Raw genomic sequence first — 57,671 nt, forward strand, 5'->3', positions numbered from 1 at the left:
AGCTTGCAGCTCGTGCCTTCTACAGGTGAATTTGCCTTTACGGCAATGCCGGTTCAGGAATGCGTACGGACACGAGCTGCAAGCTCGCGCCAGCGAATGAGATCTGGCATTGGAAAAAGGAAAGTCAGCAAAAGGGATAGATCAAGAATTGGTGCCTGCTCCTGTGTCAACATTTTACTTCACCTCCTGCAAAGGGGGAGTTTCTAAAGGAGTAAATAAATATCTTTTTAGTACCACATTTTAAGGGTGTTTACCGTAAAACGGCCCTAAACACAGATCAACAAAGGTCTTTCAGTCGTGAATGCCATTGGGTGTGAGAAATTTCCAAATCTCCCCATTTCCACATTTTCAAATAGAGAAACTATGCATAACCCTGTCGCGACGTATCGCTTGCAGTTTCACAAGGAATTTACTTTTGAGGCTTTTGAGCGTGTTATTCAATATTTACAGAAACTAGGGGTAAGCACCATCTATGCTTCGCCCATTTTTGAAGCAACTCCGGGAAGTACCCACGGCTACGACGGAGTAAATCCGCACCGCATCAACCCTGAGATTGGGACCGAGGAGCAACTGAAGACCTTAGCCAACGGGCTGAAAGAGCAAGGCATTAGCTGGCTGCAGGACATTGTGCCCAACCACATGGCTTTCCATACCAATAACTCCTGGTTGATGGATGTGCTGGAGAAAGGTCCGTTGAGCCAGTACCAGAAATTCTTTGACATCGGCTGGACCAGCTCTCTGTACAATGGCCGGGTAATGGTGCCGTTTCTAGGGTCTAAACTGGAAGAGGTAATCCAAAACGGTGAACTGAAAATTGCCTTTGACGAAGAGCAACAGCGTCTGGTATTAAAGTACTATGACAGCGGCTATCCGCTTAATCCTAGATCCTATGACACCATCCTGAAAGGCGAGGGCTCCAACCAGGCCATCGATCAACTCGTGGAAAAACTGGAACAAGTGCATCAGGACGAAGACCCTAAAGCTTTCTCGCTCAAGTGGGATGAGTTCAGGCAACAGCTGACGTCTTTGATGAAAGACGAAACGGTAAAAACTTCTATTGAAGAAAGCCTGAAGATCTTCAACGACAGCCCCGAAAAGCTACAGCAGTTAACTGAGGAGCAAGTGTACCAACTTTGCCATTGGCAGGAAACCGATTATCAGATTAACTTCCGCCGGTTCTTTACCGTGAACGGACTTATCTGTATGAACATCCAGGACCCGGAAGTATTCCAGATCTACCACCAATACATTAAGCAACTGCAAGACGAAGGCGTATTCCAGGGCTTGCGCATTGACCACGTAGATGGGCTGTATGATCCAACCGGGTACCTGCAACAACTACGTGAACTAGCCGGAGAGGAAACTTACATTGCAGTTGAAAAGATTTTAGAGTCCGGCGAACTGATGCCGAAGCAGTGGCCTATTCAAGGGAATACCGGGTATGACTTCCTGGCGTACGTGAACAACCTGTTTACCTACAAGCCCGGTGAAGAAGCCTTCAACAAGCTGTACCATGAACTGGTAGGCGAGGGAGCCGAGGTGCAGGAGCAGATTCATGAGAAAAAGGCCTACATCTTGAATGAGCACATGGCCGGCGAGCTGGAGAATCTGTACCAGTTATTCCTGGAGCAGCGTCTGGTAGATGAAGAAGTGCTGAGCAGCGTACCTGGTGAGCAGGTTAAAACCGCTATTGGTGAGTTCCTGGTGCAGTGTCCGGTGTACCGTTATTATGGTAACCAGATGCCGCTGGATGGCGAGGAAGCCGAAGCAGTACAGAACATTTTCAACCGCATTAGAGAAAGTAAATCAGACCTTACTGGTGCCGTAGAGATTCTGGAAAGAGCCATTTTAGGAGTTGCGCCTGAAGGGGAAGATGATACGTACTTGGAGCGCTCGCAACGTTTCTATCAGCGCCTGATGCAGTTCAGTGGTCCGTTGATGGCGAAAGGGGTGGAAGATACCATCATGTACACCTACAACCGTTTCATCGGGCACAATGAGGTAGGAGATGCGCCAGAAGCTTTCGGTACAAGTCCAGAAAGCTTCCACCAGATTATGCTGGACCGTCAGGAGAACTGGCCTTTGTCTATCAACGGTACTTCTACCCATGACACCAAGCGCGGCGAAGACGTACGGGCCCGCTTAAACGTACTCACCGAAATTGCCGACGACTGGGCTACGGCCGTACAGGAATGGCGTGAACTGAATGCTGACCTGAAGCAGAACAACGCCCCAGATGTCAACGATGAGTACCTGATCTACCAGACCTTGCTGGGCGCTTACCCAATGCCAGGCCAGGATGAGGACGATTTTAAGAACCGCGTGCAGGAGTACCTGCAAAAAGCCCTGCGTGAAGCGAAGGTCAATTCTAACTGGACCACACCAAACGAAGAATACGAGTCTGCCACCAAAGCCTTTGCAGTGAAGCTGCTGGACAAGAGCCGTCCGTTTTGGGCCAGTTTTGAGAAATTCAGGCAAAAAACGACAGACTTCGGGATTGTGAACTCTCTGAGCCAGGTGCTCCTGAAGTTCACGGCGCCGGGCATGCCAGACGTGTACCAGGGTACTGAGCTGTGGGACTTCAGTTTGGTAGACCCAGACAACCGCCGGGCCGTAGATTATGAAAAGCGCCAGACGTGGCTGGAAGACCTGGACAGCTATGACCTGAACAAACAGGAAGCGCTTTGGGAAGACCTGTGGGAGAACCGCTATGATGCCCGCATTAAATTATGGCTTACCAGATCACTATTCCATGAGCGCAAAAACAACGCCGACCTGTTCTCCAAAGGCGCTTACATTCCGTTGGAAGTAGAAGGCGAACACAAAGACCACGTGTTGGCTTTCATGCGCAGGCACCTGCACACCTCTTACGTGGTAGCGGTGCCGTTGCACTTAGCCGCCTTAGCCAAAACGCAGGGCGTAGAGAAACCGGAAGACATTGACTGGAAAGACACCAAGGTGATCATCCCGAAAGATGCGCCGAAAGACTGGCAGGATTCGCTGGTGCGTACCTCTGGTAAATATGCCCATGAACTGAGCATAGCGGACCTGTTTGGTATCTTCCCGCTGGCTTTGCTCAAGCTTAGAGCACAGAATGAACGCGGAGGAGGTATTTTGTTGCACATCACCTCTTTACCATCTCCGTTCGGGATTGGGGATATGGGACCGGAGGCGCGTAACTTCGCCAACTTCCTGCACGCCAGCAACCAGAAATACTGGCAGCTGTTGCCGCTCAACCCCATTGAGGCCGGGCAGGGCTACTCGCCGTACAGCTCTATCTCCAGCCGGGCCGGTAACCCGCTTTTGATCTCGCCGGAACTGCTGGCCAAAGAAGGTTTGCTGAACGCCGATGAACTGTCACAGTACCACTTGCCGCAAACCGGATCGGTGGACTATGAGCAGGCCAAACGCGTGAAAGATGAGATTCTGGAACGCGCCTGGCAGACTTTTAAAGCAGGAGACTTCCCAACCTTGCAACAGCAGTACACCGAGTATTGCCTAACCGAGGCCAGCTGGCTGAATGACTTCGCGGTATATGTGCTCCTGAAAGACCAGAATGGGAGCAGCCCCTGGTTTCTATGGGAAGACAAGTACAAGCAGCGTGACCCAGAGGCACTGGAGCAACTGGTGCAGGACAATGCCGATGAGATTGCCAAAACCAAGTGGGTTCAGTTTATCTTCAACAAACAATGGAAGCGCCTGCGCAATTACTGCAACAACCGCGGCATCCAGATGTTCGGTGACATGCCGTTCTACATCAGCTATGACAGCGTGGATGTATGGGGCAACCGCGACATCTTTGCAGTGGATGAAGAAGGCAAGATGACCGGCGTAGCGGGTGTGCCACCAGATTCCTTCTCAGAAGACGGACAGCTTTGGGGTATGCCGGTGTTCAAGTGGGATGTACTCAAAGAGCAGGATTACAGCTGGTGGATTGGCCGGCTGCGCAAGAACATGGAACTGTTTGACATCGTCCGCCTGGATCACTTCCGCGCCTTCGCCGATTACTGGGAAGTACCTGCGGGAGAGGAAACCGCCAAAAACGGTGAGTGGAAATTAGGTCCGGGGAACGACTTCTTCACCTTCGTAGAGAAAGAACTGGGCAGTTTGCCGTTCGTTGCGGAAGACTTAGGCGAGATCAACGACCTGGTGCTGAAGCTGCGTGATGACTTCAACCTGCCAGGCATGAAGATCCTGCAATTTGCCTGGGGCGATGAAATGCCGCAGAACGACTACATGCCGCACAACTACGCCCGTAACTTCATTGCCTACACCGGTACCCATGACAACAACACCACGTTGGGCTGGTATCGCCAGGAAGGCAAGGAGTTCCACGACCAGATTGAGCACTATGTAGGCCGTGAACTGGGCGAGCACGACATTTGGTGGGTAATGGCCCGCCTGGCGTATGCCTCGGTAGCCAAAACCGCCATTCTGCCGATGCAAGATGTGCTGGGTATTGACGAACAAGGCCGCATGAACACGCCAGGTAAAGGGGAAGGCAACTGGGGCTGGCGCTTAGTGCCGGGGCAGGTGTCTAAAGAAACTGAAAACCAGTTGAAAGAATGGACCTGGTTGTATAACCGAGACTAAGCGAAAGTTAGCCCACAAAAGAAAAAGCCATAGAGGTTATCTATGGCTTTTTCTTTTGTGGGTGGTGTGAACCAATACTCTGGGCGTTTCTTAGCTATTTTTCAGAAAACAGGTTAAAACGGGTAAGTAAACGGCTAATCAACCCAAAAAATAAAATATTGTACCTCGTTGGCTACTCTGAAGCGGGAAAATTATCGCTATAACCCTATTACAAAGTTGTAGTATATATATTCAATAAATGGTAAAAAAGTAAAGAATGCTTGTATTTAGTAGAGAAAACGCAGAGTTTAGTAAAACCCGTAGCTACATTTAAATATATTTGGGACTAGAGACTAGAACACCATACTTGAAACATACCTGGATGATACGGCGAATTTGTTGCTGGTTGCTGTTAGCTTGCTTCAGCATTCATGTGGGGTTTAGTATCAAAACTGCTGAGGACGTAGGCAAGCAGATTGGGTTCTTTTTTTCTCCTTCCGGCTCCTCTCAGCAAAGCCTCGCACCTGCGGAACGGAGCCAGGAATCTCCTGTAATGATGATCCTGGAGGGGTACTTTGACCTGCTGGAAGAAACTCCCCGGGCAGTGTACTCCAACCTGCACGCTATTGTCAAGGCCTGTGTTACTCCCGGCATAAAAAGGCCTTTCCAGGATGGGGCGTTGCTGCCGCATCTGCTGCACACCCCCTGGGTGTACCTCCCAGATTTCTTCGTGCTGGCGGAATGCCACGGCTTTATTTTCCGGCTCACTCCCTTTTGAGTTTTCCCGCCCTTTCTTAAAAGAAGGAGTTCCCTTCCTTTCTCCTGTTCTGGCTTTTGACAGCAATTTCTGGCTGTGGCAAAGGCCGGCAGATTCCTCTTGTCTTTTCTCAAGCAATTGATAAAAATAGATCAACCATGACTATCCCTTTCCGTTATTTTCCCCTCTTGTCATTTATTACCTTAAGCGCGGGCCTGGCAGGCTGTGAAGCCTCCAGCACCCCGGTGGAGAAAAAAGCTGCCGCCACTACCTTGCCCGTCACCCAACTCATCACCAAAGACACCACCCTGCACCTGGACTACGTCTCAGACATCCAGGCGGTGCGCCACGTAGAAATCAGGGCCAAAGTAGGCGGCTTCCTGGAGCAGATCCTGGTAGACGAAGGCCAGGAAGTGAAAAAAGGCCAGCCCCTGTTCAGGATCAACGCGCAGGAGTATCAGTCTGAACTGGCCAAAGCCAAGGCTAGCCTTAACAGTGCCCTCGCCGAGACCATGACTGCAGAGGTAGAGGTGAAGCGCGTGCAGAGTTTGGTGGACAAGAAAGTAATCTCGGCAACCGAGCTGCAGGTGGCCAAGGCCAAACTGAAAGCCGCCCAGGCCAAGGTAGCCGAGGCCCGTTCGGCCCAGGAAAGCGCCGCCGCCCGCGTGGCGTACACCTACATTAAGGCGCCGTTTAACGGCATTATTGACCGAATTCCGCTCAAAGTAGGCAGCCTGATTGAGGAAGGCACCCTGCTCACCTCGGTCTCTGACCTGAACGCCGTGTACGCCTACTTTGAAGTGTCTGAGAAAGAGTACCTGCAGTACGCCAAGGCGCAACTTTCCGGGCAGGAGAGTAGCCTGCAGCAGGTGCAGCTCATTCTGGCCGACGGAAGCAAATACCCGTACCCCGGCAAGATTGAAACCATGGAAGGCGTGTTTGAGCCCAACACCGGCTCCATTGCGTTCCGGGCCAAGTTCCCTAACCCAAGAAAGCTCCTCAAACACCACTCTTCTGGCAAGGTAAGGCTGTTCAATGAGGTAGACAGCGCCCTGCTGTTGCCGCAGAAAGCCGCCTTTGAGATCCAGGACAAAAACTTTGTGTACGTAGTAGACAAAGACAACAAGGTGAAGACCAGAAGCTTTGCGCCCAAGGCCCGCATCTCGCACTTCTACATTGTGGAGTCTGGCCTGGAACCCGGCGAGAAGGTAGTGTACGAAGGCGTGCAAACCCTGCGGGAAGGTACCACCATTGAGCCCGAACTCATCCAGATGGATAGCCTGCTCACCGCCTCGGCCAGATAACCTATTCATACATTTTAGCTGTTTTTTAGGGAAAACAGGCCCAAAACTGCGCAGGCGTTTACCCCTGGGCAGGGCCTTGCCACGCCCCGGTGGCGGTACCTGGTACTGCTGGCCCCAAGGGTGCGTTCATGCGCCAGGCTTCCGCTAGGTTGTTCACGCACCTGGTGGACCATTGGGCTTTCCTTAACAGTGATAAGAGATACACCCATGTTAAAGATATTTATTGAACGACCAGTGCTCTCGCTGGTGATCTCCCTGGTGATTGTCTTGCTGGGAGTGTTGTCCATCATGAAGCTGCCCGTGACGCAGTTTCCTGAGATTGTGCCACCATCGGTCACGGTCACGGCCAAGTACACCGGGGCCAATGCCGAGGTGTCTACCAAGGCGGTGGCCACCCCGCTGGAGCGGGCCATCAACGGGGTGCCGGGCATGACCTACATGTCCTCGGTGTCCAGTAACAACGGGGTTACCCTCATCCAGGTGTTCTTTGAGGTGGGCACCGACCCAGACCTGGCTGCCGTAAACGTGCAGAACCGCGTGACCACCGTGCTGGACGAATTGCCCGAGGAGGTGATCAAGGCCGGGGTAACCACCGAGAAAGAGGTGAACAGCATGCTGCTCTACCTCAACCTCATGAGCGATGACCCCGCCTCAGACGAGAAGTTCGTCTACAACTTCGCTGACATCAACGTGCTGCAGGAACTCAAGCGCATTGAGGGCGTGGGCTTCTGCGAAATCATGGGCTCCCGCGAGTACTCCATGCGGGTGTGGCTCAAGCCAGACCGCCTTATTGCCTATCAGGTGTCGCCAGAGGAGGTGATTGAGGCCATCAGGGCCCAGAACGTGGAGGCCGCCCCCGGCAAAGTAGGGGAGAGTTCGGGCCGCTCGGCGCAGATGCTGCAGTACGTGCTGCGCTACACCGGTAAGCTGTTTGAACCCGCCCAGTACGAGAACATCGTGATCCGGGCCGATGAGAAAGGCAACGGCTCGGTGCTGCGCCTGAAAGACGTGGCCGACGTGGAGTTCGGGGCCATGGACTACGGCATGGTATCCAAGACCGATGGGCGCTACTCGGCCTCCATCATGATCAAGCAGCGCCCGGGCTCCAACGCCAAGGAGGTGATTGAGAACGTGAAGCTCAAGATGGCCGAACTGCAGGAAACCTCATTCCCGCCGCGCATGAGCTACAACATTGCCTATGACGTGTCGCGCTTCCTTGATGCCTCTATGCAAGAGGTTTTGGTGACCTTGATAGAAGCCTTTATTCTGGTTTCTATTGTGGTGTTCATCTTCCTGCAGGATTTCCGCTCCACGCTGATTCCCATTCTGGCGGTGCCGGTGTCTCTGGTGGGCACGTTCTTCTTCATGGAGATGTTCGGTTTCTCCATTAACCTGCTCACCCTGTTTGCCCTGGTGCTGGCCATCGGGATTGTGGTAGACAACGCCATTGTGGTGGTAGAGGCGGTGCACACCAAAATGCACGAGAAACACCTCTCGGCCCGCAAAGCCACGCTGGAGGCGATGGGCGAAATCAGCGGCGCCATTGTGGCCATTACCCTGGTGATGTCGGCGGTGTTTGTGCCGGTGGCCATGATGACGGGTCCGGTGGGCATTTTCTACCGGCAGTTCTCCATTACGCTGGCCATTTCCATTGTGATCTCGGGAGTAAATGCCTTGACCCTAACCCCGGCGCTTTGTGCGCTGCTCCTCAAGAACACGCACGGGCAGGACGAGAAAAACACGCTGCTGCAACGGTTCTTCCGCAGCTTCAACCTGGGCTATGGTAAGGTGGAGGCGGGCTACAAAAATACCGTGCTGCGCATTGCCGGTCGGTACGCCGTGACCCTCGGCTTGCTGCTCTTCTTCCTGTTCAGCACCTGGGGCATCACCAAGGTCCTGCCCACCGGTTTTATCCCCACCGAAGACCAGGGCATGATTTACGTGAACGTGACCACCCCGCAGGGCGCCACCGTAGAACGGACGGCGTACGTGCTGGACCGGATACAGCAGGCCGCCCAGAAAATGGAGGCCGTGGAGAATGTGTCTACCCTGGCTGGTTTCAGCTTGCTGACCGATGCAGCCGGGGCCTCGTACGGCATGGGCATGATCAACCTTAAAGCCTGGGACAACCGCACGGCGTCGGTGGAGGAGATCATCGCCGCCCTGGAAAAAGAAACCCAGGACCTGAAAGACGCCAGCATTGAGTTCTTCCCGCCACCCACGGTGCCGGGCTTCGGGAACTCCAGCGGTTTTGAGCTGCGGGTGCTGGCCCGCGACAAAACGGCAACCCTGGCCGAGACCGATGAGGTAACCAAGAAATTCATTGCGGCCCTGCAGCAGGCGCCCGAGGTGAGCAGCGCCTTCACCAACTTTGACCCCAACTTTCCGCAGTACCTCATTCACCTGGACCAGGACATGGCGGCCAAGCAGGGCGTAACGGTAGACAACGCCATGAGCACGCTGCAGACCCTGATGGGAAGCTACTACGCCTCTAACTTCATCCGGTTCGGGCAGATGTACAAGGTAATGGTGCAGGCCTCGCCTAACTACCGCGCCAAACCCGACGATGTGTTGAACATGTACGTGAAAAACCAGTGGGGCGAGATGGTGCCGTTCTCTGCGTTTGTAAAGCTGGAGCGGGTGTATGGGCCAGAGCAGCTCACCCGCTACAACATGTACACCTCGGCCATGATCAACGGAAGCGCCGCGCCGGGCTACAGCAGCGGGGACGCCATCAAAGCCATTGAACGGGTGGCGCAGGAGACTCTGCCCCGCGGGTTTGCCTTTGAGTGGTCAGGGATGACGCGTGAGGAGATCCTCTCGGGTGACCAGACGGTGTACATCTTTATTATCTGTCTCCTGTTTGTGTACCTGCTGCTGGCGGCTCAATACGAGAGCTTCCTGCTGCCGTTGCCGGTAATCCTGTCGCTGCCTACCGGTATTTTCGGGGCTTTCCTGGCCCTGCAGCTTATGGGCCTGCAGAACAACATCTACGCGCAGGTGGCCCTGGTCATGCTCATTGGGTTGTTGGGCAAAAACGCCATTCTCATTGTGGAGTTCGCCATTCAGCGGCAGAAAGAGGGCCGCACGGTGCTGCAGGCCGCGGTTGACGGGGCTGTGTCGCGTTTAAGGCCTATCCTGATGACCTCGCTGGCGTTTGTGGCCGGGCTTATTCCGTTGTGCATTGCCACGGGAGCCGGGGCTATGGGGAACCGCTCCATCGGGACTGCCGCCGCCGGCGGAATGCTCATCGGTACCTTGTTCGGGGTGATTCTTATCCCGGGCTTGTACGTGCTGTTTGCCTCTGTTGGGAAGAAGAAACCCAAGAAAGTGCTGCAGACGGCCTAACCTATTGTTTCCATCCATGACTTTAACGCACGTATGTCTTTTATAAAACAGATTGCTTTTAAACTCAGTCCACTTATGCTGCTGGTGCTGGTGGCGGCGTGCAAGGCCTCTGAGCCCACGCCCTTACCAGCCTCCAGGCCCTTACCGTCCGCATTCCAGACCACTACAACGGATACAGCCTCGCTGGGCGATGTGTCCTGGAGGGAGTTCTTCCGGGACCCTTACCTGGTTGGCCTGATTGACTCGGCCCTGCAGCAGAACCCCGATGTGCTGGCGGCGGTGCAGCAGGTAGAAATGGCGCGCGCCAACGTTCTACTGAGCCGCGGAGCCCTGCTGCCGCAAATCTCGGCGGTGGGGGCTGCCGGGGTAGAGAAATTCGGGGATTACACCATGAGCGGCGTGGGCAACTTTGACACTAATTTGTCGCCCAATATCAACGAGAACCAGAAAGTGTCGCAGCCGCTGGTGCCCGACTATTTCCTAGGGCTGCGCAGCGCCTGGGAGGTAGACCTCTGGGGAAAGCTGCGCAACGCTAAAAAAGCGGCCCATACGCGCCTGATGGCTTCTGAAAAGGGTAGACAGCTGGTGACCACAGCGCTTATCTCTGAGGTGGCGCACCGCTACTATTACCTGCTGGCGCTGGACCGCGAGAAAACCATCTTGGACAACAACGTTAGGCTGCAGCAAACGGCCCTGGAAATGGTGAAGGTACAGAAAGAGGCGGGGAGGGCCACCCAACTGGCGGTGCAGCAGTTTGAGGCGCAACTCCTGAACACCAGGGGCCTGAAGGCCGAAAAGGAGCAGGAGATCATTGCGGTGGAGAACCAACTGAACCAGCTGCTGGGCCGTTTTCCGCAGCCAATTCCGCGCAGCCAGTCCCTGGATGACCAGCAACTGCTCCAGCAGGTAAAGGCGGGAGTGCCGACTAGTCTGCTTCGCCGCCGGCCCGACCTGCAGCAGGCAGAGCTGGAACTGCAGGCGGCCCAGGCCGATGTAGAGGCCGCCCGCGCCGCCTTCTTGCCTTCGTTGGTGCTGTCGCCGTACGTGGGCTTCAATTCGTTCAATGCTTCGCTGCTGTTCAAACCAGCCTCGGTGGCCTTTGGCATCCTGGGCGGTCTATCCACGCCTTTGCTGAACCGCTCGGGCATCAAGGCTGACTTCCGGCGGGCCGATGCCGCCAAGATCCAGGCCTACCATGCCTACCAAAAAAGCATCTTGACGGGGGTGAGCGAAGTGGTGACCACCCTGCGGGAAATTGAGAACTACCGGCAGGCCGCCGCCCTCAAAGAGCAGGAGGTACAGGTGCTCCAGAGCGCCGTGAGTACCTCCAATGACTTGTTTGCGTCGGGCTACGCCAACTACCTGGAGGTGATTACCGCCCAGCGTGGCGTGCTGGAAGCAGAACTTAAACTGACCGCCACCAAGCGGACTGTGCTCCAGGCTACTGTGAACTTGTACCGCGCCCTGGGCGGAGGTTGGAAATAAGGCACTTTAAGTAAGTAAAAAGGCCCGGCTACTTATCAGTAGCCGGGCCTTTTTTGTTGTGGATAGCAAGCGGGAGCATCTGCCAGTTGAGAGTATGAAATAGGCTCTGCAGCGAATGCTCCTTCTATTTTTAACCTGATTTAGAGAAAACAGGTTAAAATCAGAGAATTACTTCTTCTTTCTGATGTGCTAAAAGACCAGTTTTTGCGGCAGATTACTTTCCGATGCAAAACTTGGTAAAAATATTATCCAGCAGGTCATCCGTGGTGATCTCTCCGGTGATCTCGCCCAAGTGGAACAGGGCTCGCCTGATATCGGCGGCCAGCCAGTCGCCGGTGAGGCCGTTGTTGAGGCCGGTGGTGACTTCCTGCAGGGCATCGGCGGTTTTCTGCAGGCCCTGGTAGTGGCGCAGGTTGGTCACAATGGTGCGGTCGCCCGTCATGGCTTCGTTGGCGTGCACCTGGTGCAGCAGCGCCTGTTTCAGGTCGTCCAGGCCTTCCTTGGTGCCCGCCGAGATAAAGTGTACGTGCTCCAGGCCTGAGAACCGGGCCAACTGCTCTGGGGTGGCCAAATCTGTTTTGTTGCCTAGCAGCAGGTACGGTACCTGGGGCAGACCCAGTTCCTGGAGTTCTTCCTGCAGCTGCGCCGGGGTGGTGTCGGTCACGTCAAACAGGTACAGGACCAGGGCGGCTTTCTGGAGTTGCTCCTTGGTCCGGGCCACGCCAATGGCCTCCACGGTGTCCTGGGTTTCGCGCAGCCCGGCGGTGTCAATGAACCGGAACCGGATGCCGCCAATAGTCGCCTCGTCCTCAATCACGTCGCGGGTGGTGCCCGGGATGTCAGAGACAATTGCTTTTTCCTCGTTCAGGAGGGCGTTGAGCAGGGTAGATTTGCCGGCGTTGGGTTTGCCCGCAATCACGGTGGGCACCCCGTTCTTGAGCACGTTGCCCATCTCAAAGGACTGCAGCAAATCGGCTATGAGCCGCTGCAGGGAGAAGATGAGGCGCCGCAGGGCGTCGCGGTCGGCAAACTCCACGTCTTCCTCGCTGAAGTCCAGTTCCAGCTCAATCATGGAGGCGAAATGGATCAGCTGCGCCCGCAGGGCTTTGATCTCCTGCGAGAAGCCGCCGCGCATCTGTTTCATGGCCACCTGGTGCGTCAGGGCCGAATCAGAGGCAATGAGATCGGCCACGGCCTCGGCCTGCGCCAGGTCAAACTGCCCGTTCAGGAAGGCGCGCTTGGTGAACTCACCGGGCTCGGCCAGGCGGGCCCCTTTGCGCAGGAACAGCTTGATCAGTTGCTGGGTAATGTAGGGCGAACCGTGGCACGACACCTCCACCACATCTTCCTTGGTGTAAGACGAAGGGGCTTTGAACAGCGACACTACCACCTCGTCCAGGATTTGCTCCCCGTCCCGGATGGTGCCGAAGTGCAGCGTGTGCGAGGGCTGGTTCTGCAGGTTTTTTCCTTTGAACACGCCCTGGACAATGGAAATGGCCTCAGGGCCCGAAAGCCGGATAATGGCAATGGCCCCGTGCCCGGAGGCCGTGGCGAGCGCCACAATGGTATCAGTAGAGAGCAGGGAAGGTATCAATGTCGTAAATTGCTGGGTGATGCGCCGTTTTGGGGCTATTTTTCCGCAAGATACGCTAAAGCGCGCAGAAAATCTTTGGGCGGTATATACCCGGGAACCCGCTCCATCACCTGCTGCCGCTCGTTGAGGAAGACGGTAGAAGGGTAACTCATCTGCCCGTTGAGCAGCGCCAGGGCCAGTTCATGGCTGCGGTACTTTTCCTGGTAGCGGTAGGTCTTGCCCTGAATGGTGATAGGCTGGCGCTGCTCGGCGTTCAGCTTCACCACGTAAAAGTCCTGCCGGAGTTTCCTGACCACCTCGGGGTTCTGGTACACCTGCTTGTCCATCTTGCGGCACCACCCGCACCAATCGGTGTACACGTCAATGAGGATCTTCCGGGGGTGCTGGCGGCTCTTCTCCAGCGCCTGCTCCAACGTAAGCCACTGCAGGCTTTCCTTGGAGGCATGCTCCTTTACCGGAGCCACAGGGGCTGTTTTGGGGGCTTCTACCGAAAAGAAGGCCCAAAACGCCGTGATGAACAAAAAGAGCGTGTGCATGGTAGGGGTGAAATGCTAATGGATTGAGGCAGTCCGGTACAGGTGCCTAACTGCTGTATACTACGCAAAGCAGCCAATTTCTATTGCCTTCCCCCGCCCAAAATGGGCAGAAAGCTTGGGGTCAATAAAAGGTACGCTTCACCTGGAACTATTCTGATAGCCACCATAAGACGACAAGTTCCTGTTCACTGCATCGGGCATGGGGCCCCCCTTATAGCACGGGTTCGACGGTAGCTTCTGCCATTCTGGGCGCCGCAAGGCCTTTCCGGTTTCTGGCGATAATACCGTGGCTGGGGGAGAAGACAAAGGCCAGCGTGAACTGCACGCCTATGACCGCCGAAATGGCCCCCGCTACTGAGCCGTTCAGCCAGAGCGCCAGGTAAAAGCCAGCCGCCGAGGCGATGATGCCCAAGCCCGAGGAAAGGAGCAGCATTTTCTTCAGGTCATCGGTGAGCAGGTACGCCGTGGCGGGCGGCCCCACCATCAAGGCCACCACCAGAATAGCCCCCACCGATTCAAAGGCCGCCACCGTGGTCAGGGAGACCGCGCTCATCAGGAGGTAATACCACAAAGTAGTGGAAATACCAATGGCCGCGGCAAATGCGGAGTCAAAGGAGGTGAGGTATAACTGTTTGTAAAAGAAACTAATAAAGAGAACCAGGATAAGTAAAACTCCACCTATGATCCAGACAGTGCGCGGGCCCAGATTCCTACCAGATTCGGTGAACCAAAGGTCTAGCGGCACGTAAGCAATCTCCCCGTAGAGCACGCAGTCCTGGTCCAGGTCTACCTTGCCGGCGTACACCGAGATCAGGATAATACCCAGCGCAAAGAGCCAGGTGAAGGTCACGCCAATGGAAGCATCGGCTTGTACCCCGGCTTTTTTGTGGAAGAACTCAATCAGGAAGGTGCAGGCAACCCCCAGGGCGGCGGCCCCAATCAGCATGGTCCAGACCTCGCGGCTGCCGCTGAACAGAAACGCTAATACAATGCCGGGCAACACGGCATGCGAGATGGCGTCGCCCACCATGGCCATGCGGCGCAGGATCAAGAAGCAGCCCAGCAAACTACAGCAGATGGCCACCAGGGAGCCGGTGAAGATAATCCAGAAAGCATCTATGTTCATGGCTGTTGCGGAATTTGGGTGTGGTGCGGATCGGCGGTGGGGTAGTGCAGCAGTTCTTCCAGGCGCTTCTCCAGTTCTGGGGTGAGCACGTGTTCAATGGTTTCGGCATCTTCGTGCACGTGGTCAGAGGCCACGTGCAGGTACTCGGTGAGGTACAGCTCCCACAGGCGGTGCAGACGCACCACCCGCTGCGCCTCTTTCTTGCCTGCTTCGGTCAGGGCCCAGCCCTCGCGGCTCTTTTTGATCAGGCCTTTCCGGCGCAGGGTGTGCAGGCTGTTTTTCATCTGCAGCAAGGGCTTCTGCCGCCGCTCCAGGATCTGCTGCTTGGAGTAGCTGTGGCCGTACTCGCCGGTGGCTTCGCCCAAATGAAAGAGGGTTTTCAGGATGTTCTCGCGGGTCATCTGCCGCCTGATGCGGCGCTGAAGCAGGTACCGCGCCAGAATGCCTTTCTTTGGCGCCAGCACAAACGAGAAAATGGCCAGCAGGGAAAGCAGCATCACAATCCAGGGGCCGGTGGGCATGGCGGGCGCGGTAAATGACACAAACGCCCCGGCCGCACCGCAGAGGGAACTCATGGCGGCGGCTAGGAGCACCATCACGCCCAGGCGGTCGGTCCAGAAGCGGGCGGCCGCTGCCGGGGTAATGAGCATGGCCGACATGAGCACCACGCCCACCGACTGGATGCCCACCACCACCGCCAGAACGGTAAGCGTGGTGAGCAGGAGTTCCAGCCCTTTCACGGGCAACCCGATGGTGCGGGCGTACGCCGGATCAAAGCTAAGCAGCTTAAATTCTTTGTAGAGCAGCAGCACGCTCAGGAGCAGCAACAGGGCCACCGCCCCAAAGGTGATCAGGTCCTGGCCCACCAGCGCGGCCGCACTCCCGAACAGGAATTTGTCCAGACCGCTCTGGTTTTCGTTGCCGGAATGCTGAATAGAGGTCAAAAACAGGATGCCAATCCCGAAGAACACTGAGAGCACCAGCCCAATGGCGGTGTCTTCCTTGATGCGGCTGTTGGCCCTGATCACGTCAATGAGAACCAGCGATAGCCAACCCGTCACAAAGGAGCCCAGCAGCAACAGCAAGGGGTTTTTCTCGCCGGTAAAGAGAAAGGCCAGGCAAACGCCCGGGAGCACCGCGTGGGCCACAGCATCGCCCACCAAGGCCCGTTTCCGGAGCACGGTAAAGCAGCCCACCACCGCCGAACTGGCCGCCAGCAGGATGGAGCCGATGGTCACAAACCGCACGTTGGCGTCTGACATGCTCAGGAACTCCCAGAGGGTATTCATTTGCGGGTGGGTTTGGTTTCTCTGATAGGGAAGTTCTTTTTGTGCAGCAGCTCACTCACGCGGCTAAGCTCGGTGAGGCGGCCGCCGTACGTTTTCTCCAACAAGGCAGGGGTGAGGGTCTCGTCCGTTGGGCCCGAGGCAATCAGGCGCATGTTCAGCAGGATAACCCAGTCAAAATAATCCTGGGCCGACTGCAGGTCATGGTGCACCACCACCACGGTCTTGCCCGCTTCGCGCATCTGGCGCAGGAGCTGAATGATGGCCGTCTCGGTGGCGATGTCTACCCCGGCAAAGGGCTCATCCATCAGGTACAGGTCGGCGTCCTGGGCCAGGGCCCGGGCCAGAAAAACGCGCTGCTGCTGCCCGCCTGATAGTTGGGAGATCTGCCGCTGGGCGAAATCCTGCATGCCTACTTTCTCCAGAGCCTCCATGGCCAGTTTTTTCTCGCGGGCCCCGGGCCTTCTGAACAGGCCCAATTGCCCGTAGGTGCCCATCATGGCCACGTCTAGCGCTGAGGCCGGGAAGTCCCAGTCCACCGATTCGCGCTGCGGCACGTAGCTGACTCTTTTCCTGACCTCTTCCAGGGACTTGCCGAACAGTTCCACAAAGCCGCTGTTGAGCGGCAGCAGACCCATAATGGCTTTGATGAGCGTCGATTTCCCGGCGCCGTTGGGCCCGATGATGCCCACCAGGGCCTGGCTGGGCAGCGTCAGATCCACATCCCACAGCACCGGCTTGCGCTGGTAACTCACCGTCAGGTCATGCACCTCTAAAACCGGATCTTTTACGTGTTGTATCATGCGCCTTTCTTGCCTTTCGCTCCTCTACGTTGAGGGCGCGTTTTCTTGTTGTTTTCAGGAATATAGCCCCAAAACAGGTGGGTAGTTTACCCTACCTCTTTCCTTTACCGCAGCGCCTGCACCACCGTGTTCACGTTGGCCTTCACCATGCCTGTGTAGGTGCGGGCGGGGCCTTTGGCGTCGCCCAGGGCATCTGAGTAGAGTGTGCCGCCCAGTTTTACGGCGTGGCCTTTCTGCCGGCAGCCTTCCACCACCGCCTCAATGGCCTTCTGCGACACTGAACTCTCCACAAACACGGCCTTCACCCGGCGGGCCACAATAAAGTTGACCAGCGAAGACACGTCCTGCAAGCCAAACTCAGACACGGTGGAGATGCCCTGCAAACCCAGCACCTGAATGTTATAGGCCCGCCCGAAGTATCCGAACGCGTCATGCGCGGTGATGAGGATGCGCTGCGCGGGCGGAATGGTGGCAATCTGTTGGGTGGCCCACTGGTGCAGGCTGTCCAGTTGGGCGCGGTACCGCTGGGTGTTGGCCTGGTACCGTGGGGCGTGGGCGGGGTCTTGCCGCTGCAGCCTCTGTGAAAGAAGCTCCACCAGCTGGCTCCAGAGCTGCACGTCAAACCAGATGTGCGGGTCATGGCTGTCCTGGAATTCGGGGGTTTTGCGCAGTTGGCTCTCGGGCAAGCCCTCGGCGGCGGCCCACACCACTTTTTGCCGGGCCACTTTCTCCAGCACTTCGCCCATCTTGCCCTCTAAATGCAGCCCGTTGTAGATGATGATGTCAGCTTCGCGCAGGGTCTGCAGATCGCCCAGGGCGGCTTTGTAGAGGTGCGGGTCCACGCCGGGGCCCATCAGGGCCACCACCTCGGCCCGGTCGCCCACCACGTTCGCCACGGCGTCGCGCAGGATGCCGGTGGTGGTCACAATGAACAGCTTGCCCTGCCGGTGGGCCCGGGCACCGGGCGAGTCTTCCGGCGCGCAGGCTTGTACCAGCAGGAATAAGAGCAGTAAAAAGATCCATCCAAAGCGTTTTGGGGCCAGTTTCATAAAAGCAGCGCGAAAACGCACCTCAGGGGTTAATGACAAAGATCTTATCTAACACGTCTGAAGACAAGATCACCGACTTGGTCTTATCTATGCTAATCTCCAGGGAGTTGTCATAGGGTATTTTATCTACTACTTGCAGTTGGGAGCCAATCTGAATGCCCATTTTGTTGAGGTACTGCAGAAAGGCCGGCTGCGAGTCTTTCACCCGGCACACCACGCCCTTTTGCTCCACGGCCAGTGAAGACAGCACACGCTGCTCTTCCTGGCGCAGCTCCCCGGCCTCGGTGGGGATGGGATCGCCGTGCGGGTCCACGCGGGGGTGGCCCAGAAACTCGTCCAGGCGCTGGATCAGCAGCTCAGACTTCACGTGCTCCATCTGCTCGGCCACCTCGTGCACCTCGTCCCAGGTGAAGTGGAGTTTCTGCACCAGGAACACCTCCCAGAGGCGGTGCTTCCGGATGATCTTGAGGGCTACCCGCCGACCTTCCTCGGTCAGCTGTACGCCGTGGTACTTCACGTAGTGCACCAGGTCTTTGGCGCTGAGTTTCCGCAGCATGTCACTGACCGAGGCAGGCTTGGTTTCCAACGATTCAGACAGGCCCGTGGTACTTACCGCCTTGGCGCCGCCGCCAGACAGCTTGTAAATGGCTTTGATGTAGTTTTCTTCGGCGGTACTGTGCATGTTGTCTTACCAGCGTATCAAGGCAGAAGCCCAGGTGAAACCACTTCCGAAGGCCGCCAGGCAGACCAGGCCGCCTTCCTTGATGCGGCCTTCCTCAAACGCTTCAGACAAGGCAATAGGAACCGAGGCGGCGGTGGTGTTCCCGTATTTCTGGATGTTGCTGAAGATCTTATGCTCCGGTAGCTTCATTTTCTGCTGGATGAACTGCGTGATGCGCAGGTTGGCCTGGTGCGGCACCACCAGGTCCAGGTCCTCGGCGGTGACGTTGTTCTGGGTCAGGGCCTCGTTGATCACCTCGGGGAAGCGGGTCACGGCGTGCTTGAACACGGTGCTGCCGTTCATGACCGGGAAAATGGTTCCCTCGTCAATCATCTGGTGGGTGATGCGGTCTGGCTCGTTGCTGGAAGGGGCAATGGCCATCAGTTCCTCGGCAAACTCGCCCTGGGCGTGCAGGTGCGTGGAAAGGATGCCCCGGTCCAGGCTCTCAGAGGGCACCAACACCGCGGCCCCGGCGCCGTCGCCAAAAATCACCGACACCGCCCGGCCTCGGTCAGAGAAATCCAGGCCCGAGGAATGGATCTCAGAGCCCACCACCAGCACGTTGTTGTACATGCCGGTCTTAATGAACTGGTCGGCCAGGGAAAGGGAATAGATAAAACCAGAGCACTGGTTGCGCACGTCAAACGCGGGAATCTCAGAAATGCCCAGCTCGCGCTGCAGCAACACCCCAGAACCCGGGAAGAAGTAATCGGGGCTCAGCGTGGCGAACACAATCATGTCCAGATCTTTGGGCTCCAGGCCGGCTTGCGCCAGGGCTTTGCGAGCCGCGTTGGCCGCCATGTTGGCAGTGGTGTCTTTGCCCGGCTCAAAGTAGTGGCGCTCATTGATACCGGTACGCTCCACAATCCAGGCGTCTGAGGTATCCATCAGCTTCTCCAGGTCTGTGTTCTTTACCACCTTTTCAGGTACATAGTGGCCCAGGCCAGCAATGCGCGAGTTTCTCAGTTGTTTCGTCATAGTAGGTCAAATATACGTAGATTGAAATAAAAGTTTAGGTTTGCCTAAATATAATTTAGGCTGATTTAAAGATTGAGCAGGGCTCTGGCCACCGACCGCACCTGGTCGGCCTCCTCGCGCCAGAACACCTGGGGCGGAATGCCTTGTTGGTAGTACGGTTGCCCGAGCAGAACTTCCACCTTTTCTGCCGTTAATCCTTCTGCAAAAGACAGGGTCACGCCGGCGTTGGTCTCCTCCAGGATGGCCTGCCAGAGCGGATTCTCCTCCGTGATTATCACCAGGCCGTTGCCCAGGTACTCATACAGCTTGGTAGGAATGCAGGAGAACGTACTGGGGTGGGGCCGGTAGGGCAGCAAGCCTATGTGGTGCAATTGCTCCTGCGCCACTATTTCTTGGTGGGGCACCAGCCGGTCGCCGCCCATCAGCTGCACGAACGGCAAGGGGGCAATGAGGCGGCGTAGCTCTTCCAGAAAAGCGGTCTCGGCGGAGTAGCCGATGATGGTCAGCTCAGCCTGGGGCACCCATTGCCGGAGTTGCCGGGTGAACGCCACCGCCTCCCGCACGCCGTACAGCCGCGAAATGGTGCCCGAGTACAGCAGGCGCAGGGGCAGGTGCTCCGCTAGTTTTACGGGTGTTTTCCTGAAAGTAGCGTCTAATGTGGGAACGGGTAAGTACTTGTTCTCTAGAATGGTATAGCGATGGCTCAGAAAGGGGAGTTCCTGCGCGTAGGAGCGCTCCGCCAGGAAGAAATGGCTGATCCTGGGTGCCAAGGCCTTTTCCATGCCTCTCACCAGTTGGCCCAGGAGCTTTCCCCAGAATCCGCCGTACACCTCTTGGGTGGTGAGGTTGAGGAAATAGTTTTCCTGCACGTCATACACCAGCTTGCAGGTGTTGGCGCGGCAGTACCACCAGCTGAGCGGCAGCAGCTCGTGGGTGCCTACTATGAGCAGATGGGGCTTTACCCGCTGCAGGAGCTTCCAGTAGGTGCGCTGGGCTTTGAGGCGGCCCCAGGACAAGCGCTTGAAATGGAACACCGGGTGGAAGTGGAGGTTGCTGCTGCCGGCCGCGCTGCCGGGAAGCGGAGCCCGGAAGCCGGCTACGTGCACCTCCGCTTGCGGCATTTGGGCCAGGGCTAACCCAATCTTTTCAAAGAGGCGAGTATCAGAAACCGGCTTCAGCAGGGAGGCCAGCAGAATTCGTTTTCGAATCATCGCCACAATTTAATAATTTTGACTTCTTATTCTTTTACAAAGACAACATGAACGATTTACGAGAAACCATAGAGAGTGCCTGGCAAGACCGGTCTCTGCTGGGCCAGAAGAGCACGCAGGAGGCGATCAGGTGTGTGATTCAGATGCTGGACAGAGGCGAACTGCGCGTGGCCGAACCCACTGCTGAGGTAAAGTGGCAGGTGAACGAGTGGGTGAAAAAAGCCGTGCTCATGTATTTCCCCATCCAGCAGATGGAGACCATTGAGGCCGGCCCGTTTGAGTTCCACGACAAGATTCCGCTGAAAAGCGGTTTTGCCGACCTGGGCGTTCGCGTGGTTCCTCATGCCCTGGCCCGCCACGGCGCGTACCTGGCCAAAGGAGTGATCCTGATGCCGTCTTACACCAACATTGGCGCGTACGTAGACGAGGGAACCATGGTAGACACCTGGGCTACCGTGGGTTCTTGCGCGCAGGTGGGCAAACACGTGCACCTGAGCGGTGGCGTGGGTCTGGGCGGTGTGCTGGAGCCCGTGCAGGCGGCCCCGGTGATCATTGAGGACGGTGCCTTTATTGGCTCGCGCAGCATTCTGGTAGAGGGCTGCCATATTGGCAAGGAAGCCGTGATTGGCGCCAACGTCTGCATCACCGGCTCTTCCAAGATCATTGACGTAACCGGCGCTGAGCCGAAGGAATACAAAGGCTACGTTCCGCCGCGCTCAGTGGTGATTCCGGGTTCTTACACCAAAGAATTCCCGGCCGGCTCTTTCCAGGTGCCCTGCGCCCTGATCATTGGCCAGCGCAAAGAAAGCACCGACCTGAAGACGTCCTTGAACGATGCCCTGCGGGAAAACGCGGTAGCCGTTTAAGGCCGGTTTTTACAGAATCTGCCCTGAAACAGGAAAGGCCGGCAACTTGCCGGCCTTTCCTGTTTCAGGGCTATTTATCTAGAATCAGCTTCAAACCTAAAGTGCTTGGCGCTTTTTAAAGGTATCGGCTACTACCAGGTCTTTGGTGCCGTGGTTGTAGCTGTAGAAGCCCTGACCCGATTTCACGCCTTTGTGGCCCGCCTGTACCATGTTCACCAGCAAGGGGCACGGCGCGTACTTTGGATTGCCGAAACCATCGTGCAGCACCCGCAGGATGGAGAGGCACACGTCCAGACCAATAAAGTCGGCGAGTTGCAGGGGACCCATGGGATGCGCCATGCCCAGCTTCATGATGGTGTCAATTTCCTCCACGCCGGCCACGCCTTCAAACAAGGAGAAAATGGCCTCGTTGATCATGGGCATCAGGATGCGGTTGGCCACGAAGCCGGGGTAATCGTTCGCCTCGGCGGGAATTTTGCCTAATTGCCGGGAAAGGTCCAGGATCTGGGTGGTCACCTCGTCGCTGGTGGAATAGCCCCTGATCACCTCCACCAGTTTCATCACGGGCACCGGATTCATGAAGTGCATGCCAATCACCTTGTCGGGGCGCTGGGTCACCGAGGCGATCTTGGTGATGGAGATGGAGGAGGTGTTGCTGGCCAGGATGCACCCGGGCTTGGTAGAGGCGTCCAGTTGCCGGAACAGGTCTAGCTTGATGTCCACGTTCTCCGTAGCCGCCTCTACCACCAGGTCTGCTTCGCGCACACCTTGCTGCAGGTTGGTGTGCGTAGAGATGCGCTGCAGGGTTTCCTGCTTTTGCTCCTCGGTTACGGTGCCTTTGGCCACCATGCGGTCCAGGTTCTTGGCAATGGTGCCCAGCGCCCGGGTGAGCGAGTCCTGCGAAATATCAATCAACGAAACAGAGAAACCATTCTGCGCAAAGACGTGGGCAATGCCGTTGCCCATGGTGCCAGATCCAATTACGGCTATGTTCATAGAATAAGCGTTAGTTAGTAAGACCAGGGCGCAAAGCTATCATATTTTGGCAGGTGCGCAAGGCCCTTTAACGGGCTGCGCAAACGAAAGCGCCACTAAACGAACTACTTGCTATATTTTGTATGCCTATATAAATCTTTTAAAATATTCTTGCGTAAAAGCAGAAAAATCACTAACAGGGCTACCTGGGTGGTTCTAAACAAATGAACAAAACCTAACCAAACACAACTAAAACTATGGGAAATCTATTGTATATCATCGCGGTAGTGCTGGTAATCATCTGGCTGATCGGGTTCCTGGGCTTCGGTGACCAAGTAGGGGGCATTATCCACGTCTTGCTGGTTATTGCCATCATCGCCGTGTTGCTGCGCCTGATCAGGAGGGCATAAGCCAGCCGGTAGCAACTCAACGCATCTACTGATAGACAAGTGAACAAAATATGGGAAACTTACTGTACATCATTGCGGTGGTGCTTGTGATTTTGTGGCTCATCGGGTTCTTAGGATTCGGGGATACCGTGGGTGGCGTCATCCACGTCTTGCTGGTCATCGCCATCATCGCCGTGTTGCTAAGATTGATCCGGGGATGATCTCCCGGCAAAACTGAATTGTTGAAAAACAGAAAGGGCGCCCCGCAGGGCGCCCTTTCTGTTTTAGGGGTGTTTCTTGAAAAACCGCGGTAAAACGGCCGCCGGTTACACCAGGGTGCTTACGCCGTACATCTGGGCCCTGAGCGCTTTGATGTCCTCGTTGGTGAGGTATTCATCATAGCTCATGCGCTTGTCAATGATGCCTTTGGGTGTAAGTTCAATGATGCGGTTGGCGATGGTGTCTACGAACTGCAAGTCATGCGAGCTGAACAGGAGGGAGCCCTGGTATTCTTTGAGGCCGTTGTTGAGGGCCGTGATGGATTCCAGGTCCAGGTGGTTTGTGGGCTCATCCAGCACCAGCATGTTGCCGCTCTGCAGCATCATGCGCGACAGCATGCAGCGCACTTTCTCCCCTCCAGACAACACACTGGCTTTCTTCAGCGACTCTTCACCGGAGAACAGCATGCGGCCCAGGAAACCCCGGATAAAGCTCTCGTCTTTCTCCACCGAGAACTGGCGCAGCCAGTCTACCAGGTTCAGGTCAGTTTGGAAGAACTCGTTGTTGTCCTTAGGGAAATACGCCGTGCTGATGGTGGTGCCCCACTTGTATTCTCCTTTCTCGGGGGCTTGCTCGCCCATGATGATCTTGAAGAAGGTGGTGGCCGCCAGGTCATTGCGACTGATCACGGCAATTTTGTCTTTCTTGTCAACGGTGAAGGTGACATCCTTGAACAGGAGGCCGTCTTCGCTGCGGGCGGTGAGCTCGTCTACCTGCAGCAGCTGGTTACCGGCTTCTCGCTCTTGTTTGAACTGAATGTACGGGTAGCGGCGGCTAGAGGGCTTGATGTCTTCCAGGGTAAGTTTCTCCAGCAATTTAGCCCGCGAGGTAGCCTGCTTTGATTTAGAGGCGTTTGCGCTGAAACGGGCAATAAACGACTGCAGCTCCTTGCGCTTGTCCTCGGTTTTCTTGTTGGCGTCGGTGCGCTGTTTCAGGGCCAGTTGGCTGGACTCGTACCAGAACGAGTAGTTACCGGCGTACAGCTGAATCTTGCCAAAGTCAATGTCGGCGATGTGCGTACACACGGCATCCAGGAAGTGGCGGTCGTGGCTTACCACAATCACGGTATTCTGGAAGTTGTCCAGGAAGTTCTCCAGCCACATGATGGATTCGGCGTCCAGGTGGTTGGTAGGCTCATCCAGCAACAGAATGTCTGGGTTGCCAAACAGGGCCTGCGCCAACAGGACCCGGATTTTCTCGTTACCGCCCAGGTCTTTCATGAGGGTGTAGTGCAGGTCCGGCTGAATGCCCAGACCGCTCAGGAGCTCGCCCGCCTCGTACTCGGCGTTCCAGCCTTCCATGTCGGCAAACTCGGCCTCCAGTTCAGAGGCGCGCATGCCGTCTTCCTCGGTGAAGTCTTCCTTGGCGTAGATGGCGTCTTTCTCGTTCATGATGTCCCACAGGCGCTTGTGGCCCATAATCACCGTCTGGAGCACCGGAAACTCATCATACTCATAGTGGTTCTGCTTGAGGACCGCCAGACGCATTTTGGCCGGAATGTCCACCGTGCCGGTGTTGGGGTCAATCTCACCGGACAATATCTTCAGGAAAGTTGACTTGCCCGCCCCGTTGGCGCCAATAAGGCCGTAACAGTTGCCGGGGGAAAACTTAATGGTAACGTCTTCAAAAAGGGTGCGTTTGCCGTAGCCAAGGCTAACGTTGCTGGTACTGATCATGCTGCTCTGATATATATAGTATAGAGTTTCTAAGGGCGAAGTTACCAAAAGAACTGAAAAGCCCCGTATTGCGGCTGTTTTTCAGGTTTCCGGGCTGGTATACTCACTATACAGACAATCAAAGGGTTAAACTAGTTCAGCAAAACAAGCCAGGCCCGGGAGTATTCAGGCCAAGGCCGGAAGGGTAAAAAAAGTGGGAATAGGACAACACCTCCCGCCCGAATCAAGTATATAATAATCAATATCTACAATGCGAAAAACGGGATTGCAGGAGCAGTCTTCTGGAAATTAATCTAAAACGAAACCAAACAAAACATGGAACAACGCAGGATAACGGTACAGAAAACAGGTACCTACATTGGGTTGATGACGGGTATTGCAGCAATAGCGTATCACCTTTTACTTATATTAACGGGGCTCTCAGATGTGACCTCGCTCCACTTTTTAACCGGTGTTATCTTGGTGGTGGGGGTTTGTTTAGCCATAAAACGCCATAAAGCCCTTAAAAACGGCTACATCAATTACCTGGAAGGGATTGGGGTCGGCTTTATGGTGGGTCTGGTATCGGCGGTGGTGTATACCATTGCCCAGGTGCTGGGAGACTACCTCTTTAACATGGCTTACTCTTACCCGTACGCCGTTGATGAGTCTTACGGCGATGAGCCGGCCATCTGGATAGTAGCCACCACCTGGATCATCTTCGGGGTAGTGCTGGGGCCCTTTATCGCGTACCTGGCCATGCAGTACTTCAAGCGCCCAGACCACAAAATGACCACCGACTGAGAAGTGCCCTTCCCTTAACAATGCTAAGACCCGGCTACCTATAGCCGGGTCTTTTTTTGCGCCAAAAGGGAGAGGGTAGGAGAAGCGTAAATAGCACTATGGTAGTGTTGAAAGGGTATTTACAAGCCGAATTATAAGAAGGTTGATATATATTAAAAACAATTTCTTTTTGCCTGCTTGGTAGGGCAGCGGCAACAAACCGGGCGATTCGCCTTGTTTAAAGGTATATAATATTAATAATGTTCTATGTTTTAATAAAAGAACCAGAGTTTCTTGAAATGTGAATTCAATTTAGGAGTATTACTTGAGTGCAATAATAAAATATTAAATTTCCTATAACCATGGTTTTGTCGCCTTCGTTAAAGGACATATAAAACAAACTGAAACAGAAATATCACTCTACCTAAAGCGTCAAAACCATTATGAAAAAATTTTTCCTCTCTGCATTATTTGTTGGAGCTGTGTTCACAGCCCAGGCTCAGACTAATTTGGCCGGAACGGCTGCCACCACCCGTGCGGTGTTGTCTATGAGCGCTCAGGAAATGAGCCGCCAAATGTACAATGAGCTGGAACTAAACGAGGGGCAGTACATCAAAATCAAAGCCCTGAACCAAGCCAGGTTTGACCGGTTCAGCGAGATTGAAAGAATGTACGCCAATGATGCGCAGATGCGTGATGCCAAGATCAAAGAAGTGAACGCGCAGCTAGACCAGGAATTTGCCCAGATCTTAAACCCTGAGCAGTTTACCGCTTACCTGGAAATGGATGGCCGCGCCCAGGAAGCCACTGCCCCCGGCAATGGCATGAACACAACCGGCACCGATTCCTCCATGGGGAGCACCACCACTACCACTGATGCCACCAGCACCAACCAGGCCGCTGGTTCCGCCACTGACGCTGATGTCAAGATCAAAGACGACAAGGTGAAAGTGGAGAGCGGCGACACTAAAGTGAAGATGGAAGACAACAAGTTCAAAGCCGAGACTTCCAGCGGAGAAATGAAAGTTAAAAAAGACTCAGAGAAACTGAAGACTGAGTCTGTCAAATACAAGTCAACGCCTAACGAAACCAAAATCATCACGCCCCAGGGCAAGTCTAAAGTAGAAGATGACAAGGTGAAGATTAAAACGGAGACTACTAAAAAGAAAGTCAAGAACTAAGGTTTGACGCTTGCCCAGAAAGCCGTTCTCTGTAATGGAGAATGGCTTTCTTCTTTTTAGGGCAGGCTGATTACTCGGTTAAGATGGCCGCCTCTCGGATGTTGCCCAGCGCGTCCAGGCGCACCGTGAGGGCTTGCTTGGTGCCTGCCTGGGGTTGCGCCGGTGCACACTCGGGGCCTGGGGCAATGTAATAAATGTAGATTTTGTTGCTGCGCTGCAGCAGTTCCTCGGCATCGGGTTTGCCAAACAGTTTCCTGATATCCCGCTCATGTAAGCCCAACAGCTGCAGCCGTATGTCCTCTAACTGGGGAAGAAGGGTCTGGCGGGCTCCTTTGCAGCCTTGCAGGTCAGATTTCCAGGTCTGGGAGTCAAAGTTCAGCTCTGGACCGGAGGAGCAGGCCCCCGCGCCCACCAGCAATGTGAAACTTAGCAATGAAACCGCCCACTTCTTGAGAACTTTGTTACGCATTGGGTTAAAATGTAGGTACATGTAAATTTTTTTAAGCATCAATCCCCTGGTTTTAAGCATTTTTAGCTTAATTTGGGGGTAATCCTTCACCCTAAAGGAACAAAAGTAGAAAGGAATTGAGTTACTATACTGACACTAGTAAAGAAATAAGAAATGAATAGAAAATTTTTGTCTTTCTCCTTCATAGCATTATTGTCTTTCGGTTTCCCGGTTATGAACGCTACTTCCCAGGGGAATGATGAGCCTGTTTCCTCCTCCACTACCGAGGTGATTTCTAGTAGAGATTCTTTTGAGGACTACCTTGATAATCTGTATGACGAAGCAGACTTAAAGAAGGCAGGCTTGAGCTTTGATGTTTTCAGAAGAGCAGCAACAGGTTATTTCAACCTGAAAGAAAAGAATAGATTAAACAAGAACAAGAGCCTGCTCACCATCATTGATTTTGGCAAATCAAGCAAGGAGAAGCGGTTCTGGGTGGTAGACATGGACCAGAAGAAAGTGCTGTACCACTCCCTGGTTGCCCACGGCGAGGGCTCTGGCTTTGACAAGGCGGTGAAGTTCTCCAACACGGTCAACTCGCACATGAGCAGCCTTGGGTTTTACCTTACAGAGAACACCTACACTGGCAAGCACGGCTTGTCGTTGAAGCTGAGCGGGTTAGACCGGGGCTTCAACTCCAATGCCAAGAGCAGAGCGGTGGTGGTGCACGGCGCCGATTACGTGAGCGATGCCTTCATTAAGAAACACGGCAGATTGGGTCGCAGCCACGGCTGCCCGGCTCTGCCCAAGGAGATCAACTCTAAGGTGGTACAGCTCATCAAAGGCGGCACCCTGATGTACATTGATGCGCAGTCGCCGGCCTACACCTCGGTTTACCTGGATGCCGACAACGCCATCAAGAACTTTGAAGAGGAGATCCTGGCCAAGCAGGCAAAGCTGTTAAGCAAGTAATTTCACAGAAATACCCCATAAACGGAAGAAGCCGATCCCCACAGATCGGCTTCTTCCGTTTTTCTAAAGGGTCCACACTCAAGCGGTGTCTTTGGTGGCCTTCACCAGGCTAATGCCGGTGAACAAAAAGATAAGGCCCACCACAAAAGGCACTGCCGATGAAATCTGGCCTACCGATACATTCCCCACTGAGCCGCCACCGGCTAAGAAGGCGTAGGCTCCCCAAATGACGCCCACAATCCCTAGGGTTGTGAGGATGGCGCCGAAAGTTCTCTTCAGGTTCATTTCGTTTGTCTTAGGTTAGTGAAAAAGGCCAAGTGCCTTCTAGGGCTTCTTACGTATGTGCAATCAAAAATGATATAGTAAACGGGCTATATCAGGAAAGAACCTTGGGCGGTAACTCCGTAATTCACGCAACCATGTCCTCTCTGCCACGTTCTTCTATGAACGTTGCCGTGGCTTCGTTTTCATTCAGCCGCTGACCCGGTTGTACCGGGGCTTTGAAAATTGCAAAACCTGATGTTGAAGCTGCCGCTACCGGAGGCGGTTAGGGCAGGGGCCCTGAAAGAGAACGCAACTACCTTTTGCAAGGGCAGGGCGACCAGAAACTTATTGCCGGGCCGGCCACCTGTTTTAGACCTGAATTCATGAAAACAGGCCTAAAACAGATCTGGAAGACTGAAAAACAAAGAGTTGATCATGACCAAAGTTCTGTTTGTCATCAATCCTATCTCGGGCGACATTGAGAAGGGCAAGTTGGTAGAGCACATCAAATCGTTTTGCCAGCAGGAGGGCATTGCGCAGGAGGTGTTCAACACCACCGGCGAAAAAGACGAGGAAAAGCTCAAGGCGAAGATCGCTTCCTGCGAACCCCAGGTGGTGTGCGCCGTGGGCGGGGACGGAACCGTGAGTCTGGTGGCCAAGTCCATCATCAAGACCAATACCGCGCTGGCCATTATCCCGCTGGGTTCGGGGAACGGGCTTTCCAAAGACATCGGCATTCCGCAGGATTTTGAGGCGGCCCTGCACCTGCTCAAGGAACACAAGATCATGCCCATCGACACCCTGGACGTCAACGGTCTGCTCTCCATCCATCTCTGCGACATGGGCTTTAACGCCCTGGTGGTAAAACGCTTCTGCAACGGCGAAACCCGGGGACCCGGCGCGTACGCCTGGATTGCCATGCAGGAGTTCATGGGCTACGAACCCAAGCACTACACCATTATCACCAACGGAAAAACCATTTTTGACGGTAAGGCCTTCATGATCACCATCACCAATGCCAAAGCCTTCGGCAGCAATGCCACCATTAACCCTACGGGCGTGATCAACGACGGCAGCTTTGAGATCTGCATCCTGGAGCCTTTCCCCAAAGCCTCCAGCCTGGGCATTCTGTACCGCCTGTACACCGACACCATTGATGGCTCTGTGTACACGCACCGGTTCAGCTGCCGGGAGGCCACCATCATCAACCACGCCCAGGAGGTGGCCCAAATTGACGGCGAACCCGAAGACCTGGGACAGGAAGTGACCTTTACCGTGCAGCCCCGGAGCCTGCGGGTGGTGCTGCCGAAGGAGTAGGGGAGGCGAGCGGCTGCCCCTGGTAAATGCACTTCTGGAAAGCCACCAGCGGGGCCTCGCCCGAAGTAGTGGCCGGCTCAATAACGCGCAGCCAGATGGTGCCGTCTGCGTACTGGTCCAGCACCATGAAGCCCTTGCTCTCATGGGTGAACGAGGCCCGGCCGCCCTTGGCCACAAAGTTGGTCTTGCTCGCCGAGCCGCTCACGGCATAATGGTTGCCCTTTACCTCAAAGTACTGCAGGTTGTGGTCATGGCCCGCCACGTAGAAAATAGATTGGTACTGGTGCAAGATCCGCAGCATGCGCTTCCTGAACTTTCGGAACGGCGGGTACGACATGTCTTCATGGGCGCCAATGTATTTGCGGTACACCCGGTACATGGTGCCGGCCAAAGGAAGCGGAATGAGGGCCCTTTTGTTGATAAACGTAAGCGGAAAAAGGTGCTGCTTTACGGTAAAGTTGCCGCCGTGCAGGGCATTGCTGTACAATGGGTGGTGGCCCGCAATGACAATAAACCGGTGCTGGTTCTGCCGGATGAGGTTCTCCAGGGCCGGGAAGAAGTCTCTGGGAATCCGGTACGCTTCGCCGGGGGAGCTCTCCAGGGGTTTGTAGCCCAGTTGCACCCACCATTGCGAGTTGATGACAATGAGCAAGAGCTGCTCGTTGATCTCCCAGGTGACCGGGCCCAGGCAGCCGCCCCGGGGCAGGTAGGCTTGTTCGTCTTTCAGCTTCTCCACCACGTATTGTTCTTGCCTGAGCACGTATTGGTAGCCGTCGCTGCGGCCTTTGTTCCAGTCATGGTTGCCGCTCAGGTAAATGACTTTTCCGCCGTAATTCTTGAAGAGGCCCAACTGGTTCTCCAGCTTCTGTACCGCCTGCTCATACCGGTAGCTGTTCACGGGGGGCAGCCCGGTGGGGTAGATGTTGTCGCCTAAAAATACAATAGAGCTTTTGGGGCCGGCCTCCTGCAGCCAATGTTGGATGGCTTGCGCCACCAGGTCTTCCTCCAGACTGCCGTTATTCCCGAAATCGCCTACCAGGGCCATGGAATGCACCCTTTGCTCAGGGGCGGGGGGCTGCTGGGTGCGCCAGCCAATCTCCGCCAGGTTGTAAAATGGTTTTTTCCGGTATTTGCGCTCGCGCAGATACGCCCGCAGGAGCCAGGCACAAAAGGCAACAAATAGAAATAAGGCAATTTTATAGAGCATGTTCATGTAGGCGGGTTCCGCAGTCTTTCATACTCTGTAGCCCGGCTAAAAGTTAGGGGGAATAAGGTGCTTGAAATGGCCGTTGAGTTTTACGCGCTCCTTCAGGCGCTCGGTTTCCAGCACCACCGGTACAATGTGGGTCAGGTGGTCCAGAATCAGCTCCAGCCGTTCGCTTTCGCGCGCGCACTGTAACAGGGCATATTCCTGCTGGGTAGAGAGGCCCAGGTGGTGCGCCACGTCATACGCCTGAAAATCATCCCTGAGCTGCAGCATGAGCGACTGTATGCCCAGGGCGCTGTAGAGTTGGCGCAGCAATTCCACTATTTTAACCCGCTGCAGCGGGTCTTCGTCCTGAATGGTTTCAAGGTCCTCCACCTCGCCGCCCGAGTAAAGTCGGCCCGGTACCTGCCGGTGAAACTCCTTGATCTTGAAAATGCCCAGCCCTTTGGTTTTAATGTCCATCTCGCCGCTCAGGTACTTTTTCTCCAGGCTCAGGATCTTGATCTCGGTGCCGTACTCACCAATGCCGTTGTCCAGGTACACGGGGATGCCGAAGGTGGAGTCTTTGGCCTGGCACTCCAGAATAAGCTGCCGGTAGCGGGGCTCAAAGATGTGCAGGTTCAGTTTTTCCCCCGGAAACACCACAATATTCAACGGAAAGAGGGGCAAGAATCTGCTCATAGGGCCAAAGGGATGTAAGGGTGATTGCTACTAATTTAAGAAGCCTTTCTACCCTTTGCCACTAATTCTGTATTTTTGTCTTGGTACCTTAATCTTTGCGTTGGCAGGCTGAGCTGAGTTATGGCTAAAAAGCAGATTCCCGTTTCCTTTACCTGGGCCGATGCCCGGTGGCTTTTCCTCAAACTTTGCCTCACGCTGTTCCTGGTGACGGTACTCTGGGTGCTCACTTACCGGTGGATTGATCCGCCGGTGACCCTGCACATGATGCTGAAGCGGTCTGAGCCGTCGCCCAAGACGGAGAAGGTAAGCGAGATCCGGCACCAGTTTGTGGACCTGGAGGACATGTCTTTGCAGCTGCCCTTGGCGGTGATTGCCTCAGAAGACCAGCTGTTCCTCACGCACCACGGCTTTGACTTCAAGGCCATCAAGCAAGCCTTTCAGCGGAACCTGTCCAGCAAGAAAACAATGGGCGGCAGTACCATCAGCCAGCAGGTTGCCAAAAACGTGTTCCTGTGGCACGGGCGCAGCTACCTGCGCAAGGCGGTAGAAATGTACTTCACCTTCATGATTGAGCTGCTGTGGGGCAAGGAGCGCATCATGGAAGTATACCTGAACATAGCCGAGATGGGCGACCATGTGTTTGGGGTGCACGCGGCCAGCCAGTTGTATTTCAAGTGCTCGCCCAAGGAGGTGGGCCGGCAGCAGGCGGCCCTGCTGGCGGCGGTGTTGCCCAATCCTATCCGGTACTCGGCGGCGAAACCATCGGGCTACACCCTGCGGCGGCGGCGGAACATTGCCCGTAACATGGCCCGCCTGGGGGGCACAGACTACATTAAGATGTGGCTTTCCATGTAGTGGCAGCGGAGAAAAAGTAACGCTTAGCATCAGCCGCAAAGAGGAGGCGCTGGCAACACCAATTATGGCAGGGATGAGGCAGTGAAATCAGCCAGAGACAGGCAGTGCCCCCAGGCAGCTGATGGCGTTTGGCCAGCCCCCGAAAGAAAATATAGAGAAAGTTGCAGATAATTCTGTTATTTCACTTTCAGAGTTGTAGAAGTAAAAATAAGAGCACCCTTCGTGACGCACAAAGACCTTGTTGACATAGCTTATAAATGGGTTCTGAAAGAAGCGGGTTGCCCCATTGCCTTTCGGGATTTTGTGAGTGAGCACCAGCCAGACGAACAGTACCCCGATGTGATTGGGTTAGGTTCTTTCGGGAAGAGCGTAGCAGTGAAGGTAGACGTTTCCCGGCACTATTATCACCAGACCATTTCCAGGGAGATTTGGCAGAATCCGGACAAAAGCATGGGCCGTTTCAGGTTTCTGTGCGTTCCCACCGATCTTGTCAAAGCAGAGGAACTGCCCGCCAATTGGGGCCTGATTTACGTGGGCAAAGACGGCAAGGCCGCCTGCGTGCACAATCCCTACGGGAACGGTTTGCATGACTACTGGAAGAACGGATTTGAGGACTATAACCTGTACACGCTGGTAGACCGCCATGAAAAGCTCAACTCTGCCCGCAAGCGCTTCCTGTACAAAGCCATCATGTACTAACAACCTAAATCCGACGGAGTAGTAACGGACTCTATCTTGAGGCAAGGAGTTTTAGGGCTGTTTTACCAGAAAGTAGCTTAAAACGGCAACAGGAGTTAAAGGTAGTCTCTATGTGAAGCCAAGGCGTTTTAGCCCAGTTTTCTTCAAAACAGCCAGAAAACACGCATTTGCTGCTCATCCTGCAGGATTCTTCCCTTGGGTGTTGAATTGCTACTGAGTTAACGCCAAAGAGACGTTACCAGCTGTTCTAAGCTAGTGCGTATTTTACCTGCATTTTCGCCAAAGCCGGCCTAAAACAGGAGGGCGTTTAGAACCTAGCTACCAGTTTCCCGGCCAAGAACAGGGATTGTGTTGCTCAGCCCTCTACCTTACGGGTGTCTTTGCTGATGGGAGCGGGCCGCTGCTGGGTGGCCGTGCCCGGTGCATCGCTCTGATCAATCTGTTTTTGCTCCTCCACTTTGCCCACTTCCTCGTGGAAGATAAGGCCGGTATCGGCGGCGTGTTTGGCGGCGGTGGCGGTGTCTTTCACCAGCAGCATCTCCACGGTGCCCTTCAGCTCTTCTGAGATGGTGTTCACCACCAGGGCCCTTTCGGGTAAGGCCACATCCCTGATGTACACGCAGATGATACGGCCAGGAAACTGCTTAATGACCTCCCGGTAAATGGGAGCATCCTGCTGTCCGCTGTCACCAATGAGCACAAAGTTGAGGTGCGGGTAGGTGAGCAGAATGTTCTGGATTTCCTTGAACTTATGGCTCATGTGGTCGGCCCCGAAGAATTTGTTCTGCATCATGCCGAAGTCCCGGAGCAGGAGCGGGCCGGCCGGAATGTCGTTCAGGTCCAGGAAATCATGCAGTAGGTCGTACATGTTCCAGGGGCTGCTGCTCACGTAGAAGAATGGGTTGTTGCGCTTGCCGTTGCGCCCCAGCTGCAGCGACCGGTAAAAGGCCGATACCCCCGCAAACGGCAGCCGGGTACGCGCATTGTTCATGAACGTGTACTGCGACATCTTGATAAGATCAGTGGCGGCGGTGAGCACAATGGTGTCGTCAATGTCTGAGATGATGCCGTACTCCGCGTCGGGCGGCGGCACCAGCACGTGGGCCTTGGTCTTCACGCCGGGCTCAAAGGAGGAGATATCGGCGTGCACCAGTTCCACCTCCAGCTCGTGCCAGATATCGTCTAAAACCAATGGAGTCTTGGGCTCCAGGTTGATCACGAAATAGCCTTCCCGGTCGGTGTAGACCAGGTGCTCCTGTTCCTGGAACACAATCTTCACCTGGGCGTTGCGCACCTCGTCGCTCTCAAACCGGCGGTACATGTTCAGCAGGTTCTTGAGCAGCGTGTCATTGTCGGCGGCCGAGGTGATGCCTTTGTTGGCCAGGACCCGGCCTTTGAGGTACAGGCGGTTCACGGTGCCGTAGCTGCGGTACGCCACAATCTGCAAGGGCTTGTACAGGCCAAACCGGTTCCTGAACCGTTGCATAAACAGATCAAAAGAGTCATCTGCGTTCTCCAGAAAGGCGCCCAGGTTTTGTTTCCAGTTGGTACTCATGCCAGGTTACTGCTTGTGGGTTGTTCTCTCTGCATACGCAGAAATTCCCCAGTGGGTATAAATACGGCCTAAAGCCCCAGGTTGCGCTTGAACTCCTGGTAGCCGGTGTTGGAGGCCGAGGTGGTTTGGCAGCCCCGCTGTTGCGCGTGCGCCTGAATGTCATGAATGCGGTTCCCCGGCGCCGGGTGCGTGCTGAAGAACTCTGGGATGGTGCCGCTGTTCTGCAGGGTCTGCATTTTCTGGAAGAAGCCGGCGGCCCCGTCACAGGCGTAGTAGTTGGTGGCCCCCAGGTACAGCACGGAGTATTCATCGGCCTCGCGCTCGTAGTCGCGGCTGAACTTCAGGCCCAGGTACTGCCCGGCCGCGCCGCCAATGAGGCGCTCCAGCTGCCCGGCGCTTTCGCCCAGCACCAGGCGCGAAATAAACGAAATGCCGTACTGCTTCTGCAGCTGTTTCACCGAGTGACGCTGGTCTGCGTGGGCGATCTCGTGGCCCAGGACGCCGGCCAGCTGGTCTTCAGAGTCCAGGAACCGGATGAGGCCGGTGAACACGTAGATGTGGCCGCCCGGAGTGGCAAAGGCATTCTGGACGTTGGGGTCGTCAATGATCTTCACGTCCCAGGCAAACTCCTCGCGGTAGCTCACCTGGTCAGACTCCAGGATGCGGTTGACCACCTGGTCAAGGTGGGCGTAGGCGGCCCGGGTTCTGGGATTGGGCGAGTTGCGGTCCAGCAGCTGGCCCTTGGCCCGGTAGGTAGAGTCCATCTGCTGGGCCACCTGCTGGCCTAGTTGCAGGTCGTTCTCAATGGAAAAAAGGACGCGGTCCCCGTTCTTGTCGCTGGAGCAGCCCGCAAGCAGGCTTCCGCCTAAGAAGAGCAGGGGCAGGTACGCCCGTTTGCATCTGTTGGCAAGGGCGGGCAATAGGTTATTGCGCATACATCTAATTGGTTTCGTTTCCACTTCTACGTGAACTCCGGTAAAAGGACCAAAGTAGCCCTAAGCTTCTTTGCTGCGCCGCTTTACATAACAGGCGCCGGCCGTTTTGGGCCTGTTTCGGCCAAAAAGCCCCCAAAACAGCGCCACAACTTTTCTCCTCCAGATGGGTTAAAGGAGAAAAATCCTTACACCCACAGGCATGGAAGACCAGTTAAGCCCACATGCAATATACGCAGATGTTGCCGCCTCTGCCCAACAGGCCGGTCTGCGCTATTTCCCAGACACCAAACCTGGCATTACCCGGCAGAAGGAGGGCAAAGAGTTCACGTACTTCACCCCCAAGGGCGAACCCCTCTCCGATGAGAAAACCCTGGAGCGCATCAAGAAACTGGTAATTCCGCCGGCCTGGACCCAGGTCTGGATTTGCCCTTCGGCCAACGGGCACATACAGGCCACCGGCCGAGATGAGAAAGGCCGCAAGCAGTACGTGTACCATCCCCAGTGGAAAGAGGTCAGAAGCCTGAACAAGTTTGGCCGCATGCTGGCCTTCGGGAAAGCGCTGCCCGGCATCAGGAAGCAGGTGGAAAAAGACCTGCGCCTTCGCAAACTGGAAAAGCGCAAGATCCTGGCCATTGTGGTGGAGCTCCTGGACAATTCCTTCATCCGGATAGGGAACAAGGCCTACGCCAAGGAGAACAAATCATACGGGCTCACCACCCTGCGCGACCGGCACGTGAAAGTGGAGGGCGACCAGCTCCGGCTGGAGTTTGTGGGCAAGAAAGGGGTGAAGCACGAGATCAGCATCAAAGACCGGCGCCTGGCTCGTTTGGTGAAGCAGTGTCAAGACATACCCGGCTACGACCTCTTCCAGTACTATGACGAGGAAGGCAACCGTCAGCCCATTGAGTCGGGTGACGTGAACGAGTACCTGCGCAGCCTCAGCCCCGAGGAGTTCACCGCCAAGGATTTCAGGACCTGGGGCGGCACGGTGATGATGGTGGAGTGCCTGGAGCAGATACTGGACGAGAACCCGGCTATTGAAAAGGAGAAGTCGGTGAAGGAGGCGGCCAAGATGGTGGCCCATGAACTGGGCAACACGCCCACGGTGTGCAGCAAGTACTACATCCATCCGGAGATTGTGAACCTGTTCAAGCAAGACAAGCTCATTGACTACCTGCGCCAGCACGATGCCAAGAAGCGCAAAGAAAACCCGTACCTGTCCAGAACAGAGGAGTTTGTGGTGAAGATGTTAAAAGACCTGAAGTAAGGCGCTAGAAACCAATTTGTTGTTTATCTTTCTGTATCAAATGCTGCACCATCATGGTCATTGAAACAGAAAGATTGATGATACAGCCGCTCACGCCTGAGCAGTTAGAGCTGTACGCTGCCAACGACGGCTCCCTGGAAAAACAACTGGGAGTAACGTACACGCCCAAGGAGATTGGCCCCGACCTGGCCGATGCCCTGGAGAACTATTTCCTCCGGTTGGTAGCCCAACACCAGGACCGGTACTACTTTTACACCCTCTGGGCCATTATCTTAAAAGACCAGCAAGTCATTGCCGGGGACCTTTGTTTCAAGGGCGAGCCCGATGAAGGCGAAGTAGAAATTGGGTACGGCACCTACCCCGAGTTCCAGCAACTGGGCATTATGTCGGAGGCCGTGGGAGCCCTCATAGACTGGTGCAAGCAGCGGGAAGACATCACCACTTTACTAGCTGAAACCGAAACCGGCAACCAGGCCTCCGAGAAAGTCCTGGAGCGCAACCACTTCATCCGGGATTGCCAGGGCAGAGACAACACCTGGTGGAAACGGGAGGTCAAGGAGTTGGTGGTTGGCTGAAGATTTGAAGATGAGAAGATTTGGAGATGTGGGGATGGGGTGATTTGATGATTTAGGGATTAGAGGATGTAGCGATTGTTGAGTTGAGTGAATATAATAACTATGGCGCGGAAGTTACTTCCGTGCCTTGCTACTTTGTCAGGGAAGCTTCTTGTTTAGAAGAAAAAGGCACGGAAGTAACTTCCGCGCCATAGAGCCATAGAATGCCTTCTTATTTTATCAAAGCCTCAAGCTACTTACCACACTATTTCAAACAGCTTCATTTCTTCATCTAATCTTCTTAAAACCTATAAATTGCTCATCCTCACATCTCCAAATCTTCAAATCTCCTCATCCTCACATCTGCAAATCTTCACATCTCCAAATTTCCAAATCACCACATCCTCACATCCACAAACCTTCAAATCTCCAAATCACCTCATCTTCAAATTTTCAAATCTCCTCATCTCCCAACTTTACAATCCCTCGCGGTCAAAGGCGTGGACTTTCACGTGGCGGCTTTTCTTGAGTTTGGTTTCCTTTCCTTTCTCTACTTCCACGCCCTGCTTGGTGTCATAGACGCGGGTTTTCTTGGACCAGCCGCGGACCCTGGAATTGTCTTTCACGTCGTCTTCGCCGCGGCCACCGTAGATGTTCACTTTAATGCCTTTGCGGCCTTCGCCGGTTAAGATAAAGTCGTCTTTCCCGGCCAGGCCGTACAAGGTGATGGTGTTGGTGTCTTTCTTTTTGAAGGTGCGGTCATACACCAGCAAGGGTACGACCTGGTCCTCATCAGGGATCTGGGAGACCAGCACCCGGGTATCGCCGTTGGCTTGGCGCACCACCACAAATTTTTCCTTTTCATCGGTGCCGGCCACCAATACTTGCTTTGACAGCAAGCGGTACATCTGGTCGGCTAACTGGGGCAGTTGGGCCCGGCGGCTGGTAAGCTTCTGTAAGATGGTTTCTCCGGTTAAGGCATACACCTCTTTAGGCAAGGCTGAGACCGAGGCGGTCAGTACGCTGTCGGTTAGTTGGGCCTGCAGTTGGTAGGCCAGTTGCTGCCACTGCTCCTGGGTAACCTCGTTCAGGCATCGGGCGTCAATGAACCGGGCATTTTGCAGGTAACCTTTGGGCGAGTTGATGGTGGCATGAAACGTCTTCATCTTTTTCAGGGGCGCCCAGCTTCTGCTGAACAGCCAGGGCACCAGCCCATCGTCAAATCTGAAGAAAGCCTGGTCGCGGTCTTTGGGAACCGGCGAATAGGTAGTCACGTGACTGGTGTCATACACGGCCCATTGCCACTGGCCTTCGTGCCGGTCCCAGTCGCCAATGAGCACGTCAAACAGGCGGGCCTTGGCGAAGGATAACTGGTCGGGGAGGTGTGAGTGCTCAGAGAAGCGCTTCTGCAGAAACTTCTCAGAGTCTACCAGGTCCTTGGCCTCACCCAGGTAACTGGTGATGGCCGCTTTGCCCTCGTACTTTTCCTCCAGCAGAAAAACCTTGTCCCTGAAATCCTCCGAGTTCTTGCCCAAGCCTTTTTCGTTCCGGGGCACGTACACAAACCGGGGATGGCTGTGTGGAATACGGGCGCTACCAGCCAGGCGCGACACCACCGCCGCCCCATAAGGGTGGGCCGCCGAGGTCTGGTCGCGCAGCAGGTTGGCCAGAACTGTTTTCCGGAGCCCTTTGGGCAAGATGTCCCTGGGGTCTTTGTCTACCGAGCGCAGGGCGTACTGCTTGCCCGCTTCGTTCTCCAGGGTGAGGCTGGTGGTCTGGAAACCGCCGCCTATCTTTTCGGGCGACAGGCCGCCGTGCATGCGGTTTATGTCAAATACGGGCAGGGTAACCGGCTGGGCCCATACGTCTCGGTAGTGCTTGCCCCACACCAGGGTATGCAAAAAGCCCCGCTGGTAGTGCTTGCCCGCCACCACCCGGGCCGAGTCCCATTTAGCGTTGCGCTCCTCAGAGATGGGCCCCACCAACGCCGAGGACTGGAAAAAGTCTTTCTTCGCGCAGCCAAAGCCCAGGAACAGGATGGGTACAAGGTAGGTCAGTTGTTTCAGCATGTTCAAATATTAATATTTTGCCATACAGAAACAGAGCTACAAAGGTTATGCCGGGCTTGGCAGTGCATTCAGAATGAGCCGGTTGCAGTTGGTGCCTTGGGGCAGTCAGAACTTGATAGCTGGGTTTGAGGTATACTAAGCCGCTATGTTTGCTTATTTCCAGCTCCCGTCTTGCCCCAGAAAAGTTTTATGGTCCCTCGTTCTGCTGCTGAGTGTGTGCTTTGCTGCCCGGGAGGGCCTCGCGCAGGGGCAGGATTCACTGGTGACCGTGGCTGCCGGAAAACACTACCTGAAGAACGCCTTTCACCGCTTCTGGTGGGGCAAGCACTACCGCCAGGTCTGGGCTGAACCCGTGCAAGTGCCCCTGTTCTGGATAAGCCGGTACAAGGGAGGCATGACGCCCCAAAAGGAAGGCGGCAGCTTCCAGACCAAGAACCTGCGGCTGCTAGACCAGGCGGGGCGGGAATACGTGCTCAGGTCCATTGATAAAGATCCCACCGGGGCCTTGCCCAGGCAATTGCAGCGCACTTTTGTTGCCCGCCTGCTGCAAGACCAGACCAGTGTCATTCATCCGTACGGCGCGTTTATTGTGCCCACCCTGGCGGCGGCGGCCGGCGTGTACCATACAAACCCAAGGTTGGTGTACATTGCCGATGATCCTGACCTGGGCGAGTTCAGGGCCGAATTCGCCCACATGCTGGCCCTGCTGGAGGAAAGGCCCGACGGGAACTGGGAGACTCTTGGCAGTTTCGGGAACCCCAGGCACATCGTGAGTTCCAAAACCGCCTTTGAGCACCTGGTGCAGAGCCCCCGCTACCAGGCCGAGGCCAGGCGTTACTTAACATCAAGGTTGTTTGACATGTGGCTGAGCGACTGGAGCCGGCGGGAAGACCAGTGGCGCTGGGCCCAGAGGGAGCGGGGCGAAAGGGTGGAGTTCAGTCCCATTCCCCGCGACCGCGACCATGCCTTTTTCAAGTTCAAGGACGGAGTGTTGACTGGCCTCATCAGCGTTTTCAAGCCAAATTACCAGAGTTTTGACCAAACCATCAGCCCTAAAAACGTGAAAGGCCTCATGCGCAGCTCCCGCCAGATGGATGCCTCTTTGCTGGCCTATCTGCCCAAAGAAACCTTTAGGGAGGTAGCCCGGGAGTTACAAATGAACTTATCTGATGAAGTGATTGAGGAAGCGCTGCAGCAATGGCCTGCGCAGATCAGGGCGTTGACGGCCCGGGAGTTTGCCACCAAGCTCAGGAACCGCCGCGCAGATCTGCCCCGGGCCGCAGAGGCGTTTTACCGGCAGATCAACCGGCACCTGCTCCTGCCGGGCACCGATGCCGAGGACCTGTTCCGGCTCACGTTTCAGGAAGACGGCCGCCTGCTGGTGCAGGTGTGGGGCACAGTCAACCAGGAGCAGAGGCTGTTCCACCAAAAGACCTTTACCCCGGCAGACACCAAGAGCATCTCCTTCTTTGGGCTGGGCGACGAAGACCGCTTTGAGCTGGCCGGCAGCGGCAGGAACCGGATCAAACTCCAACTCTACGGCGGCCAGGACACCGACCAACTCCGTTTTGGGGCCCATTTCAGGATTAAGGGCAAAAAACCGCTGGTGCTGGAGGAGGAAGACGGCAACCAGTACCCCGCCCATAAAAAGGTGAAGCAGAAGAAGTACACCCCGGCTGCCCGTGAATTTGATGGGGCCGGTTGGCTCCTGCGGCACCGGTTACACTAAGGCCTTTGGGGCCCGTTTTCTAAAAAAGAGGCTTAAAACGCCGGCACGGGCGCGTCCTGGTCAAACACCAGCACTTTGTCTGGGTGTTTGGTGCGCATGTAGCCCCGTATGATCTGCTGGGTGTCTTTGTTGTCATTGTAGTACTTGATGACACCTCTGAAGTCCTCTAGGGAAGAAGCGCTGAACGTCTCATCAAAATACCCGAAGCCCAGGTACCGGCCATTGTCTACCACCACCACCGATTTCTCTTCGGGGTGGCGGCCTTTCCCGATGATCACAAAGGTGACATAGTCGTACTTGAACGCGTCAATGGACTCAATCACCCGTTTGTTGTACTCCTCCGGAGATTCCTTGCCCACGCAGGCGCCTTTGCATTGGTGCACCTGGTAATCAAAGCAGGGGCCGTTGGTTTTGTACAGGTCGCAGAGTTTCTGGCACAGGTTGTACTTGGCCACCCGGCTGTAGAGGAAGTTCTTGGCCTGGAACTGGTTAGACATGGTGAGCAGGGGCGGCACCTCGGTCTTGGCCTTCTGGAACGTGAGCCGAAGGTACCCGTCCTGGTCATAATAGGAGTAAATGCCCGCGTGGTACACACTGCGGCGCTGGGCGCGGTTGTAGAACGGCTTGCGCTTCTTAATCTCATCAGACTCAAACAGCAGGGCTACCAGTTCACTGCCGGTGCGCTCATAGGTGATGCTGGCAATGCGGTTCTTGAACTCAATGGACTTCTTGCTCTTGAAGTCAATGTTGAAGTGCTGGATAATGCGCTTGCGGATGCTCTTGCTCTTGCCCACGTAAATAATCTCGCCGTGTTCGTCATGGAAGTAGTACACGCCTGCCTCCAGGGGCAACGCATCTACCATCTCGCGCGAAATGGCCGGGGGCAGCAACGAGGTTTTAATCTCTTTGGTGATGGAAGAAGTAGGCTCCAGGAGTTTGTCGTCCTGGTCATCGTTCACCTTCTTGGCGTCCAGTTTCAGCAGCCGGTCAAAGAGAACGGTGGTAGCCTCGGCGTCGCCGATGGCGCGGTGGCGCATCTGCAGCGGAATATCGATGCTTTTGCAGAGCTTGCCCAGGCTGTAAGAGGGCAAGCCCGGAATAAGCTTCCGGCTCAGCCGAACGGTGCACAGGGTCTTCCGCTGGAAGGTAAAGCCCAGGTCGGCAAACTCCTTCTTCAGGAAGGAATAGTCGAACCGCACGTTGTGGGCCACAAACACATGGCCCTCGGTGATCTGCACAATCTGCTTGGCCACCTCATGGAACTTGGGGGCATCCTTCACCATGTCATCGGTGATGCCGGTGAGCTGGGAGATGAAGAAGGGGATGGGCCGGCCCGGATTGATGAGGCTATGGAACTGGTCTACCACCTGGGTGCCGTCATGGATGAAGATCGCGATCTCGGTGATGCGGTCTTCGGCGGGCTGCCCTCCGGTGGTCTCAATGTCTACAATGGCGTACACGCGCTCAGGTTAAGGTGAAAGATAACGCTACTTATATTAGCACAACCAAGTTAGGGGCAAGAACGTTTCATTGCGCCGCCTTCCGCAACCCCCCCAAACGCAAAAAAAGCAGCCTTATGGGGCTGCTTTTCAAAAAAGGGGCTAAAAACTAGAGCGCTTCTTTGAGGCTGGTGATGGTTTGCTTGGTGGCCATGATCTCCTGGCGCTGCCGCTGAATAACGGTGAGCAGGTCTACGGGCAGGCCTTCGGTGTTGAGGGCATTGTCATAGGCCTTGATGGCGGCCTCGTCCCCGGTTTCGCACTCGCCCAGGATGGCTTTGCTGTCATTGGCCCCAACGGCCGATTTCAGGTTGATCCAGCCGCGGTGCACGGCGCCGGCGGCTTGCAGGGCGGCCCCTTCCACGGTGGTGGTGTTGCTGGTGCTGTTGCCGTGTTGCTGGGCAATGCTTTCCAGTTCACTCACAAACACGGCCCGTTGGTGGGCAAAGCGCTCCAGTTCGGCTTTGATTCTGGTGTTGTCCACGGCGCCGGCGGCGGTCTCATAGCCTTTGCGGCCGTCTCTGGCGGTTTCCACCAGGTCATTCAGCACGTCCATCACTTTTTCATTCTTGTTTTCCATAGTTGTAGGGATAGCGGTTCAACAAAATCCTGTTCTATCTGAACCTTGCTATATAGCAGAGGAGCAGTTATTCCTGCTATACTGTGCCCGCTATTTTTTGTTATGGCGTTTTGGGGCTTATTCCGCCAAAACAGGCCCAAAACGGCTTACCGCATCTTCCGCTTTTCCCTGAGCCGCTTCAGCAGCCGGTTCTCTTTGTGCGACTGGTTGATGTCGTTCAGGAGAAAGCCAAACGGCCGCAGGGGCTCATAGGCATCAAAGATCACCTTCAGGATGGCGATGATGGGAATGGACAGAATCATGCCGGGTGCTCCCCAGATCTCGCCGCCAATAATCAGGGCCAGGATGGCGGCGAACGGATTGATGCTCACTTTGGAGCCCACCACGAACGGGGTGATGAAGTTGCCCTCCAGAAACTGCACAAAGGCAAAAATCCCGATCACAATGAGCATCTGGCCCGCCGAACCAGTATTCACCAGGATGTACAGGGCCGGCAGCAGGGCGCCAATCAGGATGCCGATGTATGGAATCACGGTCAGGATGGAGGCCAGCACCCCGAAGAAAATGGCGAACTCCACGCCCATGATCATCAGCCCCACGGAGTTCAGCACGGCCACTACCAGGATCACGATCAGCAAGCCCGACAGGTAGCCCTGCACCACCCGCTGAATGTTGTCAATGGTTTCAATGAGCGGCTCACGGCGGTCTCTGGTAATGAACTGGAACAGGAACTGCCGCAGGTGGTCGCGGTAGTACAGCATACAGAACACATAGATGGGAATGAGGGAAATCACCGTAAGGGCCCCCGTGGTAAGGGAGATGGTGCTGCCCAGGAAAGCCGTTCCTGTCTGCGTCACGTTGCCCAGGGCTTTCTGCAGGAACTCGCTCTTGTTGGTGGGCCTGATGCCGAACCGCTCGTACAGAAACTCCTGCACCTTGGCGATCAGCACCGTCAGTTTGGAGTTGATCTCAGAGAGCTCAGAAGAAAAGCCGCCTATCTGGGCCGAAAGAAACCAGATCAGCAGCCCTAACACAATGATCACGAGGATGAGGGAAATGACAATGGAGACCGCCCGGGGCAGCTTTTTCTCCATGCTCCTGGTCATGGGCAGCAGCAGCAGGGCAAAGAGGGCGGCAAAGCAGATGGGGATCAGAACCGGGCTGAAGGTCTGCAGAAAATGCAGCAGCAGGTAAAGCCCCAGCAAAATGACCGTGTACTTAAAATAGGAGGGTAGTTGTATTTCCATTTTGGTGAGGCTGGTTTACAGAGGTTTCTTTAAAAGGTAAATTGCTAAAACAGTTAGCTTTTAAGTAGCTGAAAGCAAGTTTGTTATTATTTTTATCTAAAAACATAAGCAAAACTCCTCTCCTTGAATGAACTGCAAAGCCCTATATTTGGTTACATGGTAGGAGAATCCGGCACTGCTTCCGGCTTTAATTTAGAGCCGTGGCAGCCAAGGATTTCCGCATTAAAAATCGTTCTTTCGCGGTTCTGATGGCAAAGTACACGCAAATTTTCTTTTATTTTACCTAATTCTACTAAACCCTAAAGTTCCCTATGGCAGAACTGACTAATGTTTCCTACAACGAGGATAGTATTCGTTCGCTTGACTGGCGTGAACACATCCGGCTGCGCCCGGGTATGTACATTGGTAAGCTGGGCGACGGTTCCTCTCCCGATGATGGGATTTACATTCTTGTGAAAGAGGTGATTGACAACTCCATTGATGAGCACATGATGGGGTTTGGCCGCACCATTGAAGTAAAGATTTCTGACCACAAAGTGGTGGTACGTGACTACGGCCGCGGTATTCCGCTGGGCAAGGTGATTGACTGCGTGAGCAAGATCAACACCGGTGGTAAGTATGACAGCCGCGCGTTCCAGAAATCGGTGGGGTTGAACGGGGTAGGTACCAAGGCGGTGAACGCTTTGTCTACGCATTTCAGAATCCAGTCTGTGCGCGACGGGCAAACCAAGGTGGCCGAGTTTGAGCGCGGCGAGCTGGTGAAAGACGAGCCGCTGCAGGAAACGAACCAGCGTAACGGTACCACTACCACCTTTGTGCCCGATGATTCCATCTTCCGCAACTACCATTTCATTCCGGAGTTCCTGGAAAACCAGATATGGAACTACGTATACCTCAACGCCGGCTTAACCATCCATTTCAACGGGCAGAAATACTACTCAGAGAATGGATTGAAAGACCTGTTGAGCCGCAAGATAGACGAGGAGTCTATGCGCTACCCCATCATCCACCTGAAAGGAGAGGATATTGAGTTCGCCTTGACCCACGGCAACGATTACGGCGAGGAGTACTATTCCTTCGTGAACGGGCAGTACACTACCCAGGGCGGTACGCACCTGGCCGCCTTTAGAGAGGCGGTAGTGAGAACCGTGCGCGAATTCTACAAGAAAGACTACGATGCCACGGATATCCGCGGCTCAATAGTGGGTGCCATTGCCATTCGCGTTCAGGAGCCGGTTTTCGAAAGTCAGACCAAAACCAAGCTGGGTTCCATTAACGTGGCCCATGACGGCCCAACGGTGCGGAACTTCGTGAACGATTTTGTGAAGGAGCACCTGGACAACTACCTGCACAAGAACCCCGCGGTAGCCGATGCCCTTAAGAAACGCATTGAGCAGAGCGAGCGTGAGCGCAAGGACATGGCCGGCATCAAGAAACTGGCCAACCAGCGTGCGAAGAAAGCGAACCTGCACAACAAGAAACTACGCGACTGCCGCTTCCACTTCGGGGAAAGCAAAGACCTGGAGAAAGAGGCCTTGACCACCTTGTTCATCACCGAGGGGGACTCTGCATCAGGATCTATCACCAAGTCTCGCAACGTGGAACTGGAGGCAGTGTTCAGCTTGCGCGGGAAACCGTTGAACTGTTTCGGGCTCAAAAAGAAAATCGTGTACGAGAACGAGGAGTTCAACCTGCTGCAGCACGCCCTCAACATCGAGGAAGGACTGGAAGGCTTGCGTTATAACCGCGTGGTCATCGCCACCGATGCCGACGTGGACGGCATGCACATCCGCCTGCTGCTTATGACCTTTTTCCTGCAGTTTTTCCCAGATCTGGTCAAAAACGGGCACCTGTACATTCTGGAGACGCCGCTCTTCAGGGTGCGCAACAAGAAAGAGACCATCTATTGCTACAATGACCAGGAACGCCAGCACGCTATTCGCAAGCTGGGCAAGAACCCCGAGATCACCCGCTTCAAAGGTTTGGGTGAGATCTCGCCGGAAGAGTTCGGGAAGTTCATTGGGGAGAACATACGCCTGGAGCCGGTGATCATGGGTAAGACCGAGCAGAACATCCAGAAGATCCTTTCTTACTACATGGGCAAGAACACGCCGGAGCGCCAGCAGTTTATCATTGAGAATTTGAAGATTGAAAAAGATATAGTAGAGGAGGTTTATGCTTAACGAAGAATTGGAAAACGAGAACAACCTGGAACTGGATGCGCAGCTGGAAGGCGAGGAGGCCATCCATGACATCACGTCGGTTTCTGGTTTGTACGAGAACTGGTTTTTGGACTATGCCTCCTACGTAATTCTGGAGCGGGCCGTGCCTGCCCTAGAAGACGGTTTCAAGCCGGTGCAGCGCCGCATCATGCACGCCATGAAAGAAATGGACGATGGCCGTTTCAACAAAGTGGCGAACGTGATCGGGCAGACCATGCAGTACCACCCGCACGGTGATGCCTCCATTGGCGATGCCATTGTGAACCTGGGCCAGAAAGACCTGCTCATTGAGACGCAGGGTAACTGGGGCGACGTACGCACCGGCGACAGCGCCGCGGCTCCCCGTTACATTGAGGCCCGCCTCACCAAGTTCGCGCTGGACGTGGTGTTCAACCCGCAGACCACCGAGTGGCAGCTGAGCTACGATGGCCGTAAGAACGAGCCGGTGACCTTGCCGGTGAAATTCCCGTTGTTGCTCGCACAGGGCGTGGAAGGAATTGCCGTTGGCTTGTCTACCAAGATCATGCCCCACAACTTCCGGGAGCTGATCAAGGGTTCTATTGACGTACTCAAAGGCCGTAAGACGCAGCTGTTGCCCGATTTCCCAACCGGTGGTCTGGCAGATTTCACCAACTACAACGGCGGTTCCAAAGGCAGCAAGATCCGTTTACGGGCTACTATTGAGAAAGTAGACAAATCGCTCCTGATCATCCGTGACGTGCCGTATGGTACCACCACCACGGCGCTGATGGAGTCTATTGTTAAGGCCAGCGAGAACAACAAGATCAAGATCAAGAAGGTGGTAGACAATACCGCCAAAGACGTGGAGATCCAGGTGCACATTCCGCCGGGAATCTCGCCTGACCTGACCATTGACGCGCTCTACGCCTTCACCGACTGCGAAATCTCTATTTCGCCCAACACCTGCGTGATCATTGACGAGAAACCTCGTTTCATGACCGTAGATGATTTGCTGCAGATGTCTACTGTGAAAACGGTACGGTTGCTGGAGCGGGAGCTGGAGATCAAGCAGGCCGAGCTGGAAGACAAGTGGCACCAGTCTTCGTTGGAGAAGATCTTCATTGAGAACCGCATCTACCGCGACATTGAAGAGTGCGAGACCTGGGAAGCCGTTCTGGAAGCCATTGACAGAGGTCTGGACCCGTTCAAACCAACCTTGCGCCGTGAGGTAACGCTGGACGATATCGTGCGCCTGACCGAGATCAAGATCAAGCGTATCTCCAAGTTTGACGCCTTCAAGGCCGACGAGTACATCAAAAAGCTGGAAGCCGAAATGGCGGAGGTAGCCGATCACCTAGCCAACCTGACCCGTTACGCTATCAGCTATTTTGAGGGTCTTTTGGCCAAATACGGCAAAGGCAAAGAGCGTAAAACCCAGATCAGAACCTTTGATGTGGTATCGGCGCAGAAAGTGGCCGTGGCCAACCAGAAGCTGTACGTGAACCGCAAAGACGGTTTTGTGGGCTATGGCTTGAAGAAAGACGAGTTCGTTTGTGACTGCTCTGACATGGATGATATCATTGCCATCCGCAAGGACGGTAAGTTTATGGTGTCCCGCATCTCAGACAAGATCTTCATGGGCAAAGACATCATTCATGTGGGCGTGTACAACAAGAATGATGAGCACATGGTCTACAACATGATCTACACCGATGGAAAGACGGGCATCTCCTTCGCCAAGCGTTTTGCCGTGACTTCCATCACCCGTGACAAAGAGTATGACCTCACCAAAGGGGAGAAGAACTCCAAGGTGGTGTATCTGACGGCGAACCCGAACTCTGAATCTGAGTTGGTGAGCATTCAGTTGCAGCCGGCCAGCGCCGCCCGCGTGAAGAATTTTGACTTTGATTTTGCTGAACTGCTGATCAAAGGCAAAGGCTCACAAGGCAACATCGTGACCAAGCACCCCATCAAAAAAGTGACGCAGAAAGCCTTGGGTGAGTCTACCCGCGGCGGTCGCGAGATCTACTATGATGAAGTGATTGGCCGCCTGAACACCGAGAACCGCGGTCGTTACCTGGGCTCCTTCAACACCGATGATACCATCCTGGTGATCTACAAAGACGGGTCGTATGAGTTAACTTCGTTTGAGTTGTCTAACCACTATGATGTGCCTAACATTGAAGTAATCCATAAGTTCTCGCCGGAGTTGGTGGTGTCTGCCATCTACACCGAAGGCGAGACCAAGGTGAGCTATGTGAAGCGCTTTGTGGTGGAAACCAGCACCGTGGGCAAACGCTTTACCTTCATCTCAGAAACCAAAGGATCTAAGCTGTTGGCAGCAACCGTGCACCCAGAACCTAAAGCCGAGATCAAGCTGCAGCGCGATAAAAAGTCTGAGAAAGAGACCGATATGCTGCTGTTGAGCGAGTTCATTGACGTGAAAGGCTGGCGGGCCATGGGTAACAAACTCAACTACTTCAAAATCTTTGGGGTAACTATCCAAAAGGAGGAAGAAGCGGAGCCCGTAAAGGTGAAAAGTAGCACAAAAGCAGTAAAACCGGTAAAGGTAGACCCTAAGATAGTACAAGAAACAGCGGCCTCTTTCTCCTCCGGAGACCAGGTGGCGCTTGATATAAACACATTAGAACCTGTTCTGGATTTAGCCGTAGAAACTGAACAAATTGGGGATCTAGAAAAGCCAGCCAAAAGCCCTAAAAAACAGTTGAACCTGTTTTAGGATTTTCTGAAAAGTTTTTCGTAGATTACCCTTACGTTGGAATGTTAAAGTTTAACTGGGGAGTATGCGGAAAACTTTTAGACTCGTGTTTTTATTGATGACTCTGATAAGTTTTCCGAACCTGGCGGCCTTTTCCGGCGGCTTAGGTTCGGAAAAACTTCTGTGGGAGGCGAACCAACTATTCCGGGAGTACAAAGACGCGGAAGCTCTGGAGAAATATGAACTGTTGCTCGCTTCCAGTCCGGAGCAACTGGAGGCCCTCACCAAGGCCAGCATCGTCTGTGGCCGCATCGGGAGCCGCTTCACCGACGATACCCACAAGGGAATCTACTACCACAAAGCCTATACCTTCGCGCAAAAAGCGCGGGCCGTAGACAGCCTGTCGGCCGAGCCAAACTACGTGATGGCGCTTTCGCTCAGCAACCTGGGCCAGATTGCCTCCCTCAAAGACCGCATGGTACAGCTCAACCAAATCAAATACTTCCTAGATAATGCCCTGGCCCAAGATGCCCGCCATGCCGGCGCTTGGCACCTGCTGGGCCGTTGGGCCTACAAAGTGGCCAACCTCACCTTCGCCGAAAAGTCTGCCAACCGCTTGCTCACGCATCTGCCGCTGCCCACTTCCACCAACCAGCAGGCCATTCAGGCCATTACCAAAGCCATTGAACTGGACCCAGGCAACTTGCTGTATTACTATGATTTAGCCCGGGTACAGCGCGAGTCTGACCTTAAAAGCGAGTGCGTGGAAACCCTGCAGCGCGCCCTGGACCAGAAACTGGTCACCACCGAAGACCTGGAGCTGAGCCGCCGGTGCAAAATCTTGTTACAGGAAGTTTTAAAAGTAAGAGTATAGCCTAAAATCTACTTTCATTTCACCTGCACCGGTTTAGGAATCTTCCGGGCAATTACTTTGGTCTTTGCCAGGTAATATCACCAGCCAGCGCAGAAACGTCTGCGGTTGTGCTTCGCTCATCAAGTACACAGCCCCGAAACCAAGAGCCCACCCTGGAGGAACTCTTAGTTTCGGGGCTTTTTGTTTTTGGTCCGTTTTCTCAAAAACTGCAGAAAAATAGAGCCGGCATAGGGGTTTTTGAGTTTCGCCTGTCTTTTGGGGTAAGTTTTACAAAGGCGCGCCGTGGCAGGGGAATTTACCTGTTTGAAGATTTGCTGAAAGGAAAGGGAGAAAAATAGCGCTCTTAGTATATAAAATTTAACATATTTTTTATATTAGTGTACCAAAGCCAAGCAGGTGAGAAAACTACTGGTCCATATTTTGCTACTCGTTGGTGCGTTTGCGGCGCAGGCCCAAACCACTCCGCTAACCGGTATAGTCAGGGATGCTGAAAGCAAAAAGCCCCTGGACTACGTAACCGTGCACCTGCATGCCGCCAAGGTGCCGGCCTTCACCGATGAGGCAGGCCATTACATCCTCAGAAAATACGCCCTCACCGATACCGTCACTTTCACCCTGCTGGGGTACACCCCGGTTGTAAAACCCGTAAAGGAACTGCTCAAGAACGGCAGCGTGGCCCTGGTGCGGCAAAGCTACGCCATCCAGGAAATAGTGGTCCGCCCTAAGGAAAACCCGGCCTACCGCATTGTGCGCGCTGCCGCCCGCAACAAAGACCAGTACTTGCCCGAAAACCAGGCCGCCGTTCAGTTTGGTACCTACACGCTTATGAAAGGCAGCATCCTAGAACGCGAAGCCACCGACAAGAAGAAAGGCTTCTCCAAGCGCTACGCGCCCTTCCTGGACAGCCTCACCTTGAGCGACCAGCCCAGTCGCACGGCCTCGCTGCCCATTTTCCAGTCAGAAACGGTAAAGGAAACTTACTTCACCCGTGATCCCCGCAAGTCAAAGGAGATCCTGAAGGCCAGCAAAGTGGTAGGGGTGGGCATTGAACGCGAAAGCCAGGTGGCGCAGTTGCTCAACGCCCAGGCCGAGCATTTCTCACTGAACCAGAACTGGATGCGCATGTTCGACAAGGACTTCGTGAGCCCCATTGCCAACCAGTGGGCCAGCTACTATGACTATGACCTGGAGGACAGCGTGCAGACGCCCACCGGAAAGGTGTATCGCATCAAGATTCTGCCCAAACGCCCGCAGGACCTCACTTTCACCGGCACCATGTGGATCGCCGACGGCTCCTTCGCCCTGAGAAGGATTGAGCTGAAGATGAACAAAGACGTGGCGCTCAACTTTGTGCGCGACCTGCAGATTGTGCAGGCCTGGGACGAGAAGAACCCTTCGCTCTTGCCCTTGTCCAGCAAGCGCAAGTTCCAGATCACGGGCCTGCCCGGCACCGATGTGCGCCTGTTTGTGGAATCGGTGACCACGTACACCGACCTGGTGATTGGCCAGCCCAAGCCCGAGGAGTTCTTCGACAAGACCCACCACATCAGCGACTCGGCCCTGAAGTACCAGGAAGCCTACTGGCAGAGCGTGCGGCCGCAGGAGTTCTCGCCCGAGGAGCTGAAGCGGGTGCAGTCCATCGCCCAGATCAACAAACTGCCCGAGATCCAGAGCGCCGTGAAGCTCATCAGGGTAGTGGTGGAGGGGCACATGCCCCTGAACGACAAGTTTGAGTGGGGGCCGGTGTTTGGCACCTACGTGTTCAACAAGGTAGAGGGGCACCGCTTGCAGTTCGGCGGCCGCACCACCCAGGAGTTTCACCCCAACTGGATCATCAACGGCTATCTGGGCTACGGCACCAAAGACAAGTCCTTCAAGAGCCTGCTCAACTTGCGCTATGTGGCCAACCGCGAGCAATGGACCGAGTGGGGGGTAAGTTACCTGAATGATGTGGGGCCCGCCGCCATGGACCTGAACAATGCCCGCATGAACAGCTTGTTTTTCTCGGCCTTTAGGTGGGGCAAGATGAACTTCCCATACCTGCAGGAGCGCGTGCAGATGTGGGCCGAGCGGGAGTGGTTTCCCAGTTTCAGGCAGCGGGTCACGTTCCGGCGTACCAACTACAAGCCCCGGTTTGACACCCGCCCCATGAGCGGCGGAAAAGACCGCTCCACCTTTGCCGGGTTCACCACCACCGATGTGAGCCTGAGCCTGGTGTTCTCCCCGGCCCGCAAGATGCTGATCAGGCACTATGAAAAGCTGCCCATCTCCAACTCCAACGCGCCCATCATCGGGCTGGACCTGTCGGCGGGCCTGAGCGGCGTCATGAACTCAGACCTTACCTACCAGGAAGTCTCCCTGTCGGTGGAGCAGCGGGTGCGGGCGGGTATCTTTGGGTACGGGCGGTATTACTTCAGGGCCGGCAAAACCTTTACGCGGGTGCCGCTGCCGCTGCTGCAGGTACCGGTGGGCAATGAAACGCCTTTCTTCATCCTGCATGGCTACAACCTGATGCCGTTCTTCGCCTTCGCGACGGATGAGTACGTGTCGCTGCGCTACGACCACCATTTTGAAGGGGCATTTTCCATTACCAACCGCCTGCCTTTGCTCAAGAAAACCAAGCTGCAGCTGGTGGCCGGCGGGGCCCTGCTGTACGGCCGCCTCACCGACAAGAACAAACCCACCGAGACCCTGGAGACCGTGGAGAATGGCCATTTCAAGGGACTAGGCAAAGACCCGTACGCCGAGGTGAACGTGGGCTTCAAGAACATCTTCCAGTTGTTCAGGGTAGACCTAGTGCACCGCCTCACGTACCAGGAACTGGACGCCCCATTGTGGGCCCTGCGCATGTCGGTGTCGGTAAACCCGTAGGTTTTGGGGCTGTTTCTGAAAAAACGGGGCTAAAACAGGAAGAACTTAGCGGTAAATGGTACCTTCGCTTACTCATTGTTTTATGTACCCTTTTTCAGGCATGCGTTTTTCTTTCATACTTCTCTGGGCAGGGGTGGGCCTGTTTTCGGCCTGTTCCCAGGAAACCTCAGAAGAAAGAATGTTCAACCTCACCCGCGTAGACAGCAGCATTCCTACCCAGATCAACGAGATTACCAAGGCCCTGGGCCAACGCAACCCACAGCCCGAGTGGTACCTGAAAAGGGCCAAGCTGTACTTGAGCGCCAACCAGAGCAAAAACGCCTTCCGGGACCTCACCACCGCCACCACCCTTGACCCCGCCTTGGGTGAGGCTTATTTCTGGAAGGCCAGAATCCTGACCTCTGAGCAGCAGTACCAGGAAGCCATGAAGCTGATGATGCAGGCCAAAGCCTTCAACTTTTACTCGCCTGAGTCAGAAGCCATTCTGGCCGAAACCTACGTGGGCCTGAAGCAGTACGACAAGGCGCTGGGCCACAGCAGCAAGGCCGTCAAACTGAGCCCCGGCGAGGCCAAGTACTACGTGCTGCTGGCCAAGGCCCAGTCGGGCACCGGCGACACGGCCCGCGCGCTGTTCAACTTAAACCGGGCCCTGGTGCGTGACTCGCTCTCGCTGCCGGCGTACCGCGAACTGAGCGCCATTTACACCGCCCGCCAGCAGTATGACCTGGCCTACCCCCTGGTAGACAAAGGCGTGAAACGGCAACCCAAAGATGGCTTCTGGTGGCAGCAACTGGGCCGCAATTTCCTGAGCCGCAACCTCACCGACACCGCCCTGGCCTGCTTCTCCCAGGCCGTGGCCCTGGAGCCGAACCAACCCGAGGCCTACGCCGGACTAGGCGAGGCCTGGTACAAGAAGCGGCAGTACAGCACGGCCCTGCCCCAGTTATTAAAAGCCCAGGAGCTGGGCCTGCACCTCACCGAGCACAACCGTTGGGTCCTGGCCTCCTGCCTAGAGTGGACCGGCAACAAGGAGGCGGCCCGCCCGCACTACGTTTTTTTGACCAGAAAATATCCGCAGAACCGGCGCTATAGTGTAGCTTTGCAGCGTATCACCCGGCCCGTGCCGCGGCCCAAAATAGATACTTTGAGCTCGGTAACTGTTTTTTAGCTAATTTGCCGAAAACAAGCCCAGAACGCAGAAGTTTAGAACTTGCTATATGATCAACATTACCTTACCGGACGGCTCGGTCCGTGAGTACCAGGACGGAGTAACCGGCATTGAGATTGCCGCCTCTATCAGTGAAGGGTTAGCCCGCAACGTATTGGCCGTGAAAGTGAACGGGCAGGTGTGGGACTTAACGCGCCCCATCACCGAGGATGCCTCCATTCAGCTCCTGACCTGGAACGATGACGAGGGCAAAGCCACCTATTGGCACTCCTCTGCGCACTTGATGGCCGAGGCCCTGGAAGCCCTGTACCCCGGCGTGAAGCTGGGCATTGGCCCGGCCATTGAAAATGGTTTCTACTATGACATTGACCTGGGCGAGGGCCGCACCCTGTCGCAGGACGATTTCCCCGCCATTGAGCAGAAAATGCTGGAGCTGGCCCGCCAGAAAAGCGAGTACGTGCGCCAGCCCATAAGCAAGGCCGATGCCATCGCCTATTTCACCGAAAAGAACGACCCGTACAAACTAGACCTGCTGGAAGGCCTGGAAGACGGTTCCATTACCTTCTACACCCAAGGCAACTTCACGGACCTTTGTCGCGGGCCGCACATCCCCAACACGGGTTTCATCAAAGCCGCCAAGCTCATGAACGTGGCCGGTGCCTACTGGCGCGGCGACGAGAAGAGCAAGCAGCTCACCCGGGTGTACGCCATCACGTTCCCCAAGCAGAAAGAACTCACCGAGTACCTGGAGCGCCTGGAAGAGGCCAAACGCCGTGACCACCGCAAACTGGGCAAGGAGATGGAGCTGTTCACCTTCTCTGAGAAAGTGGGCATGGGCTTGCCGCTCTGGTTGCCCAAAGGCACTTTGCTGCGCGAGCGGCTGGAGCAGTTCATGCGCAAGGCCCAGCAACGCGCCGGCTACCAGCCCGTGGTAACACCGCACATTGGTTCCAAAGAGCTGTACGTGACCTCGGGCCACTATGAGAAATACGGGGCAGATTCGTTCCAGCCCATCAGGACGCCCAATGAAGGGGAGGAGTTCTTCCTGAAGCCCATGAACTGCCCGCATCACTGCGAAATCTACAAGACGCGTCCGCGGTCGTACAAGGAGCTGCCAGTGCGCCTGGCCGAGTTCGGGACTGTGTACCGCTATGAGCAAAGCGGCGAACTGCACGGCTTAACCCGCGTGCGGGGCTTTACCCAGGACGATGCCCACATCTTCTGCCGCCCAGACCAGGTGAAGGAGGAGTTTACCAAGGTGATTGACCTGGTGCTGTACGTGTTCAAGGCCCTGGGCTTTGAAAACTACACCGCCCAGATCTCGTTGCGTGACCCAGAGAACAAAGCCAAGTACATTGGGGCCGATGAGCTGTGGGAGAAGGCCGAGCGCGCCATTATTGAGGCCGCCACGGAAAAAGGGCTGCCCACTGTAACCGAGTTGGGCGAAGCCGCGTTCTACGGACCTAAGCTGGACTTCATGGTGAAAGACGCTTTGGGCCGTAAGTGGCAGCTGGGAACCATTCAGGTAGACTACAACCTGCCCAACCGGTTTGAGCTGGAGTACATTGGCGCTGACAATGAGAAGCACCGTCCGGTCATGATCCACCGGGCACCTTTTGGCTCTCTGGAGCGTTTTGTGGCGGTACTCATTGAGCACTGCGGCGGTAACTTCCCGCTGTGGCTGAGCCCAGACCAGGTGGCCATCCTGCCTATCTCTGAGAAGTACCATGAGTACGCCCACCGCGTGAACCAGTTACTGGCCGACCAGGACATCAGGGGATACATTGATACCCGTGACGAGAAGATTGGCCGTAAGATCCGCGACGCGGAGGTGAGCAAAGTGCCGTACATGGTCATTGTAGGCGATAAGGAGCAGGAAAACGAGATCATCTCTGTTAGAAAGCACGGCTTAGGCGACATGGGCACCATGCCCGTAAACGCCTTTGTGGAGAACTTCAAACAGGTGCTCTCAGAGCTGCTTGGATAAAAAATATAGTAAATTATTTTTATTATAAAAGGGAAAACGCGATATTCGCACCCTGATTGTGAAACCTTAACTAAGGAGGTACAACTATTTCTACGAATAACAAACGCTACGTGCCTCGGGGCAAAGTTGAAGAGGCTCATAGAATCAATCAGCGCATCACCGGTTTGCGGGAAGTGCGCGTGGTTGGCGAAAACGTAGAGCCTGGCGTCTACACCATAGAACAGGCTCGCCGCATGGCGCAGGAACAAAACCTTGACCTGGTAGAGATCTCGCCCAAAGCAGATCCGCCGGTTTGCCGCATCATTGACTATTCTAAGTTCAAGTACGAACAGAAGAAGAAGCAGCGCGAGATGAAGGCCAAAACCACCAAGGTGGTGATGAAGGAGATTCGTTTCGGGCCGAACACTGATGAACACGACTTTGAGTTCAAGCTGAAGCACGCCCGTCAGTTCCTGGCGGAAGGTGCGAAAGTGAAGGCGTACGTGCACTTTGTGGGCCGAACCATTGTCTTCAAGGAGCGCGGAGAGGTATTGCTTCTGAAGTTTGCCCAGGCGCTGGAAGACGTGGCCAAGGTAGAGCAGTTGCCGAAACTGGAAGGAAAACGGATGTTCCTGTTTCTGGCACCTAAAGCCAAGAAATAAAAGTTCACCATTTATATAAACCCAATGCCTAAAGTTAAAAGCAAATCAGGGGCTAAGAAGAGATTCACCCTGACAGGAACTGGCAAAATTAAGCGTAAGCACGCTTTCAAAAGCCACATCCTGACCAAGAAGACCACCAAGCAGAAGAGAAATCTGACGCACACCGGCTTAGTTAGCGCCGCTGACCACGCCAACGTGATGAACATGCTTGCGTCTTAACTCAATCAATTTTACTAATTGTTTCATCGGGAACTGGTAACTAAGCATTAAACCGAGATCACCAGCCCCAAAAAAAATCAGAAATGCCTAGATCGGTCAACACCGTGGCTGCGCGCCACAAAAGAAAAAGAATAATGAAAATGGCCAAAGGTTACTTTGGCCGTAGAAAAAACGTTTGGACAGTAGCCAAAAACGCGGTTGAAAAAGGTTTGCTTTATGCCTACCGCGACAGA

The 57,671-nt window shown here is 55.0% G+C and carries 48 protein-coding genes (1 of these 48 running past the window's edge); 27 read left to right on the forward strand and 21 right to left on the reverse strand.

All coding sequences use genetic code 11. The features are described 5' to 3' along the window. The first annotated feature begins 363 nt into the window (after window positions 1-363). The 5 genes from treY to JT718_RS19745 all read left to right on the forward strand — a co-directional run bounded on the left by treY (window position 364) and on the right by JT718_RS19745 (window position 11,466). Window positions 364-4,593 (forward strand): malto-oligosyltrehalose synthase, encoded by a 4,230-nt coding sequence (gene treY, locus JT718_RS19725; RefSeq protein ID WP_205504522.1) that lies wholly within the window; start codon window positions 364-366, stop codon window positions 4,591-4,593. A gap of 532 nt (window positions 4,594-5,125) precedes the next feature. Continuing rightward, the gene (locus tag JT718_RS19730; protein WP_205504523.1) at window positions 5,126-5,350 is read left to right on the forward strand and encodes a hypothetical protein; all 225 of its coding nucleotides are present in this window, start codon (window positions 5,126-5,128) and stop codon (window positions 5,348-5,350) included. Window positions 5,351-5,487: 137 nt separating this feature from the next. Further along, the gene (locus JT718_RS19735) at window positions 5,488-6,633 is read left to right on the forward strand and encodes an efflux RND transporter periplasmic adaptor subunit (RefSeq protein ID WP_205504524.1); all 1,146 of its coding nucleotides are present in this window, start codon (window positions 5,488-5,490) and stop codon (window positions 6,631-6,633) included. Window positions 6,634-6,840: 207 nt separating this feature from the next. After that, window positions 6,841-9,981 carry an efflux RND transporter permease subunit gene (locus tag JT718_RS19740; protein ID WP_205504525.1) on the forward strand — a complete coding sequence of 1,047 codons (3,141 nt, stop codon included), beginning with the start codon at window positions 6,841-6,843 and terminating at the stop codon, window positions 9,979-9,981. A 33-nt stretch (window positions 9,982-10,014) separates the two neighbouring features. Continuing rightward, window positions 10,015-11,466, forward strand: coding sequence for a TolC family protein (locus JT718_RS19745; RefSeq protein WP_205504526.1), 1,452 nt, complete (start codon window positions 10,015-10,017; stop codon window positions 11,464-11,466). A 214-nt stretch (window positions 11,467-11,680) separates the two neighbouring features. Here the strand turns inward: JT718_RS19745 and mnmE are convergent, their stop codons facing one another. From mnmE to JT718_RS19790, 9 genes are all read right to left on the reverse strand, one after another. Continuing rightward, on the reverse strand, window positions 11,681-13,060 hold the full coding sequence (gene mnmE, locus JT718_RS19750; protein WP_205504527.1) for a tRNA uridine-5-carboxymethylaminomethyl(34) synthesis GTPase MnmE: 1,380 nt from the start codon (window positions 13,058-13,060) through the stop codon (window positions 11,681-11,683). A gap of 35 nt (window positions 13,061-13,095) precedes the next feature. Then, window positions 13,096-13,596: a thioredoxin family protein gene (locus JT718_RS19755; RefSeq protein ID WP_205504528.1), complete on the reverse strand. Its 501-nt coding sequence runs from the start codon at window positions 13,594-13,596 to the stop codon at window positions 13,096-13,098. 211 nt (window positions 13,597-13,807) lie between these two features. Then, a complete protein-coding gene (locus JT718_RS19760) occupies window positions 13,808-14,722 on the reverse strand; it encodes a metal ABC transporter permease (protein WP_205504529.1) in 915 nt (304 codons plus the stop codon). Then, window positions 14,719-16,011 (reverse strand): metal ABC transporter permease, encoded by a 1,293-nt coding sequence (locus JT718_RS19765; protein ID WP_205504530.1) that lies wholly within the window; start codon window positions 16,009-16,011, stop codon window positions 14,719-14,721. The genes JT718_RS19760 and JT718_RS19765 overlap by 4 nt, the downstream gene beginning before the upstream one ends. Further along, a complete protein-coding gene (locus JT718_RS19770) occupies window positions 16,008-16,811 on the reverse strand; it encodes a metal ABC transporter ATP-binding protein (protein ID WP_205504531.1) in 804 nt (267 codons plus the stop codon). Before JT718_RS19770 ends, JT718_RS19765 begins: the two co-directional genes overlap by 4 nt. 104 nt (window positions 16,812-16,915) lie before the next feature. Beyond that, a complete protein-coding gene (locus JT718_RS19775) occupies window positions 16,916-17,860 on the reverse strand; it encodes a metal ABC transporter solute-binding protein, Zn/Mn family (RefSeq protein ID WP_205504532.1) in 945 nt (314 codons plus the stop codon). A 22-nt stretch (window positions 17,861-17,882) separates the two neighbouring features. Then, window positions 17,883-18,542 carry a metal-dependent transcriptional regulator gene (locus JT718_RS19780; protein WP_205504533.1) on the reverse strand — a complete coding sequence of 220 codons (660 nt, stop codon included), beginning with the start codon at window positions 18,540-18,542 and terminating at the stop codon, window positions 17,883-17,885. Between the two features lie 6 nt (window positions 18,543-18,548). Then, on the reverse strand, window positions 18,549-19,559 hold the full coding sequence (locus tag JT718_RS19785; protein WP_205504534.1) for a 3-oxoacyl-ACP synthase III family protein: 1,011 nt from the start codon (window positions 19,557-19,559) through the stop codon (window positions 18,549-18,551). Between the two features lie 65 nt (window positions 19,560-19,624). Further along, entirely contained in the window at window positions 19,625-20,770 is a 1,146-nt protein-coding gene (locus tag JT718_RS19790) for a glycosyltransferase family protein (RefSeq protein ID WP_205504535.1), read from the reverse strand. Window positions 20,771-20,817: 47 nt separating this feature from the next. Here JT718_RS19790 and JT718_RS19795 point away from each other — a divergent pair, with 47 nt between their 5' ends. Then, the gene (locus JT718_RS19795; RefSeq protein ID WP_205504536.1) at window positions 20,818-21,636 is read left to right on the forward strand and encodes a 2,3,4,5-tetrahydropyridine-2,6-dicarboxylate N-succinyltransferase; all 819 of its coding nucleotides are present in this window, start codon (window positions 20,818-20,820) and stop codon (window positions 21,634-21,636) included. 96 nt (window positions 21,637-21,732) lie between these two features. Here the strand turns inward: JT718_RS19795 and JT718_RS19800 are convergent, their stop codons facing one another. Then, window positions 21,733-22,632, reverse strand: a complete 900-nt coding sequence (locus JT718_RS19800) for a 3-hydroxyacyl-CoA dehydrogenase family protein (protein ID WP_205504537.1) — start codon at window positions 22,630-22,632, stop codon at window positions 21,733-21,735. Window positions 22,633-22,868: 236 nt separating this feature from the next. Here JT718_RS19800 and JT718_RS19805 point away from each other — a divergent pair, with 236 nt between their 5' ends. Then, on the forward strand, window positions 22,869-23,021 hold the full coding sequence (locus tag JT718_RS19805; protein WP_205504538.1) for a lmo0937 family membrane protein: 153 nt from the start codon (window positions 22,869-22,871) through the stop codon (window positions 23,019-23,021). Between the two features lie 50 nt (window positions 23,022-23,071). After that, the gene (locus JT718_RS19810; RefSeq protein ID WP_205504539.1) at window positions 23,072-23,221 is read left to right on the forward strand and encodes a lmo0937 family membrane protein; all 150 of its coding nucleotides are present in this window, start codon (window positions 23,072-23,074) and stop codon (window positions 23,219-23,221) included. Window positions 23,222-23,326: 105 nt separating this feature from the next. Here JT718_RS19810 and JT718_RS19815 read toward each other — a convergent pair whose 3' ends face one another. Beyond that, window positions 23,327-24,955 (reverse strand): ABC-F family ATP-binding cassette domain-containing protein, encoded by a 1,629-nt coding sequence (locus tag JT718_RS19815; protein WP_205504540.1) that lies wholly within the window; start codon window positions 24,953-24,955, stop codon window positions 23,327-23,329. 315 nt (window positions 24,956-25,270) lie between these two features. Between JT718_RS19815 and JT718_RS19820 the strand changes: the two genes are divergently transcribed. Next, complete coding sequence (locus tag JT718_RS19820; protein WP_205504541.1) at window positions 25,271-25,738, forward strand: DUF4199 domain-containing protein; 468 nt, start codon at window positions 25,271-25,273, stop codon at window positions 25,736-25,738. A gap of 422 nt (window positions 25,739-26,160) precedes the next feature. Next, window positions 26,161-26,898, forward strand: coding sequence for a DUF4890 domain-containing protein (locus tag JT718_RS19825; protein WP_205504542.1), 738 nt, complete (start codon window positions 26,161-26,163; stop codon window positions 26,896-26,898). Window positions 26,899-26,968: 70 nt separating this feature from the next. On the opposite strand, the gene JT718_RS19830 is transcribed toward JT718_RS19825, so the two are convergent. Then, window positions 26,969-27,367: a hypothetical protein gene (locus JT718_RS19830; RefSeq protein WP_205504543.1), complete on the reverse strand. Its 399-nt coding sequence runs from the start codon at window positions 27,365-27,367 to the stop codon at window positions 26,969-26,971. Between the two features lie 153 nt (window positions 27,368-27,520). Here JT718_RS19830 and JT718_RS19835 point away from each other — a divergent pair, with 153 nt between their 5' ends. Continuing rightward, window positions 27,521-28,318 carry a murein L,D-transpeptidase catalytic domain family protein gene (locus JT718_RS19835; RefSeq protein WP_205504544.1) on the forward strand — a complete coding sequence of 266 codons (798 nt, stop codon included), beginning with the start codon at window positions 27,521-27,523 and terminating at the stop codon, window positions 28,316-28,318. Window positions 28,319-28,396: 78 nt separating this feature from the next. Here the strand turns inward: JT718_RS19835 and JT718_RS19840 are convergent, their stop codons facing one another. Then, entirely contained in the window at window positions 28,397-28,603 is a 207-nt protein-coding gene (locus JT718_RS19840; RefSeq protein ID WP_205504545.1) for a hypothetical protein, read from the reverse strand. A 414-nt stretch (window positions 28,604-29,017) separates the two neighbouring features. Here JT718_RS19840 and JT718_RS19845 point away from each other — a divergent pair, with 414 nt between their 5' ends. Then, on the forward strand, window positions 29,018-29,899 hold the full coding sequence (locus JT718_RS19845; RefSeq protein ID WP_205504546.1) for a diacylglycerol/lipid kinase family protein: 882 nt from the start codon (window positions 29,018-29,020) through the stop codon (window positions 29,897-29,899). On the opposite strand, the gene JT718_RS19850 is transcribed toward JT718_RS19845, so the two are convergent. Together JT718_RS19850 and JT718_RS19855 are read right to left on the reverse strand one after the other, a co-directional pair. After that, on the reverse strand, window positions 29,853-31,106 hold the full coding sequence (locus JT718_RS19850; protein WP_205504547.1) for a metallophosphoesterase: 1,254 nt from the start codon (window positions 31,104-31,106) through the stop codon (window positions 29,853-29,855). The genes JT718_RS19845 and JT718_RS19850 overlap by 47 nt on opposite strands. A gap of 45 nt (window positions 31,107-31,151) precedes the next feature. Beyond that, complete coding sequence (locus JT718_RS19855; RefSeq protein ID WP_205504548.1) at window positions 31,152-31,787, reverse strand: LON peptidase substrate-binding domain-containing protein; 636 nt, start codon at window positions 31,785-31,787, stop codon at window positions 31,152-31,154. Window positions 31,788-31,907: 120 nt separating this feature from the next. On the opposite strand from JT718_RS19855, the gene mtgA reads away from it, so the two are divergent. Continuing rightward, window positions 31,908-32,642, forward strand: coding sequence for a monofunctional biosynthetic peptidoglycan transglycosylase (gene mtgA, locus JT718_RS19860; RefSeq protein WP_205504549.1), 735 nt, complete (start codon window positions 31,908-31,910; stop codon window positions 32,640-32,642). A 222-nt stretch (window positions 32,643-32,864) separates the two neighbouring features. After that, window positions 32,865-33,341, forward strand: coding sequence for a hypothetical protein (locus JT718_RS19865; RefSeq protein WP_205504550.1), 477 nt, complete (start codon window positions 32,865-32,867; stop codon window positions 33,339-33,341). A gap of 355 nt (window positions 33,342-33,696) precedes the next feature. On the opposite strand, the gene JT718_RS19870 is transcribed toward JT718_RS19865, so the two are convergent. Continuing rightward, complete coding sequence (locus JT718_RS19870) at window positions 33,697-34,896, reverse strand: App1 family protein phosphatidate phosphatase (protein ID WP_205504551.1); 1,200 nt, start codon at window positions 34,894-34,896, stop codon at window positions 33,697-33,699. Window positions 34,897-34,964: 68 nt separating this feature from the next. Then, a complete protein-coding gene (locus JT718_RS19875) occupies window positions 34,965-35,831 on the reverse strand; it encodes a M48 family metalloprotease (RefSeq protein WP_205504552.1) in 867 nt (288 codons plus the stop codon). Window positions 35,832-36,030: 199 nt separating this feature from the next. Between JT718_RS19875 and JT718_RS19880 the strand changes: the two genes are divergently transcribed. Then, window positions 36,031-37,098 (forward strand): DNA topoisomerase IB, encoded by a 1,068-nt coding sequence (locus tag JT718_RS19880; protein ID WP_205504553.1) that lies wholly within the window; start codon window positions 36,031-36,033, stop codon window positions 37,096-37,098. Window positions 37,099-37,175: 77 nt separating this feature from the next. Then, on the forward strand, window positions 37,176-37,673 hold the full coding sequence (locus JT718_RS19885) for a GNAT family N-acetyltransferase (protein ID WP_205504554.1): 498 nt from the start codon (window positions 37,176-37,178) through the stop codon (window positions 37,671-37,673). 455 nt (window positions 37,674-38,128) lie between these two features. On the opposite strand, the gene JT718_RS19890 is transcribed toward JT718_RS19885, so the two are convergent. Beyond that, a complete protein-coding gene (locus JT718_RS19890; RefSeq protein ID WP_205504555.1) occupies window positions 38,129-39,721 on the reverse strand; it encodes a hypothetical protein in 1,593 nt (530 codons plus the stop codon). A 145-nt stretch (window positions 39,722-39,866) separates the two neighbouring features. Between JT718_RS19890 and JT718_RS19895 the strand changes: the two genes are divergently transcribed. Beyond that, entirely contained in the window at window positions 39,867-41,450 is a 1,584-nt protein-coding gene (locus JT718_RS19895) for a hypothetical protein (protein WP_205504556.1), read from the forward strand. Window positions 41,451-41,482: 32 nt separating this feature from the next. On the opposite strand, the gene JT718_RS20785 is transcribed toward JT718_RS19895, so the two are convergent. The 3 genes from JT718_RS20785 to JT718_RS19910 form a co-directional block, all read right to left on the reverse strand. Further along, entirely contained in the window at window positions 41,483-42,910 is a 1,428-nt protein-coding gene (locus JT718_RS20785; RefSeq protein ID WP_205504557.1) for an exonuclease domain-containing protein, read from the reverse strand. 148 nt (window positions 42,911-43,058) lie between these two features. Next, window positions 43,059-43,529, reverse strand: coding sequence for a ferritin-like domain-containing protein (locus JT718_RS19905; RefSeq protein ID WP_205504558.1), 471 nt, complete (start codon window positions 43,527-43,529; stop codon window positions 43,059-43,061). A 146-nt stretch (window positions 43,530-43,675) separates the two neighbouring features. Then, window positions 43,676-44,776 carry an AI-2E family transporter gene (locus tag JT718_RS19910; protein WP_205504559.1) on the reverse strand — a complete coding sequence of 367 codons (1,101 nt, stop codon included), beginning with the start codon at window positions 44,774-44,776 and terminating at the stop codon, window positions 43,676-43,678. Window positions 44,777-45,087: 311 nt separating this feature from the next. Here JT718_RS19910 and JT718_RS19915 point away from each other — a divergent pair, with 311 nt between their 5' ends. From JT718_RS19915 to rplT, 10 genes are all read left to right on the forward strand, one after another. After that, the gene (locus tag JT718_RS19915; RefSeq protein WP_205504560.1) at window positions 45,088-46,959 is read left to right on the forward strand and encodes a DNA topoisomerase IV subunit B; all 1,872 of its coding nucleotides are present in this window, start codon (window positions 45,088-45,090) and stop codon (window positions 46,957-46,959) included. Further along, window positions 46,952-49,699: a DNA gyrase/topoisomerase IV subunit A gene (locus JT718_RS19920; RefSeq protein ID WP_205504561.1), complete on the forward strand. Its 2,748-nt coding sequence runs from the start codon at window positions 46,952-46,954 to the stop codon at window positions 49,697-49,699. Before JT718_RS19915 ends, JT718_RS19920 begins: the two co-directional genes overlap by 8 nt. 97 nt (window positions 49,700-49,796) lie before the next feature. Beyond that, the gene (locus JT718_RS19925; protein ID WP_205504562.1) at window positions 49,797-50,552 is read left to right on the forward strand and encodes a tetratricopeptide repeat protein; all 756 of its coding nucleotides are present in this window, start codon (window positions 49,797-49,799) and stop codon (window positions 50,550-50,552) included. Window positions 50,553-50,659: 107 nt separating this feature from the next. Next, window positions 50,660-50,890 carry a hypothetical protein gene (locus JT718_RS19930; protein WP_205504563.1) on the forward strand — a complete coding sequence of 77 codons (231 nt, stop codon included), beginning with the start codon at window positions 50,660-50,662 and terminating at the stop codon, window positions 50,888-50,890. A 58-nt stretch (window positions 50,891-50,948) separates the two neighbouring features. Then, window positions 50,949-53,423: a DUF5686 family protein gene (locus JT718_RS19935; protein ID WP_205504564.1), complete on the forward strand. Its 2,475-nt coding sequence runs from the start codon at window positions 50,949-50,951 to the stop codon at window positions 53,421-53,423. Window positions 53,424-53,601: 178 nt separating this feature from the next. Further along, window positions 53,602-54,591, forward strand: coding sequence for a tetratricopeptide repeat protein (locus JT718_RS19940; protein WP_205504565.1), 990 nt, complete (start codon window positions 53,602-53,604; stop codon window positions 54,589-54,591). A 49-nt stretch (window positions 54,592-54,640) separates the two neighbouring features. Beyond that, a complete protein-coding gene (thrS, locus tag JT718_RS19945) occupies window positions 54,641-56,578 on the forward strand; it encodes a threonine--tRNA ligase (RefSeq protein ID WP_205504566.1) in 1,938 nt (645 codons plus the stop codon). Between the two features lie 110 nt (window positions 56,579-56,688). Then, window positions 56,689-57,219 carry a translation initiation factor IF-3 gene (gene infC / locus JT718_RS19950; RefSeq protein ID WP_317195536.1) on the forward strand — a complete coding sequence of 177 codons (531 nt, stop codon included), beginning with the start codon at window positions 56,689-56,691 and terminating at the stop codon, window positions 57,217-57,219. A gap of 24 nt (window positions 57,220-57,243) precedes the next feature. Next, window positions 57,244-57,438 carry a 50S ribosomal protein L35 gene (rpmI, locus tag JT718_RS19955; RefSeq protein ID WP_205504567.1) on the forward strand — a complete coding sequence of 65 codons (195 nt, stop codon included), beginning with the start codon at window positions 57,244-57,246 and terminating at the stop codon, window positions 57,436-57,438. Between the two features lie 83 nt (window positions 57,439-57,521). After that, window positions 57,522-57,671, forward strand: the 5' end (the start) of a protein-coding gene (gene rplT, locus JT718_RS19960) for a 50S ribosomal protein L20 (protein ID WP_205504568.1). 195 nt of this gene lie beyond the right edge of the window; 150 of the gene's 345 nt are visible here — the first part of the coding sequence; its start codon is at window positions 57,522-57,524; its stop codon lies beyond the right edge, outside the window.

Source organism: Rufibacter psychrotolerans (assembly GCF_016924645.1).
Taxonomy (GTDB): domain Bacteria; phylum Bacteroidota; class Bacteroidia; order Cytophagales; family Hymenobacteraceae; genus Nibribacter; species Nibribacter psychrotolerans.

Excerpts from the sequence above, each read along its gene's own strand:
- JT718_RS19770 (WP_205504531.1), bottom strand. The coding sequence starts at position 16,811 with ATGATACAACACGTAAAAGATCCGGTTTTAGAGGTGCATGACCTGACG.
- JT718_RS19735 (WP_205504524.1), top strand. The coding sequence starts at position 5,488 with ATGACTATCCCTTTCCGTTATTTTCCCCTCTTGTCATTTATTACCTTA.
- JT718_RS19805 (WP_205504538.1), top strand. The coding sequence starts at position 22,869 with ATGGGAAATCTATTGTATATCATCGCGGTAGTGCTGGTAATCATCTGG.
- JT718_RS19855 (WP_205504548.1), bottom strand. The coding sequence starts at position 31,787 with ATGAGCAGATTCTTGCCCCTCTTTCCGTTGAATATTGTGGTGTTTCCG.
- JT718_RS19895 (WP_205504556.1), top strand. The coding sequence starts at position 39,867 with ATGTTTGCTTATTTCCAGCTCCCGTCTTGCCCCAGAAAAGTTTTATGG.
- JT718_RS19845 (WP_205504546.1), top strand. The coding sequence starts at position 29,018 with ATGACCAAAGTTCTGTTTGTCATCAATCCTATCTCGGGCGACATTGAG.
- JT718_RS19920 (WP_205504561.1), top strand. The coding sequence starts at position 46,952 with ATGCTTAACGAAGAATTGGAAAACGAGAACAACCTGGAACTGGATGCG.
- JT718_RS19835 (WP_205504544.1), top strand. The coding sequence starts at position 27,521 with ATGAATAGAAAATTTTTGTCTTTCTCCTTCATAGCATTATTGTCTTTC.
- JT718_RS19740 (WP_205504525.1), top strand. The coding sequence starts at position 6,841 with ATGTTAAAGATATTTATTGAACGACCAGTGCTCTCGCTGGTGATCTCC.
- mtgA (WP_205504549.1), top strand. The coding sequence starts at position 31,908 with ATGGCTAAAAAGCAGATTCCCGTTTCCTTTACCTGGGCCGATGCCCGG.
- JT718_RS19830 (WP_205504543.1), bottom strand. The coding sequence starts at position 27,367 with ATGCGTAACAAAGTTCTCAAGAAGTGGGCGGTTTCATTGCTAAGTTTC.
- JT718_RS19810 (WP_205504539.1), top strand. The coding sequence starts at position 23,072 with ATGGGAAACTTACTGTACATCATTGCGGTGGTGCTTGTGATTTTGTGG.
- JT718_RS19775 (WP_205504532.1), bottom strand. The coding sequence starts at position 17,860 with ATGAAACTGGCCCCAAAACGCTTTGGATGGATCTTTTTACTGCTCTTA.
- JT718_RS19850 (WP_205504547.1), bottom strand. The coding sequence starts at position 31,106 with ATGCTCTATAAAATTGCCTTATTTCTATTTGTTGCCTTTTGTGCCTGG.
- JT718_RS19815 (WP_205504540.1), bottom strand. The coding sequence starts at position 24,955 with ATGATCAGTACCAGCAACGTTAGCCTTGGCTACGGCAAACGCACCCTT.
- JT718_RS19820 (WP_205504541.1), top strand. The coding sequence starts at position 25,271 with ATGGAACAACGCAGGATAACGGTACAGAAAACAGGTACCTACATTGGG.
- thrS (WP_205504566.1), top strand. The coding sequence starts at position 54,641 with ATGATCAACATTACCTTACCGGACGGCTCGGTCCGTGAGTACCAGGAC.
- JT718_RS19780 (WP_205504533.1), bottom strand. The coding sequence starts at position 18,542 with ATGCACAGTACCGCCGAAGAAAACTACATCAAAGCCATTTACAAGCTG.
- JT718_RS19760 (WP_205504529.1), bottom strand. The coding sequence starts at position 14,722 with ATGAACATAGATGCTTTCTGGATTATCTTCACCGGCTCCCTGGTGGCC.
- JT718_RS19745 (WP_205504526.1), top strand. The coding sequence starts at position 10,015 with ATGTCTTTTATAAAACAGATTGCTTTTAAACTCAGTCCACTTATGCTG.
- JT718_RS19795 (WP_205504536.1), top strand. The coding sequence starts at position 20,818 with ATGAACGATTTACGAGAAACCATAGAGAGTGCCTGGCAAGACCGGTCT.
- JT718_RS19790 (WP_205504535.1), bottom strand. The coding sequence starts at position 20,770 with ATGATTCGAAAACGAATTCTGCTGGCCTCCCTGCTGAAGCCGGTTTCT.
- JT718_RS19785 (WP_205504534.1), bottom strand. The coding sequence starts at position 19,559 with ATGACGAAACAACTGAGAAACTCGCGCATTGCTGGCCTGGGCCACTAT.
- JT718_RS19800 (WP_205504537.1), bottom strand. The coding sequence starts at position 22,632 with ATGAACATAGCCGTAATTGGATCTGGCACCATGGGCAACGGCATTGCC.
- JT718_RS19825 (WP_205504542.1), top strand. The coding sequence starts at position 26,161 with ATGAAAAAATTTTTCCTCTCTGCATTATTTGTTGGAGCTGTGTTCACA.
- rpmI (WP_205504567.1), top strand. The coding sequence starts at position 57,244 with ATGCCTAAAGTTAAAAGCAAATCAGGGGCTAAGAAGAGATTCACCCTG.
- JT718_RS19890 (WP_205504555.1), bottom strand. The coding sequence starts at position 39,721 with ATGCTGAAACAACTGACCTACCTTGTACCCATCCTGTTCCTGGGCTTT.
- treY (WP_205504522.1), top strand. The coding sequence starts at position 364 with ATGCATAACCCTGTCGCGACGTATCGCTTGCAGTTTCACAAGGAATTT.
- JT718_RS19925 (WP_205504562.1), top strand. The coding sequence starts at position 49,797 with ATGACTCTGATAAGTTTTCCGAACCTGGCGGCCTTTTCCGGCGGCTTA.
- JT718_RS19915 (WP_205504560.1), top strand. The coding sequence starts at position 45,088 with ATGGCAGAACTGACTAATGTTTCCTACAACGAGGATAGTATTCGTTCG.
- JT718_RS19910 (WP_205504559.1), bottom strand. The coding sequence starts at position 44,776 with ATGGAAATACAACTACCCTCCTATTTTAAGTACACGGTCATTTTGCTG.
- JT718_RS19870 (WP_205504551.1), bottom strand. The coding sequence starts at position 34,896 with ATGAGTACCAACTGGAAACAAAACCTGGGCGCCTTTCTGGAGAACGCA.
- JT718_RS19905 (WP_205504558.1), bottom strand. The coding sequence starts at position 43,529 with ATGGAAAACAAGAATGAAAAAGTGATGGACGTGCTGAATGACCTGGTG.
- JT718_RS19875 (WP_205504552.1), bottom strand. The coding sequence starts at position 35,831 with ATGCGCAATAACCTATTGCCCGCCCTTGCCAACAGATGCAAACGGGCG.
- JT718_RS19885 (WP_205504554.1), top strand. The coding sequence starts at position 37,176 with ATGATACAGCCGCTCACGCCTGAGCAGTTAGAGCTGTACGCTGCCAAC.
- JT718_RS19840 (WP_205504545.1), bottom strand. The coding sequence starts at position 28,603 with ATGAACCTGAAGAGAACTTTCGGCGCCATCCTCACAACCCTAGGGATT.
- JT718_RS19940 (WP_205504565.1), top strand. The coding sequence starts at position 53,602 with ATGTTCAACCTCACCCGCGTAGACAGCAGCATTCCTACCCAGATCAAC.
- JT718_RS19730 (WP_205504523.1), top strand. The coding sequence starts at position 5,126 with ATGATGATCCTGGAGGGGTACTTTGACCTGCTGGAAGAAACTCCCCGG.
- JT718_RS19880 (WP_205504553.1), top strand. The coding sequence starts at position 36,031 with ATGGAAGACCAGTTAAGCCCACATGCAATATACGCAGATGTTGCCGCC.
- JT718_RS19755 (WP_205504528.1), bottom strand. The coding sequence starts at position 13,596 with ATGCACACGCTCTTTTTGTTCATCACGGCGTTTTGGGCCTTCTTTTCG.
- JT718_RS19765 (WP_205504530.1), bottom strand. The coding sequence starts at position 16,011 with ATGAATACCCTCTGGGAGTTCCTGAGCATGTCAGACGCCAACGTGCGG.